The sequence below is a fragment of the Rhodanobacter sp. C06 genome (genome assembly GCF_002001105.1).
Lineage (GTDB): Bacteria > Pseudomonadota > Gammaproteobacteria > Xanthomonadales > Rhodanobacteraceae > Rhodanobacter_A.
The window spans coordinates 55,246-101,318 of sequence record NZ_MUNP01000048.1 but is presented as its reverse complement, the minus strand read 5'-3'; the positions used below and the strand labels follow the sequence as shown (position 1 = coordinate 101,318).

Here is a 46,073-nt window from a genome sequence, read left to right as displayed (position 1 = left end):
GAGCAACGGTGGGAGACGTGCGTCCGCAGGGCGGGAAAACGCGCCATGCGCCCACCATCACGACCGTCATGCATAGATCGCGGCTATCGAGAGTGGCGCGAGACGGTGCTTCTCAACAGCCTGCTAGATCGTCTGGATGCGCTCGCGCCCGCCGAGGACAAGGGCCGACTCGCGCGGCGTGCCCGGGCGATCCGGCAGCGGCTGGAGGCGGCCAACGCGCTTCGGTTCGAAGCCATCCGCGTGGCGATCCGGCGGGGCGAGGGTCGCGATGCGCTCGCGGCCTTCGCGGGCGATGGCGAGGCATGCCGCGCCGGCGACGCCTACGACTGGCGCGACGAACTGGTCGCCGGCGTGTTGCCGTTCGGCGAACCGGGCGAAGCCGCCGCGCTGCCGCCGGAAATGGTGTTCTACCAGCCCACGCCGGCGCGGCATGTGTTCGACCTGCTCGATCGTCTTGCGTTGGATGCGGACGACGTGCTGGTCGACCTGGGTTCGGGGCTCGGCCACGTGCCCTTGCTCACCGCGATCTGCACGCCGGCGCGCGGCATCGGCATCGAGATCGAGCCGGCCTACGTGGCGGCTGCGCACGCTTGCGCGCAAGCGCTGCAACTGGGGAATGCGCAGTTCGTGCAAGGCGATGCGCGTGCAGCGGATTTCGCCGTCGGCAGCGTGTTCTACCTCTACACGCCGTTCACCGGCTCGGTCCTGCGCAGCGTGCTGGATGCCTTGCGGTGCCAGGCGGCCCATCGCTCGTTCCGCGTGTGCAGCTTCGGACCCTGCACGGCCGTGCTGGCCGCCGAACCGTGGCTGGCCGGCGAGGATGCGGCGGCATCCGGTCGCGTGGCGATCTTCCACACGCGGCGCTGAGCGGACACCGCAGGCTTGCCATGAATCCGCCATCCGCACTGCCGGGAAAAGTCCGGCCGTGCGATCAGAGTGACGGCTCGATGCCTTTCCCGCGTACTCGTCAAGGAGGCCCCATGGATCGACGTAGCCTGCTGAAAACCGCGTTGCTGGGTGCCTCCGCGCTCGCCCTTGGTCCCGCGTTCGCGCGCACCAGCCGCGAGCCGGATGTCGAAGCCCGGCTGGCCGCGCTGGAGCGGCGCCATGGCGGGCGCCTGGGCGTGGCGATCCTCGACACCGGCACCGGTCGCCGTCACGGCCATCGCGCGGACGAACGCTTCCTGATGTGCAGCACGCACAAGCTGCTGACGGTGGGTGCGGTGCTGGCGCGGGTGGACCGCGGCGTCGAACGGCTGGATCGGCGCGTGGTGTTCGGGCGCGACGTGGTGTTGTCCTGGGCGCCGGTGACCAGCAAGCACGTGGGTGCGCCGGGCATGAGCGTGGCCGAACTGTGCGAGGCGGCGATCACGGTGAGCGACAACACGGCGGACAACCTGCTGCTGCGCAGCCTGGGCGGGCCGCCCGCGGTGACGGCGTTCGCGCGCAAGCTGGGCGATCCTCTCACCCGGCTGGACCGCTACGAACCCGAGCTCAATGTCGGCGCACCGGGCGACCTGCGCGACACCACCACGCCGGATGCCATGCTCGGCAATCTCCGTGCCCTGCTGCTCGGCGACGTGCTGTCCGTTGCTTCGCATGAACGGTTGGCGGCGTGGATGCGCGCCACCAGTACCGGGCTCGACAAGCTGCGTGCCGGCATGCCGTCCGGCTGGCAGGCGGGCGACAAGACCGGCAGCGGCGCCCACGATGAAACCAACGATGTCGCGATCTTCTGGCCGCCGCAACGCAAACCCTTGCTGGTGACGGCCTACCTGGCAGGCTCGACGGCGGGCGCAGCCGGGCGCAGCGCCGTGCTGGCCGAAGTGGGGCGGATCGCCGCATCGGTTTGAGTCCACGGTAGCGGGCTTGGGGAATGTCCGATTTTGCTCGTCGTCCCGGCGCAGGCCGGGATCCAGCGTCTGTAGACCATCGGAAGCAAAGGCACTGGATGACCAGCTTCGCTGTTGTGAAGCTCCTCCTGCTTGCGCAGGAATGACGGGCAAAAAGCCAATGGATCAGAGCGCCCTTGGGTGGCATCCCGAGCGTCAGTCGCTGAAAAAATCCCCGGCGCCATGTCGATTCTCGACGACGCCATTCGTCGCTTCCGCAAAGGCCGGGTGGGCCGGCTCTGTCGGGGAAGCAGACGATGCGTGTATTGCCGAGTTCAAAGGCCAGTTTCGGGGAGGGGACCATGCGCAAGAACAAGATCGGCGCAACTGCAATCAAGTGCTTCGCATGGTTGGTCGGGCTCGGCACGGCCCACCTGGTGTTCGCGCAGGATGCCGCGGCCCGCTATCCGAAGATGGCCCCGGTCGACCAATACCTCATGGCGGATCGGAGCGCGGAGATCGCCTTGGCGCGCAGTGCGGCGCCGGAGTCCATTTCCCGCGATGCGACGGTCCTGGTGCTGGGACGCAAGGGTTACGAGGCAGCGGTCGAAGGCAAGAACGGTTTTGTCTGCTTCGTGGGCAGGAGCTGGCTGGGGCCGTTCGACTGGCCCGAATTCTGGAACCCGAAAGTGCGGGCTGCCGATTGCCTGAATCCCCAGGCTGCGCGTTCGATCGTGCCCGTCGTCTATCTGCGCGCCAGGATGGTGATGGCGGGTCGCTCCAGGGCGGAGACCGTGTCGGCACTCAAGGCGGCGTACGAGCACAAGCAACTGCCGGACCTCGAAAGCGGCGCCATGGATTACATGATGTCGAAATCGTCCTATCTGACCGACGAAGGAGGCCACGACATGCCGCATCTCATGTTCTACACGCACGTCAAGGACGGCAGGGATTGGGGTTCGGGCGCGGCGGGCTCGCCGGTCATGTCCAGTCCCTACTGGTTCATCGCTCCTGCGGAACAAGCGCAAACGAAGGGCTTGCCGCCGATACTGGTGTTCCTGGTCGCGGCCCCGAACTGGTCGGACGGGACGCCTGCGGGCATGCACGATCACTGATGCGTGCGTGGTTTGGCGACGAGAGCGATCCCGTGCGTCAGCGATGCTTAGGACGTATAGGAATACTGCCCGGCCATTGCCGGAATCCGCGGCTTTCCGCGTCGTGGCGATGTTAAACGCGCTTTCATGCAATGACTCCGGAATATCGACAAATGCCCCGGTAGGGTCCATGTGCGAGCGCGGCATCTCGGTTTCGCCGTGGAAGTGGAGCATGAGGCTGCAACAGCGCCGCGCTCGCACCCAACCCCCGCAACGGAGACCTCACATATGAAAGGTTTAGTCACGGCAGGGCTGCTGGTTGCAGCTGCGCTGGCATTGTCGGCATGCGGCAAGAGCGGCGAGATGACACCCTCGTCCGAGGCTCCCGATCACGCGGCGAGCGCGCAGGCGCCGGCGGCGACACCACCGGCCATGCCGCCAGCGACGCCGGCCACCGCTCCCCAGCCCGCGGCGACCAGTGCCGCGCCGCCATCGGCCTCGACCGCCGGAAGCGGGGCGAACCCGCAGCAGTAACGAGACCTCCGAAAGTCTCGAGGCCGTCGCGCGGATCATGGATGGCGTACCACGGCACGTGCACATGATCGTCGAAAGCGGCCCGGATCCGGGCCGCTTTCGTGATGCTGCGAGTCACCACATCAGGGTGCGGGGTTCACCAGGGGCTGGCAACGGCGACCGGGTGGCTCAGCGGGCTCGCTCGTTCATTGGCCGGGGTGGTACACGCGCTCGGTGTGACCCTTGAGTTGGTCGGGCCAGAAATACACCGTGCGCAGGTTGCCGCTGGCGTAGCGTTCGGCCTCGTCGGTGAAGTGCGGCGAGTCCGGGTGACCGCTTTCGCCGCCGGCGGTAACGGCGCGTGCACTTACCCGCGGGCCGAATTCCACCACCGCCACGAAGCTGTTGCCGCTGCTGCCGTAGTACTTCTTCGTGCCGGGCCAGCGGTGCGCGCCGAACGAGGGCAGCGAACCCCAGCGCGAGGAGACGAACGGCACCGGCATGCTGGGCTTCGCATCGTCGAAGTGCGGCTGGATCGCATCGTCGAGACGCTGGAAGCGGTTGATCTCGCCCCAGGCCACGCCCCAGCTGCCGAAATCCTGTTGCAGGCGATCCACCGCTTCGTCCAGCGCGTGCAGCCGTTCCTGCGCACCGTCCGCGCGCGCGATGTAGTCGTAGGGCGAGACGCCCGCGGCCTTCGCCTTCGGGACGCTTTCGTCCCACAACGTGTCGCCCCAGAACACCGCCAGCGAGGTGGGCATGGAGGCGATGCCCCAGCGACAGTCCCAGTGGCGCAGCAGTTCGACCGGGCCGGCCAGCTTCGCCTTCAACGGGTCGCTCCCGGGCAGGGCGTCGTAGTCCTGCGCGAGCAGGGGGATGAGCTTGGCGAACTCGGGCAGGTACGAATCGAACGCGGTGGCGATCAGCTTCGGCATCGAAAAACCGCGTGCGCCGGTGAGCAGCTGCGTGGCGTGGATGCCGCGCGGGTTCTCGCCGAAGGTGTCCATGTAGCGCGGGAAGTCGGCCGGCTTGGGGCTGTACTTGCCGGCGGCGGAGTACGGCCAGTCGTTGGTGTTCATCGCCCAGCCGTTCGGCGGATTCACCGCCTGCGGCAGTTCGTTCAATGGCGTGAGGCCGTGCCAGTCGGTGGCCGGGTCGCTGCCGTCCACCGGCTTGGTGTAGTCGAAGCGGTTGTCGCGCTTGGGCACGAACTGCGGCATCAGGAACGCGATCTCGCCCTTGTCGTCGGCGAACAGCGTGTTGTTGGAGGAGTTGGCCTTGAGCTCGGCCACCTTCATGTAGCTGGCGTAGTCGTGCGCCTTGGTGCGCAGCCAGCTCTGCTCCAGCGCGGCGACGGGTTTGTCCATCAACGCCTCGGCGATCCACTTGCCGTTCTCGCGCTTCACGATCGGGCCGTGGTGGGTGAAGTACGCGGTGAAGCGGCGCGTCTGCAGCGTGCCGTCGGCAGCGCGGTAGCGCACCGCGATCGCACGTTCGCGCACCGGGCGCAGCTCCTTGCCATAGCGGTAAAACGGCTTGCCATCCTTGTGCACGATGGTTTCGGCGAACTCGTCCACGGCGTCGAGGCCGGTGGAGGTGTGCATCCAGCCGATGTGCCGGTTGAAGCCCTGGTAGACGAAGAACTGGCCCCAGGTCACCGCGCCATAGGCATCCAGTCCCGCGTCGCTGGACATCTGCAGCTCGGAGCGGAAGTAGAACGAGGTATGCGGATTGATCCAGAGCAGCGCATGGCCGTCGGTGGTGAGCTTCGGCGCGATCGCGATGCCGTTGGAACCGGTGGGCTCGGCCCAGCTCGGCGGGTTGACTGCGGCCAGCGCGGGATGCGCATCGCCGTAGAACGCGGCAAGCTCCTTCAGCGACACCCGCTCGATGTCGCCGCCGATGCTGCCCTCGGTGAAGGACAGCGCCATCCACGGTTCGAAGCGTGTGATGACCTTCGGATGCACGTCAGGGTGCGTGGCGAGGTACCAGTTGAGGCCGTCGGCCCAGGCGTCCATCAGCTTGCGCAGCCAGTCGGGGCTTTGCGCGTAGAGTTTCTTCAGCTCGACCGGATCGACCCACAACTGCTGGCGCAGGTCCTGCCAGATCGCGGATTCACCCTCGGCCTGCGCCGTCCAGCCCAGCGCGGTGAGGTAGTTGGTCTCCACGCGGTTGAAGTCGTCTTCGGCCTGGGCGTAGGCCATGCCGAACACCGCGTCGGCATCCGTTTTGCCGTGCACGTGGGCGATGCCCCAGTCGTCGCGGGTGATCGTGACGGCCTGCGCCTCGTGCTGCAGGCGTGCGTGCTCGCTGGACTGCGCCGGCGCCGCGGCGGTGAAGCCCAGCGCGAGCAGGAGCAGCCACGGACGGGCGCGGCGCAAGACGGAAGTCGGATGGCGTGCGGACATGCGGATTCCCCTTGGCATGCGCCTGGTCGACGCGCGATGGTGCGCGCCGCGTCGGCGCGGGCAGGTTGACGGGGCATCTTGCGTGGCTCGGCCCGATCCGGCAAGGCAACGCATGACCTGCAGGAACGAACAGGCCCACCATGTGGCGGGCCTGTCCGCGTTACGCATGCCGTGACGAATCAGTGCCGCTTGTCGTCGCGCCGGTCCTGATGCGCGGCCGGCACGGCCCGGCCTTGCGGGGCCGCCGCATGCGTGTACTGGGCGGGGCGGCCCTCGGCCGGTCGATACGCGGGCTGCGCGTAGTGCGGCTGGGCTGGTCGATATGCAGGCTGCGCGTAATGCGGCTCCGGACGATAAGCCTGCGCCGGCGCACCCTGCGGTCGGTACGGCATGCCGCGCTCGCCGTTGTTCGTCGGCTGGTAACGGGCCGGTGCGCGGTTGGGCTGTGCCTCGTAGGCATTCGGCCTTGCCTGGTCGCGGTTCGGAGACACCGGGTTGTAGCGGTTTTCACCGACCGGCCGCATCGCCGCATCGGACCGCATCGCCGCATTGCCATGCGGCGCGAAGCTGGCCGAGCGCAGCGCATTGCCGCGTTGCGGATTGCCGGCAGTTTGCGGCGCAAGCCGTGTTTCGTGCGCTGCCGCCGGCGCCACGCCGTGCCCATTGAACACGCCCGCCCGCGGCGTGGCCGCGATCGGCGGCTGGCCGTGGTTCTGCGAGGCGCGCAGCGACGGCATGCGGCTGGCCATGGCGCGCTGCTGCAGCTGTGCCGCCACCGGTGCGGTGTGCGGCTCACGGCTCCAGGCCAGCTGCTGCGGGGTGGCGCGCGCGGCGATGCCGCGCGGGCCGCCGTTGTAGCTGGTGCGGTTGACGATCGTGGTGTGGTTGATCACCGTCCTGTTGTAGACGTTGGTGATGTTGTTGGTGACGTGGTTCACCGTGCGGTTGTAGTAGAAGCCGTTGCCGCGCCAGTAGCCGCCGTCATAGCCGCGGCCGCCGTAGCCGTAGCCGTAGTCGATGCCGCCGTAGAAGCCCACGTGGCGACCCCAGTAGCCGACATGGAAGAGGTAGACGCCGCCGCTCCAGCCCCAGTAGCCCGGCGTCCACAGCGCGCCGACGAACGGCGCCAGCACCCAAGTGCCCGGCACCCAGTAGTACTCGTAGCCATCCCAGGCCCAGTAGCCCGGTGTCCAGATGTAGCCAGGGCCGGGGATCGCCGGCTGCACGTAGACCGGCAGCGCGGGCGGCGCGATGTTCACCGAGACGAACACGCCGGCATGCGCGCGGCTCGGTACGGCGGCGAGCGCGGCCGCGGCGAGCAGGGCTGCCGCGCCGCGCACCAGCCATTGCTGGCGCAATGAAAAGCTGTTCGTGGTGATGCGGTTGTGCATGGCGACCTCCCGATGGCTGTGTGTGCATCAATAACGCAGGAGCGGTCGTGGCGGCGACGGCCTCGCCGTGGCAGGTTGCGCATCGGTTCAGCGCCGCCTGCCCGCCGGAGACCGGCTGTTTCAGCGGCAGGCCTTGTGCGCCAAGGGCTGGCGGCTTTCCGTACCGCAGCTTAATCGGCGCAGGCTCGCGGCCGGTCCGGGGCCGTCGCCCGACACTTGCAGCATCCGCGACATGAGGGCGGCAGCACCCATCGGGCCGCGTGACAATCGGGCTTCAGCACACGAGGACACCCGTCGCCGGCATGGCGACGGGGCACAGCCGGTTCGCGGGCGCCCGGCCCCCGAGTCGGTCGTCGGACGACAGTACCCAGCCGGGCATCACAACCGACGATGGAGAATCACATGCATACCCGTTTTGAACGTACCGGTTCGCTCACTGAATTGAGCAGCTACCCGCAGTGGGCGCAGGACATGGTGGCCGATTGCGAGCAGGCGAAGCAGGGCATCCTCAGCCATGAGTTGTGGGCGCAGATGAGCGAGGCCCGCCTCGACCCGGCGTCCACGCGCAACTTCATGGTGGGCGTGTGGCCGGTGATCGAACGTTTCCCGGCCTACATGGCCCACAACCTGTTGAAGACCCGCTACGGCCGCAGCCCGGGCGACAACCTCGCACGGCGCTGGCTGGTGCGCAACATCCGCGTCGAGCAGAACCACGCCGAGTACTGGCTGAACTGGGCCGAGGGGGCCGGGGTGCCGGAGGAGGAGGTGACGGCGGGGCGGCCGCCGGCGGGCAGTCAGGCGCTGGCCGCGTGGTGCGAGGAGGCGAGCCGCAGCGGCGACCTGGCGGCAGGCATCGTGGCCACCAATTACGCCGTGGAGGGAGCCACCGGCGAATGGTCGCAGCGGATCTTTGAAAGCACCGCCTATGCGGAAAGCCTGCCGAAGGAGGGGCGCGCCAGGAGCTTGCGTTGGCTTCAACTTCACGCGGCCTATGACGATACTCATCCTTGGGAGGCGCTGGAGATCGTCTGCGCCCTGGTCGGCACGACGCCGGGGGCAGACCTGGTCCGTCATCTGGGCGAATGCGTGCGCCGCAGTTACACGAGCATGTGCATCACCCTGGATCATTGCATCGAGAAGCAGGGCAGGCTGGATGTGCGGGCAGGGGCCGCGGCCTGATTCCACGGGCCTTTGACAGGGGGTGCGCCGGCAACATGGCGCGCTTGTTGCTTTAGAATCGGCATGATGCAGAGCATGACTTCCAACCAGCGAAGATCATTGTCGCAGCACCTGTTACCGCTGGCGGTGGCGCTGTCGTTGGTGGTCGGCCTGGTCCTCGCCCTGACTTGGGGAGCCCTGCAGATCCAGGTCACTCTCGCCGGTTTCCTCAACGGCGAGAGTGTCTGGTCCAAGGCGCAGAAGCAGGCGGTGATCGACCTCGAGATCTACGCCCAGAGCGGTCGCGCCGACCTGCTGGCCGACTACCGGAAGAACATGGCGGTGCTCGCCGCGGACCGCCGGGCCCGCGACGCGATCGCCAGCGGCCATTTCGACCATGCGAAGGTCGGGCAGTCGTTCCGCGATGCGCACGTGATACCGGAAGCGATCGACGGCATGATTTTCATGCTGCATTACTTCTCCTCGGCGCCCTACATGAACCAGGCCATCGCGGCGTGGTATTCCACCGATGCCACCATAGACGGGCTGGACCGCATCGCCGGCGAATTGCAGCGCGCCCACGCCGACGGCAGCATCACGCCCGCCATGGTGGCGGCGGCGCGCGAACGCATCGCGGAGTCCAATCGGTTCATCGAGCCGCGCAGCAACCTGTTCTCGTCGCAGATCGCCGACGGCGCGGCCTGGATCGGCACCGTGTTGTTCCTGACCGTGCTCGCGGCGGCCGTGCTCGCCTCGCTGCTGTGGTTGCGCATGGCGCGCCGCATCCTGCAAGGCATACGCAGCAGCGAGGAGCGCTATCGCCTGCTGTTCGACAGCGCGAACGACGCGATCCTGATGATCGACGAAAGCCGCGGCCGCATCCTCGAGGCGAACCACACGGCCAAGGCCTGGATCGGTTGCACCAGGGGCCTGCTGGAAGGGCGCCCGTTCGACACGATCTTCGCCGACGGGCTGCAGCCGCAGGCCAGGCGGGGCACGATCGGCATGCTGCTGACCGACGACGGCAAGCAGCGCCCGGTGGAGATCGAGAGCAGCCTGGTCACCTGGAGCGGCCGCCAGGTGCGGCAGGCGATCATCCGCGACATTTCCGAGCGCGTGACGATGGAGCGCGAGCGCCGGGTGGCCGCCGAGGCGCTGGCCGGCATCGCCGAGGGCGTGATCATCGCGGATGCCGAACGCCGGGTGGTCTCGGTCAATGCCGCCCATGCCGAAATCACCGGCTTCGACGCGCAGGCCTTGCTGGGGCGGCGCTTCGACGAGACGCGTCGCATGCCCGACGGCGAGCCGCTGCCGGAATCGGTGTGGAGCGGGCTGGCGGGCGGCCGCCACTGGAACGGCGAGGTGCAGAGCCGGCGCCAGGACGGCAGCAGCTACCCCGAGCAGTTGAGCATCAGCGCGATCCGCGACGCGCAGCACCACGTGCTGCATTACGTGGCCGTATTCAGCAACATCCATGTGGCCAAGGCGCAACGGCAGCGGCTGGAGTACATGGCCACGCACGATCCGCTGACCGGGCTGGCCAACCGCGTCGCGTTCGAGCGGCAGGCCAGCGCCGCGATCGCCGCCGCGTCGCGCACGCGCACCGCGATCGCGGTGCTTTTCATCGACCTGGACGCGTTCAAGATCGTCAACGACAGCTACAGCCATGCGTTGGGCGACCGCGTGCTGCAGAAGGTCGCCGAGCGGATCGGGCGACAGCTCTCCGAACGGGATGTGGCCGGTCGCATCGGCGGTGACGAGTTCACCGTGCTGCTGGACCGGCTCGAATTGCGCGAAGACGCCGGCGTGGTCGCCGAGCGCCTGCTCGCCTGCCTGGCCGAGCCGATGGTGGTGGACGATTGCGAGATCGTGCTGAGCGCCAGCATCGGCATCGCCGGCTACCCGCTGGACGGCGGCGACGCGACCACGCTGATCGCCAATGCCGATGCCGCGATGTACGTGGCCAAGAGCACCGAACGCAACACGCTGCGGTTCTACACGCCGATCATGCAGGCCGATGCACGCCAGCGCCTGCAGCTGGTGTCCGAGTTGCGGCGCGCGCTGGCGAACGAGGAATTCAGCCTGCGCTACCAGCCCAGCATGGATCTGCGCAGCGGCCGCATCGTGGGGGTAGAGGCGCTGTTGCGCTGGGAACACCCGGAGCGTGGCGAATTGCCGCCGGGCGAGTTCGTCGCGGTGGCCGAGAGCCTCGGCCTGATCCGTCGCATCGACGAATGGGTGATGCGCACCGCCTGCCGGCAGATTCGGGACTGGGACCGCGCCGGCATGCCGCAGATCCGGGTGGCGGTGAACGTGTCCGCGCGCTGGCTGGCCCATCCCGCCTTCGTCGACGGACTGGGCCGCGCGCTGCGCGAACACCAGGTCGCCCCGCAGCGGCTGGTGCTGGAGATCACCGAGGGCGCCATGTTGGGACTGGGGGACGACACCGAGCGCACCATGCGCGCGCTGCACGACCTGGGCATCGAGGTGGCGATCGACGACTTCGGCACCGGCTATTCCTCGATGGCCTACCTCAAGCTGCCCGCCGTGACCTGGCTGAAGATCGACCGTTCGTTCGTCACCGGCTTGCCGAAAGGCGTCAACGACGTGGCGATCGTCGAGGCGATGCTGGCGATGGCGCGCAGCCTGGGCCTGGGCACCATCGCCGAGGGCATCGAGCAAGAGGCCCAGCACCAGTTCCTGCTGAAGGCCGGTTGCGACGAGGGGCAGGGTTACCTGTATTCGTACCCGCTGCCGGCCGCCGCGCTCGAGCGCCTGATGAATCCGCGCCCGACGCCGGCGCGCCTGAGCCTGGTGCCGCCCAAGCCCTAGGCATGGAGCCTGTTCATGGTTTCCGCCTGGCCCGCGTTGCCGTGGCTGTCAGGTGGTGGCGCGTGGCGCAGCGCCTGCCTGGTTGGCAGGCCAAGCTGCGTGCTGCCGCATGGTGGCCACGGCAAGACAACCCGAAGGGCCGGGTCTGTTTGCCCGCATGCCGGCGTCATCACTCGGTCGTTGACGGACGTCCACTTCCTCGTTCTTCCCTGGCCTGCGCGCAAACAGCTCCCGGCGCGAGCCGTGTGGAGAATATGGACAGGCTCCTACCTCATGTACAGCGCCGGGAACCACTGCCGCAGGTTGGCGACCTTGGGCGTGTCGTTGATCGCGATGTAGAGGTCGTCGGGGTGGTGGCTGGCGTAGTCCTGGTGCCAGCTTTCGGCCGGATAGAAGGCCTTGAGCGGTACCAGCTGGGTGACGATGGGCGCGGTGTAGATCCCTGCGTTGCCGAGCTGGGCGAGGTAGCCAGCGGCGATGCGCTGCTGCTCGGGGCTGGCGTAGAAGATCACCGAGCGGTATTGCGTGCCGCTGTCCGGCCCCTGCCGATTGAGCTCGGTGGGGTTGGCGGCGACCGAGAAGAACACCTGCAGCAGCTGGCCGTAGCTGACCTGGCTCGGATCGAACACCACCTTCACCGATTCGGCGTGCCCGGTGTTGCCCTCGCTGACCAGGTCGTAATGCGCGGTGGCGGCGTTGCCGCCGCTGTAGCCGGCCCAGGTCTTGCGCACGCCCTTGACGTGTTCGAACACCTCCTGCACGCCCCAGAAACAGCCGCCGGCGAACACCGCGACCTGTTCACCGTGAGTGGCGGCGCGCGATGCGTCCACGGCCGGTGGCGGCAGCTTCGCGGCGGCCGCGGATGGCAGCGTGCAGGCACCGAGCAGGCCCAGGGCGAGCGTGGCGCCCAGGGTACGGAGGGGATGGCGGCAAGTGGACATGGCGGACCTCGCGAGGATGCTTCGATTGCTATTCGCCGGCAGGGGTGGCCCGGTTACCTGCGCGCCACGCCCGATGCTACCGTGCCGCCTTCACTGGAGTCCCCGCATGTCCGACGCGATCGACCTGGCTGCCTACCTGCAACGCATCGATTACCGCGCCGCGCCGGCACCCGATCTGCCCACGCTGCGCGCGCTGGCGGTGGCGCATGCGGCGGCGATCCCGTTCGAGAACCTCAACCCGCTGTGCGGCGTACCGGTGCGGCTGGAGCTCGCTGCACTGGAACGCAAGCTGCTGCACGAAGGCCGCGGCGGCTACTGCTTCGAACAGAATCTGCTGTTCGCCGCCGCGCTGCGCGCCATCGGTTTCACGGTGCACGGCCTGATCGCGCGCGTGCTGTGGAACCAGCCGGAGGACGCGGTCACCGCGCAGACCCACATGCTGCTCCAGGTGGAGGTGGACGGCGACAGTTGGCTGGCCGACGTGGGCTTCGGCAGCATGAACCTCGCCGGCGCGCTGCGGCTGGAACCCGGCGTGGCGCACGCCACGGAACTGGAGCCGTTCCGGCTGCTGGAGCAGGGCGGCGAGTGGCGCATGCAGGCCTGCGTGCGCGGCGACTGGCTGACGCTGTACCGCTTCGACCTGCAGCCCCGCGCATTCATCGACTACGTGGTGGCGAACCACTACGTGTCCACGTACCCGGAGTCGAATTTCGTGCAGCACCTGATCGCGGCGCGCACCATGCGCGACCGCCGACTGACCCTGCGCGACCGCGAGTTCACCGTGCGCCGGCCCGGCGCGGAGCCGGAGCGGCGCACGCTGGGCGACAGCGCGGAGGTGTGCCGGGTGCTGGAGCAGGAGTTCGGGCTGCGCTTGCCGGATCGCGCCGCGCTGGAGCGGCGGCTGGACGTTCTGCCCGGGTAGCCGGGCCAGGAGCTGGGCGGTCAGTTCGGGTCGGCCAGCACGTGGATTTCCTCGCCGCCCATGCTCACCACCTGACCTGCGTGAATCTTGCAGGTCTTGCGCAGCTCGACGGCGCCATCCACCCGCACCACGCCGCTGGCCACCAGGTGCTTGCCGGCGCCGCCGCTGTCGCACAGGCCGACCAGTTTCAGCAGCAGGTTCAGCTCGACGTGGTCGCCGTACAGTTCGAATTCGTGATGGGCCATGGCGTTCCGGTTTGCGTTAGTGCGTGGCAGGGATGGTGGCGGGCATGTCCGCCGGCAGCGCAAGGAAGGCAAAGAACGGGCGGTCCGCCTCCTGTGCGAACGTGGCGGCATCGTCGAGGATGCCGAGCAGCACGTCGTAGTCCCGATCGGCACCGCGCTGCAGTTCCCCGGTGTGCTCGAACAGCAGCACGTGGCCCCAGGCCGGCAGCCAGCCGAGGTCGCGCAGGCAGTCGGCCAGCGCGTCCCAGTTGTGGCCGAAATCGGCGGGCAGTGCCAGCGACGCGGCGAGGCGCTGCAGCAGTGCGGCCTTGTCGCGGCAGCCGGCAAGGTCGGTGCGGCACACGGCCAGCTCGTCGCGCGTGGCGTTCGCGGCCAGCCGCGCGAGATCGGTATCGCCCACGAAGTACACACCGTTCTGGCTGGGGCGGGTGAGGTCGGGGTCCAGGAGCCTGTTCATGATCCCCAAGCCTCCCGCGTTGTCACCGAGTGGTCGTCAGGTGGTGGTGTGTGGCGCAGTGCCTGCCTGGCTGGCAGGTCGAGCCACGCGCCGCCGCATGGCGGCCGCCCGGTGAAAACCCGCAGGGCCCGGTCTGTTTGCCCGCATGCCTGCGTCATCAATCGGTCGTGGACGGACGTCCACTCCTCGCTCCTCAAAGCCGGCGCCATCCATGGCGCCTCCCCGCGTGCCCTCGTTCTTCCTTGACCTGCGCGCAAACAGCTCCAGGCGCGGGGTGCTTGGAGATCGCGAACAGGCTCTGACGGCAGCACGTTCATCGGGGCACCGCGAACTGGCGGAAGCTGCGGTAGTGGTCGTCGGTGTAGTAGTACACCTCGGGCGGCATCCCGCCGGTGATGATGCGCCGCGTGCCGCGGTTGTGTGCACCGGGCGTGTCCACCGTGTACTCGTGGTAGTAGCCGCGAGGCTGCTTCGGCAGCAGGCCTTCGTAGTTGCCGAACACCACGCCGTCCTGGCGGTGCGGGAACGGGCCGCCCCGGGCGATCAGCGCCAGCGTGTCGCGTGCCTCGGGCGGCAGGAAGGCCGGCAGCGCGGCGTCGTTGTCGCCGCTCGCCGTGGCGGTGGGCACGGCCGCCGGCGCGACCGGGGGCGGCGTATGCGCCTGCCGGTTCCAAAGCAGCGCGATCGCGAGGATCACGAACGCGAGCAGCGGTTTCCAGAAACGCATGCGAGGACCGGTGGCGGGCGGGAGGCGAGTTTAGCAGCGGAGTCCGCTGGCCCGGCTTCCCTGTTCGCAAGAAATTGCGCAAACTCGGCTGCCCGGCGGCGGCGCAAGGCGCATCGCCGCCCCGCCAGGAGCCGAAGCTTGAACATCGCCAGCGACCGCGCGCGCCTGCCGCGGCAGATTCCCTACATCATCGGCAACGAGGGCTGCGAGCGTTTCTCGTTCTACGGGATGCGCAACATCCTCACGCCGTTCCTGATCACCAGCCTGCTGCTGTACCTGCCCGGGTCGGAACGACCCGGCGCGGCGAAGGACGTGTTCCACAGCTTCGTGATCGGCGTGTACTTCTTTCCGTTGCTGGGCGGCTGGCTGGCCGACCGCTACTTCGGCAAGTACCACACGGTGTTGTGGATGAGCCTGGTCTACTGCCTGGGCCATGCCTGTCTCGCGGTCTTCGAGCACCACCGCACCGGCTTCTTCGTCGGCCTGGGCCTGATCGCGCTGGGCGCGGGCGGCATCAAGCCGCTGGTGGCTTCGTTCGTGGGCGACCAGTTCGACCAGTCGAACAAGCACCTCGCGAAAGTGGTGTTCGACGCGTTCTACTGGATCATCAACTTCGGCTCGTTCTTCGCCTCGCTGCTGATGCCGATCTTCCTGCGCCAGTTCGGCGCGGCGGTGGCGTTCGGCATACCCGGTGCGCTGATGTTCGTGGCCACCGTGGTGTTCTGGTCGGGGCGCAAGCAGTACGTGATGCTGCCGCCGGCGCCGCCCGATCCGCACGCGTTCTCGCGGGTGATCCGCACCGCCTTGCTGGCGCAGGCGCCGGGGCAGGCGCGGCCGGGTTTGTGGCTGGCCGTGACCAGCGTGGCGGCGGCCGGCGCCGCGTTCGCGCTGCTGCCCCGGCTCGGCTTCGTGGCCGTCGCCTGCCTCGCCTTGGTGGCGCTGATCGGCGGCGTGGGCGGCGGCGCCTGGTTGCAGATGGAACGTGCCCGCGGCACGCATCCGGATGCCGCGGTGGACGGCGCGCGCAACGTGCTGCGCGTGCTGGTGATCTTCGCGCTCACCACGCCGTTCTTCTCGCTGTTCGACCAGAAGGCCTCGACCTGGGTGTTGCAAGGCAACGAGATGGCGATGCCGGCGTGGTTCCAGTCGGCGCAGATGCAGGCGCTGAATCCGCTGCTGGTGATGCTGCTGATCCCGTTCAACAACCTGGTGCTGTACCCGCTGCTGCGTCGCCACGGCTGGGAACCCACCGCGCTGCGCCGGATGACCGCGGGCATCGCGTTCAGCGGCCTGGCCTGGATCGTGGTGGGCGGCTTGCAGCTGTTGCTGGACGGCGGTACGCCGCTGTCGATCTTCTGGCAGGTGCTGCCGTATGCGCTGCTCACCCTGGGCGAGGTGCTGGTCTCGGCGACCGGGCTGGAGTTCGCTTACAGCCAGGCGCCCGCTTCGATGAAGGGCGTGGTGATGAGCTTCTGGAACCTCACCACCACCATCGGCAACCTGTGGGTGCTGCTGGCCAACGCGGCGGTGCGCAACGGGACGGTGACCGGCGCGATCGCCGGCACCGGCCTGGGCCTGGTCGCGTTCCAGATGTTCTTCTTCGCCGGGTTCGCGTTGCTGGCTGCGCTGGCCTTCGGCCTGTATGCGCGGGGCTATCGCGGGCAGGACAATTACCGCGCCTGAGCGCCGCGCCGCAGCAGTTCGGCCAGTGCGATGCCGATCACCAGCCAGAAGGCGCCCAGCGCGTAGCCGGCCAGCACGTCGGACAGGTAATGCGCCTGCAGCAACACCCGGCTGAGGCCGATGACGGTGACCAGCGTCACCGCGGCGGCGATCGTGTCGCGATGGCGCGGCGGCGGCCACTGGCGCAGCAGCAGGTAGGCGAGCAGGCCGAAGAACACCATCGATCCGGCGGCGTGACCGCTGGGGAAGCTGAAGCCGGTTTCGGCGATGAAGCCGTGGCCGCCGAACGGACGCGGCCGTTGCACGAACTGCTTGATGACGTGACCGCTGCCCGCGGTGCCGCCCAGCGCGACGCACCATGGTACGAACAGCCGCCAGCGGCGGCGCAGGGCCAGCACCAGGGCGACCACGCCGGCGGCCAATGCGATCAGCACGGGATCGCCCAGCTGGGTGACGAGATCGATGGCCTGCAGCATTCCCGGCGAGAGCCTATCGTGCAGATCCTGCGCCAGTGCCGCGTCGAAGCGCACCAGCGTGGTTTGCGCCCACACCGCCCAGACCAGCAGGCCGAACAGCACCGCCAGCAGCGCCAGCAGGATCGCGGCCGTGCCCGGGCGCAGCGCGAGGTAGCCTTCCCGGCCGGTCGCCGCCAGCCGGCGGCGGCGCGCGCGGCGCCAGCCGAGATCGCCGATGAGCAGGGCCAGGATCAGCACGACGGCCCACAGCGTCAGGGCGTGCTGGCTGATCCAGCGAGGGAGGGCGTCCATGGGGCTCCGGCAGGCTTCTGGGTGACGGCGAAGCTTGCCGGATGGCGGTCGTGACTTCCAGCGCTGGCCCTGTCGCGAAATTGCCGCGATAGTGGCGCGGTTCATGCCACCGGAGTCCGCGATGTTCCAGCGTCAGCTTTCCCTGCGCCTCGCCGTGTGCAGCGCGCTGCTCACCCTCGCCACCACGGCTGCGGCGCAAGTCGCACCGGCGCCGGTGGCGCCGACGACCGCCACGGCGACTGCCGTGCAGCCGGCACTGCCGGCCCAGTTGCAGGACTTCGACGCCTACATGGCCGACACCTTGAAGACCTTCAAGGTGCCCGGCATCGCGGTAGCCATCGTGAAGGACGGCAAGGTGGTGCTGGCCAGGGGCTACGGCGTGCGCGAGCTGGGCAAGCCGGGCAAGGTCGATGCGGACACGCTGTTCGCGATCGCCTCCAACACCAAGGCGTTCACCGCGGCGGCGCTGCAGATGCTGGCCGACCAGGGCAAGCTGGACATGGACGGCCGGGTGATCGACTACCTGCCGGGGTTCCGCATGAGCGACCCCTACGTGACCCACGAGATGCGCGTGCGCGACCTGCTGGCGCATCGCAGCGGCCTCAGCCTCGGGGCGGGTGATCTCTTGTACTGGCCGCCGACCAGCTACACCACCGCGGACGTCGTGAAGCGCCTCGCCGACGTGCCGATCAAGAACAGCTTCCGCGGCCACTACGCCTACGACAACATCCTGTTCGCGGTGGCCACGGAAGTGATCGAGAAGGTTTCCGGCCAGCGCTATGCCGACTACATCCGCCAGCACATCTTCCAGCCGGTGGGTATGGACGAGTCGCTGATCGACATGACCTACCTGAAGCCCGGCATGGACGCGGCCACCGGCCATGCGCCCTACGACTTCAAGGACATCAAGCCGGTGCCGCCGATGGCCTGGCTCAACGATCCCGGCGCGGGCGGCATCTACGCCAGCGTCAACGACCTCGCCAAGTGGATGAACGTGCAGCTGGCCGGCGGCAAGCTGCCGGACGGCAAGCAGCTGTTCTCCGAGAAGAGCCACCGCGAGATGTGGTCGATGCTGACGCCGATCCCGATCGGCAAACCTTCGGTTCCCGAGCTCGCGCCGCTCGTGCCGCAGTTCTCCGGCTACGGCGAGGGCTGGTTCCTCAGCGACTACCAGGGCCGGAAACTCGCCTGGCATACCGGCGGCTGGCCGGGCTTCGTCTCGCGCCTCACCCTGGTGCCGGGCTCGGATCTGGGCGTGGTGGTGTTGACGAACCAGGAATCCGGCGCCGCGTTCAATGCAGTGACCTACCGCGTGCTCGATGCGTATTTGAACCCCGCGCACAAGACCGACTGGGTGGCGGCCTACGACAAGGCGGTGAAGAAGGGCGAGGCCCGCGCCGACGACAGCTGGGCCAAGCACGAGGCCGCGCGCGACAAGAACGCCAAGCCTTCGCTGCCGCTGTCCGGCTACGCCGGCACCTACCGCGATCCGTGGTACGGCGACATCCTGGTCAGCCGGGAAGGCGGCAAGCTTCGCATGCGCTTCAGCAAGACGAAGCAGCTGGTGGGCACGATGACGCCGTGGCAGCACGACACCTTCATCGTGCGCTGGGACGACCGCTCGCTGAACGCCGACGCGTTCGTCAACTTCGCGCTGGACGACGACGGCCACGTGCGCGAGATGCGTATCCGGCCGGTCTCGCCGCTCACCGACTTCAGCTTCGATTTCCAGGACCTGCGGCCGGTGCCGGTGAAGGCGGCCGACAAGCAGGATTGAGTTTTCGAGTCCCTCTCCCGCCGGACGCGAAGAAGGGCCATGGATGGCCGTGCTTTGATGAGCGAGGAAGAGGGGTTGGGGAGAGGGTTCGGTCGAAGCGGGACGTTGACGCTCGCCGAAGCCTCATCGGCCCTTCGGGCACCTTCATTCGGCACATCCATGTACCTCACCAGCGGCGGCTTCGCCGTGCAAATCGGCAATCCTGCCGATTTGTCTCCCGGAGGGAGAAGGGAGATTGCTCCAGCCACGTTATTTGCCAAAGGGGATCACCATGCGTAGTCGTCCCGTCGTCGCCGCGCTGCTCAGTTGCGGCCTGCTGTTCTCCGTCACCGCGTTCGCGCGCGACGCCGCGCCAGTCGCACCCGCGCACCGTTTCTTCCACGTGCAGCTCGGCAGTACCGGGACGCAGCCCGTGTCCGGCCGCCTGCTGCTGTTCGCCACCACGGTGCAGGACGCCGAGGCCGCGGCGAAGGAGCACGGCGGCGACGGCAAGGTGGAGGAGGTGGACACCAGCCCGTTCTTTCCCTCCCAGACCGCGGTGGCCGCCCACGAGGTGACTCGGCTCATGCCGGGGCAGGTGGTCGACATCGATGCCGACGACATCGCGTTTCCGCAGGGCTGGTCGCAGCTGCCCGCGGGCGACTACTACGTGCAGGCCGTGCTCGACGTGCACCACGACTACAACTACCACGGTCGCGACGGCGGCGACCTGGTGAGCAAGGTGGTGAAGCTGCATCTGCCGACTGCGGCCATACCCGACCTGGCGCTCACGGATGCATTGCCGGAACGCAAGGCGTGGGATATTCCGAAGCGCTACATGAGCGAGACCTCGCTCAAGCATTTCGACGAGGCGCGCCAGCACACGCAGGCCATCGACTTCGTCAGCCCCGCGTTGAGCGCGTTCTGGGGCCGGCCCATCCACATGCATGGCTGGGTGATGCTGCCGCCAGGCTACGACGCCAAGGGTGCGACGACCTATCCCACGGTGTACTACACGCACGGCTACGGCGGCGACGCGAACACGCTGGCGGGCAGCGCCGCGATGGTCTACGGCGCCACGGCGGAAAAGCAGATGCCGCCGATGATCTGGGTGTTCCTCGACCAATCCAGCCCCACCGGTACCACGGAGTTCGCTGATTCGGTGAACAACGGTCCGTGGGGCGTCGCGCTCACCACCGAGCTGATCCCGCAGCTGGAAAAGACCTATCGCATGGATGCGAAGCCCAGCGGCCGCTTCCTGCAAGGCCACTCCTCCGGCGGCTGGGCCACGCTGTGGCTGCAGACGCGCTATCCGAAGATCTTCGGCGGCACCTGGTCCACCTCGCCCGACCCAAGCGACTTCCACGACTTCACCGGCGTGGACTTGTACGCGCCGCACGCGAACGTCTACCGCAAGTCCGACGGCACGCCGTATCCGCTGGTGCGCGACAAGGGCAAGGTGCTTGCCACGTTCCAGCAGTTCGCCCAGTTGGAACGCGTGCTCGGCCCCTACGGTGGCCAGATGGCCTCGTTCGAGTGGGTGTTCTCGCCCAAGGGCAAGGACGGCCGGCCCGAGCCGATGTTCAACCGCGATACCGGCGACGTCGACCCCGCCGTGGTGGCCTACTGGCGCGACCACTACGACATCGCGCACCGCCTGCAGCAGCACTGGCCCGAGCTGAAGGGCGATCTGGACGGCAAGATCCACCTCTACGTGGGCACCGCCGACACCTTTTATCTCGACGGCGCCGCGCACAAGCTCAAGGCGGTGCTGGACGGCTTGCACGCGAAGTCCGACATCCGCTTCATCCCGGATCGCACGCATTTCGACCTGTACGCCGTCGGCACGGATCGCCAGGGCCTGCTCAAGGAGATCAGCTGGCAGATGTACGCGGTGGCGCGGCCGCATTCGGCGCTGAAGCCGGCGGCGCAGCCCTGAGCGTGATGGAAGCCTGCCGTTGCGGCAGGCTTCGCATCGCATCGACATGGTTTTGCGGCATAGTCGCGCGGCCGGTGCGGACTTCTCCGCGCCCGGACGCCAGGTGCTGGCAGTCGCTTCCCAAGTGAAGCGTTGCCGGCGCGTGACGAACGACACGGCGTACTGAGGCGAGGGCAGGGCCGGTCGCACCAAGATCACCATCGCGCAGGAGGGAGTCTGAAGATGAAAGCGTCCATCGTGTTTTCCCTGGCCTTTGGCTGCCTGCTGGCCATGCCGGCCGTTCAGGCGCAGCAGTCCGCCGCGCCCGCCGGTTCCACCGGCCAGTGCAAGGACGGCAGCTACACCAGCAACGCCACCAAGCGCGGCTCCTGCAAGGGCCACAAGGGCGTGAAGGAGTGGTATGCCGCCGACGCCGCCCCGGCCAAGGCGTCGAAGAAGGCGGCCGCTGCGGAAGCGGCTGCCCCTGCCGCCGCTGCCGCACCGGCTGCCGCCGCGGCGCCTGCGGCCGCGCCGAAAAAGTCCATGGCCTGGACCAAGCCGGCCGCCACCGCGGCACCGGGCGGCGGCCCGGGCATGGTCTGGGTCAACGAGGGCAGCAAGGTCTACCACTGCCAAGGCGACAAGTGGTACGGCAAGACCAAGCACGGCGAGTACATGAGCGAGGCCGACGCCAAGGCCAAGGGCAACCACGCCGAGCATGGCAAGGCCTGCACGCCGTAACCCCGGCATGGCAGCTACTGCAGAAACGCGAAGGCCGGCGCAAGCCGGCCTTCGTTTTCGTGATGCCTCGAACGGCTGTCCCGAAACCCGTTCGGGTTGAGCGTAGCGGAACGGAGTTCCGCGAAGTCGAAACAGCGCCCACATGCAAACACGGGCCCCTTCGACTTCCTCGCTCCCAAAGTGCGGACGTCCATGTCCACCCTCCGCGTCGCGCCCTCGGCGCCACGTTCTGGACGAACGGATTCCGTTTTACTCACGGATCCCGCTTTCACTCAGTCCGCCACGGATCGTAGCTGCCGAACGACCACAGATGCCCCTCCGGGTCGCGGCAGCTGTAGCCGGCGCCCCCGTAGTCCTTCTCCTCGCAGTCGTCCACGATCGTCGCACCGGCGGCCTTGGCGTGCTCATAGTGGGCCCGGCAGTCGGCGACGATCACGTAAATGCACTGGGTCTCGCGGCCGCCGACCTCGTCGGGCTGGGCGATGCGCCGGCCGAACGCGTCGTCGCGCACGCTGCCCAGCATCAGCATGCCGTGGCCGTGCACGAGCTGGGCGTGCGCCACGCCGTCGGCATCGTCGTCGTATACCGCATGTTTCTCGAAGCCGAAGGCGTGGCACAGCCAGGCGATCATGGCGTGGGCGTCGCGGTAACGCAGGCAGGGGATCAGGGTGCTGCCGTGGGTGGCGTCCGACATGGCGTGCTCCGTGGTGGCTGGCGGATGCAGCCTACGCTTGCCGCGCGGGGCGGTCTTGTAGATTTTTCCGCTCGTGTCAGTCCAGCCGCAGATGGTTCGGGCCGGAGCCGCGGCAGGCCATGAACTCGCCCGGCGTGATGCCCGCAAAGGCGCGAAATTCGTGGTTGAGGTGAGCCTGGTCGCTGTAGCCGCCGTCGGCGGCGAGCTCGCTCCAGCACACTTCCGTTTGCGGATGCGCCTGCGCCACCACGGCGCGGAAGCGCAGCAGCCGGGCGAACTGCTTGGGCGTCATGCCCACCTGCTGGCGGAAGCGCGTGCCGAAGCGGTGCGCCGACCACCCGCTGTCGCGTTGCAGCGTGCCGATGCGTGCCATTTGCGGCACGCGGCCCAGCGTGGCGACGGCATGGGCGATCACCGGATCGAGCGCCGGTTCGGCGCGCAGGCCGCGCAGCCAGCCTTCCAGCAGCGCCAGCCGGCGCAGCGGCGCGGGCGTTTCCAGCAGGCGTTGGCGCAGGCGACGCGCGGAAGCGCCGAACAGCGCGTCGAGGTCGATATCGCGCCGGCCCAATTCGCTGGCGTCGATGCCGATCAGCGCATGCGCGCCGCCGGGACGGAACGTCAGCCCCATCACACGGATCTGCTCGGCGCTGTCGATGATCCAGCTGCGCAGGTACGGGCCGCCGATCACGCTGCCGGAGGCGCGCTCGCAGCGGCCGTCGTCGTGCCAGACGCGGGTCTCGTCCTCGTGCAGGTTGACGATCAGCGAGGTGCCGGGCACCGGCAGGATGCGTTCGCGGGCGGGCGCACCGGGCGGCATGTCCCAGTCCCAGATCGTCTCGATCAGGGTTGTCGAGCGGCGGCGCGGGGACGATGCTGTGCCAGGCCATCGGTCTGCCCCGCGCGCCGTGCTCAACCGGCCTGCGATGGCGCGGCGGGGCTGTCTTCGCCCAGCGGCCCCAGCGTGCGCACCACCATGCTCTGCGGCGTGGACAGCGGCAGCTGCGCCGCGCGCAGGCGGGCGAGGATGTCGAACAGGATGTCGCTCTTCACCGCGCCCACGTCGCGCGGGCTGCGCACGTAGGAGGTGATGCTGAAGGTCATCGAGCTGGCGTTGATGTTGTCCAGCCGCACCACCGGCGGCGGGGTGTTCAGCGTGGACGCGTGCGCCTTCAGCGCTTCCAGCATCAGCTGGCGCGCGCGATCGGCATCGGTGTCCAGCGGCATCGGCAAGAGGATGCGCACGCGACCCTGCGCGCTGGCGTGGGTGACGTTGCGCACGTTCTGGGTGATCAGCTGCGAGTTCGGCACGATCACGGTGGAGCGATCCCACAGCTGGATCTCGGTGGCGCGCACGTTGATGCGGCGGATGTCGCCCTCGACCTCGCTGGACAGGCTCACCCAGTCGCCCACCCGCACCGGCCGTTCCATCAGCAGGATCAGGCCGGAGATGAAGTTCTGCACGATGGCCTGCAGGCCGAAGCCGATGCCGACCGACAGCGCGCTGGCGATCCAGGCGATGCTTTGCAGGCTGACGTTGAGCGCGGCCAGCGCCAGCGCGAACACCAGCACGCCGCCCAGGTAGCCGAGCAGGGTGACGATGGATTCGCGCATGCCCGGGTCCAGCGCGGTGGTGGGCAGCAACTGGTCCCGCAGCCAGCGCTTGAGCATGCGCAGCGCCACCAGCCCCAGCACGAACACCGCGACCGCGCCCAGCACGGTGCCGGGCTCGATGTTGAGTTGGCCCAGCTTCAGTCCGCTGAACAGCTGCAGCGTGCGCTGCGCCAGTTCGGTCGGGCCGGCGTCGAACGGCGCCAGCACCAGCGCCAGCGCGGCAAGCGCCAGCAGCACGCGGGCGACGCCGGTGAGCACGGTGCCAGCCTGCTCCAGCGTGCCTGGGGCGAGGTCGAAACCGGCCTGCAGGTGCTTGCCGCTGCGGCCGTGCGGCGACAGCAGCACCTCGAACAGGTCGCGCACCAGCTGCATCAGCAAGTACAGACAGGCGGCCACCAGGCCCACCCACAGCATCTGCCATGCCGCGAAGAACGCCAACGCGATGAAACCCGTGAAGACCGCCAGCCAGCACAGCGCCACGCCCAGCGCGGCAGCAAAGCTCAGCAGGCCCACCCACAACGGCCGGCGTGCCGGAGTATCGCCGGCCGCGTTGGCCTCGCGTCGCGCGTGGCGCAGGCGCAGCAGCACCTTGGCGACCAGCGCGCTGACCAGCAGCGCCAGCAGGGCATGCAGCAGCACCGTGGCCGGCAGGCTGGAACCGATGCTGCGGATGACCCGCTCGGTCAGGCCCAGCAGCAGTGCCGCGCCGCCGAGCAGCCACGGATAGCGGCGCAGCCTTTGCGCGGCGAAGTCCGACAACGGCAGCAGGCGCCATGAGCTGCGTTGGGCCGACAGCAAGGCGCTGCCCAACCCGGCCATCAACGCCGCGAAAGTGAAGGCGCGTACCGCCGAGGCGGCCATCGCGTCCAGGTCGGTGTCCAGCGTGTCGTTCCAGTTGATGCCCAGATGCACCAGCTGCGCCGCCAGCCCGATCACCAGCGTGGTGGACAGTGCCATCACCGCCGCCATCGCGCTGCGACGCAGGTGGCCATCGGGCAGCCAGCGCGCGGCGACGAACTGCCACAGCCGTTGCAGCGTCCAGCGGCCGCCGGCGAGCAGCAGCATGGCGGCGGCCAGGCACAGCAGCAGCGGCTGCCGGTTCGGCGGCTGCCAGGCGTCGCCCCAGGCCTCGGACCAGCGGGCGGCGAGGCGCTGGAAGCGGGCGAGGTCGTTCGGCAGCGAGCGCGCCTGTTCGGCCCAGAACGCGTGGCCCAGCGGCGTGTCGGTGCGGGCGGCAAGGCGCGCCTGGAACTGGTCGTTGCGCAGTCCCGTGATCTGCGCCACCAGTTGCAGCGCGTCCAGGTTCAGTGATTTCGCCTGCACGATCTGCGCATTGAGGCTGGCCTGGGCCTTGTCCAACTGGCGGCGCTGCGCGGCCACTTCCGGCGCCTCCGGCGGCGCGCCCTTGGCCGGCGGCGGTCCCAGCACGGTGAGCTGCGCCTGCAGCGCCGTCATCTGCGGCGCGAGGCTGTCGGCCAGTTGGCGCGCCTGGTCCTGCACCTGCATCGCGCTGGTGCGCAGGTCGGCCAGCGGCGTGCTGCCGGCCTTGCCGTTCTGCGCATCCTTCAGCGCCGCCTTCGCCGTGTCGAGCTGGTCGCTCAGCTGCTGCAGGGTTTGCGCCGGCGTGGCGCTGGGGGTCGTGGTGTCCGCGTCGGCGAGCGCCCGGACCGGGGTGGCACCGAAGGCCAGCGTCAGGGTCAGCAGGATGGCCGGGAATACCGGCAGGCGACGGAGCAGGGTAGGCATGCCCGGCATGATCCGGGCGGCGTCGCGGGCGGTCAATCAGCCAGGTCGTGCAAGCGGGGCCAGCGTTCAGCCGGGATGCGCGCGATGGCCACAGGCCGTCGCCGTAATTGTCGTCCAGTTGACACAGATATATTTGCAATGCAAACCTATTTGCAATCTGATGAATCCTGGGGCTGCACGTGGCTGGCGAGACGCAAGAAAGGCTGGGCGAGCTGGAATCCCTGACCCGCGATTACGCGCGCTACTCGCGCAGCGCAGGCGGCTTGGCGTCGGTGCTGGGCGGCATCTGCTGCCTGCTCTCGTACCTGCTCGGCGGCTTGTTGCCCATGACGCCGACGTTGCGTGTCGTGCTGGTCGCGCTGCCGCTCGTGTGGCTGCTGGCCAGATGGGGCATGGCACGGCGCTATTACCAGCGCTTCGGCCACGTGGAGGAACAGGAAAGCGCGGTCGAACGCCGCACCCATCGGCTCGGCCTCGGCGTGACGCTGGCGGTGGCCGTGCTGCTGACGGCATCGGCGCTGTCGAATGGCGCGCAGCTGTCGCCGGGCAGCGCCGGCTATCTCGCGCTGCTCTGGCTGTTGGCGTTGGCGGTTTGGCGCTGGCTGCGCAGCCCGCTGGATTTCGTCGTGGGCGCGTTCCTGTTCTGCCAGGCGTCGCTGTTGTGCGTGGACCGGGTTTATCCGGTGATCGGCACCGCTGCCGCGCAGGACGCACTGCTAATGGCGCTGCTGGCCCTGCTGTTTCCGTTGGCGGCGCTGCTGTTGATCGCCCGCGGCGTGGCCGATCATCGTCGCTTTCTGCAACTGCGGGAGCGGCTGCTGCGCTTGCGCGATGCAGCAGTGGGTGGAACATGAGCGCACCGTCGCGCATCGGCGAGGTGATGGCGCTGGACCGGCTGGTGCACGAGCCGGCGCGGTTGCTGATCCTGGCCGTGCTGGCCAACGCGAAGGAAGTGGAGTTCGGCTTCCTCGAACAGGTCAGCGGGCTCAGCAAGGGCAACCTCTCCAGCCACATGAGCAAGCTGGAAGCGGGCGGCCTGATTGAAGTGAAGAAGAGTTTTCGCGGCAAGCGTCCGCTGACCGAGCTGCGCATCACCGCCGCCGGCCGCAAGGCACTGGCCGATTACCGGCAGAGCCTTGCGATGGTGATGCAGGAATTGCCCGTGCCCGGCGCAGCCGTGAAGCGGAAATAGCGCGCGGCGTTTGCCGTCCGGTCGTTCGAGCCATCAGCCCAAAGGAGCCAGTCCATGTCAGGTGCCATCGTCGCCGTTCTCATCGTCGTTTTCGTCGTCGCTGCCAGCAGCTATGCCCAGCGCAGGAAGCGGACGAAGAAATAGCCCGCCCTTGCGAACCGGGGGGCGTGCACCCACGCTAGGCATCTCCCCGCAGGACGTGCGCTCCCCATGATCTTCCGCTGGTTCGAATCCCTGATCGATCCGTTCAAGGAACCGGTCGATGGCATGCCGCCGGCCTCGGTGGGGCGCTTCTACGCGTTCTACCTGCGCCAGGTGTGGCCGGTGTTCCTCGCCGTCGTCGTGGTGGGTTTCATGGTGGCGGGCATCGAGGTGTCGCTGTTCGGCTTCATCGGCCGCGTGGTGGACCTGGCGAAGGAAGTGCCGTCCGCGGATTTCTTCCAGCGTCACGGGCATGAGCTGCTGTGGATGGCGCTGGTGATCGTGCTGGCGCGACCGATCTTCAACGCGTTGCACGACTTGCTGGTGAACCAGGCCATCGTGCCCAGCCTCACCACCCGCATCCGCTGGCAGAACCATCGCTACGTGATACGCCAGAGCCTGGGCTTCTTCCAGAACGACTACGCCGGGCGCATCGCGAATCGCATCATGCAGACCGGCAGCTCCCTGCGGCAGTCGGCGGTGCAGATCGTGGACGCGATCTGGTACGTGGTGGTCTACACCGCCAGCGCGGCGGCGCTGTTCGCGCATGCCGATTCTTGGCTGGCCGTGCCGCTGCTGGTCTGGGTGGTGCTGTACGTGGGCGCGCTGGCGCTGTTCATCCCGCGCGTCAAGCAGCGTTCGTGGCTGGCCTCGGCGGCGCGTTCCAAGCTGATGGGCCGCATCGTGGACGGCTACGGCAACGTGCTCACCCTGAAGCTGTTCGCGCACGGCCGTCGTGAAGAAGCCTACGTGGCCGAGGCGATGGACGAGCAGACCGAGAAGACCCGGCGCATGACTCGCGTCACCACCGTGATGGACGCCTGCATCACCGCGTTGAACGGCCTGCTGATCGCCGGCACCTCGGCGCTGGCGTTGTGGCTGTGGAGCGAGGGTCGGGTGACGGTGGGCGCGATCGCGCTGTCCACCGGGCTGGTGATCCGCATCAGCAACATGTCCGGCTGGATCATGTGGGTGGTCAACGGCATCTTCGAGGACGTGGGCACGGTGCAGGACGGCATCACCACCATCGCCCAGCCGCGCGCGGTGCAGGACCGCGAGGGCGCGATGCCGCTGGAAGTGACCCGCGGCGCCGTGCACTTCCACGACATCCATTTCCACTACGGCAAGAAAGGCGGGGTGATCGCAGGCCTGGGGTTGGCCGTGCGTGCAGGCGAGAAGATCGGCCTCGTGGGGCCGAGCGGCGCGGGCAAGTCCACCCTGGTCAACGTGCTGCTGCGCCTGTACGACCTCGAAGGCGGGCAGATCACCATCGATGGCCAGGACGTGGCGCAGGTGACCCAGGAAAGCCTGCGCTCGCAGATCGGCGTGGTGACCCAGGACACCTCGCTGCTGCACCGCTCGATCCGCGACAACATCCTCTACGGCCGCCCCGATGCCGGCGAGGCGCAGGTCGCGGATGCCGTGCGCAAGGCGCGCGCCGACGAGTTCATCCCCGCGCTGGTCGACGGCGAGGGCCGCACCGGTTACGAAGCGCTGGTCGGCGAGCGAGGCGTGAAGCTCAGCGGCGGCCAACGCCAGCGCATCGCGATCGCCCGCGTGCTGCTGAAGGACGCACCGATCCTCGTGCTGGACGAGGCCACCAGCGCGCTGGACTCCGAGGCCGAGGCGGCGATCCAGGACAGCCTGGACCTGCTGATGCAGGGCAAGACGGTGATCGCCATCGCGCATCGCCTCTCCACCATCGCGCGCATGGATCGCCTCGTGGTGCTGGACAAAGGCCGCATCGTCGAGACCGGTACGCATGCCGAGCTGGTGGCCAGCGACGGGCTGTATGCGCGGCTGTGGAAGCGGCAGACGGGCGGCTTCGTGGCGGCGGAGGATGAGCCGGCCTGATCGCGCCAGTGCGTCTTGCCGCCGTGACCGGGTGCGAACATCGCGCCTCGTATCCTTGGCGCGCGAGCACGGGACGAATACATCCGATTCAGGCGATCAATTCGCGGTGCGGGTTGCGGCCAAACGGGGCTGTTGTGTCCAGACGCAACGCAGCTGCGATATAGGCCCAGAGACCTTCCGGCGGCGTTGCGTGTTCGGGTGGCGAGCCGCCAGGTCCCTGTCGTCCCGCGGTACCGGTCTTGACGTGCTTGCCGATGACCGTTGCGGTACCGCCCGGCGCATGATCCGAGCCCGGCAGTGTCCGGCTGAATTCACCGGTCAGCAGCGTCACCACATTGCGCCGCGGCAGGGCCATCACGCGGTCGAGGAAGGTGACCAGCGACGGCGTGATGGGGGCCATGATGTCGCGTGCCAGCGTTCCAACGTCGTCGTGATGCGTGTCGAACTGCCGGTCGGGTCGCCCGGTGTAGGCCGGTTGCGCGAAGATCACGCCGACGCCGGCATGGATCAGCGATTCGATGCCGGCGAAGGTCGATCGCTGGCTGTCAATGAGGGTGCTCCCGGCAGGCACGCCGTAGGCGCTCCGGATGGCGTCGAGCTGCGCGGTGGGAAGGTGCCCTGGTGCATCGTCAAGGCTGGCGATGTGTTCCAGCGTGATGTGGCCTTCCGCCGGAGGCGTCGTCGCGACCCCGACCGGCAGGCCGAGACTGTTCACCACTGCGCAGCGGATCGCCTTGCCTGGCATGGCCGCAGCCATGCGCAGCAGCTGGCTGCGCGAAGCCCGTTCCAACATCGCCGCACGCGCATCCGCGTGCGGGTAAAGGCCGTGCCGGAAATCGATCGAGGCCATGTGCGCCAAGGCCACGCCGGGCAAGGCGCCAAGCGAACCCGCGTCGACGCAAAGGCCGTTTCCGAGATGGCGAACGTTGTCGGCGGTCACCCCGAAGGCGCCGCTGGAAAGGAACGAGTCCGCACTGTTGAACAGGCCTGCCGGGCCGCCGTTGAGCCAGAGCACGACGAGCGTCGGTTGTTCGGGCGCGTCGCGGGTTTCCGCCAGGAGAGGCCTCCTGCCCAGCGCGAGCGCCCCGGCGATGGCCGCGCCTGCCTTGAGCACCGTGCGTCGCGAGATGGGGTGGTCGTTCATCGGATGCCTCCAGTGGTGCCTGTTTCGTGGGCGGCGACGCGGCGCGTCGGTGAAACCCGGGCGGCGCGTTGCCGCGGAGCCGCCGTTCACCCAGAATCAGCCTAGTGGTGTCCGTATATCGAAAGGAAGCCAGACTGTGTCGCAATCCAGACAAGGCGCCGCTTCGGCCACGGCATGGCCGGCGACCGCGCTGACCAAGAATTATCCGAAGGGGTGCCTCATCCCGCGGCACCGGCACAAGCGCGGGCAGCTCATCTATGCCGCGTCGGGCGTGATGCAGGTGACGACCCGCGAGGGCATCTGGATCGTGCCGCCGCAGCGTTCGTTGTGGGTGCCCGCCGCGATGCCGCACGAGATCCGTATGGAAGGCCATGTCGCCGTACGCACGCTGTATCTGGATCGAACCGCGGGGTCGCTGCTGGGCGACCATTGCAGGATCCTGGCGATCACGGATCTGCTCCGCGAGCTCATCCTGGCAATGGTCGGCGCATACGGAGCCGGGGACGCGCAACGCATGCACATGATGTTGCCGCTGCTGCTGCACGAACTTCACGGCGCCGACGAGTCGGCCATCCGCATTCCCACGCCGTCGGATCCGCGGTTGAGGAAGGTGTGTGGCCGTCTGCTGGCCGACCCGTCCCGGACCGATACGCTCGACCAGCTGGCGCAGCAGGTTGGCGCGAGCAGTCGAACCCTGGCGCGGCTCTTCGAGAGTGAATTGAAGATGAGCTTCGTGCGTTGGCGGCAGCACGTGCGGCTGGCCCGTGCATTGAGCCGGCTGAATGCAGGGGCCTCGATCAAGAGCGTGGCGCGTGACGCCGGCTATGCCAGTTGCAGCGCCTTCTGCGTCATGTTCCGCCAGGTCATGGGCATCACGCCCACCGGCTACGGCAGGCGGATGATCGCCTGAGCCATCGGGCTCGATCGCCGATCCGGATGGACCGATGCACCAAAGCCACGCACGGGTGGGTGCGACCGTTACGCGATCATCGCGGAACGGTCGCACCGCGGGGGCTTACATCCCGATCGCGGTTTCCGCGTTCACGTACGGCAGGCCATGCGCCTCCGCCACGGGCTCGCAAGTCACGTTGCCTTCGCAGACGTTGAGGCCGTGGCGCAGGTGCACGTCCTGCGCCAGCGCCAGCTTCCAGCCGAGGTTGGCCAGTGACAGCGCGAACGGCAAGGTGACGTTGTTCAGCGCGAAGGTCGAGGTGCGCGCCACCGCGCCCGGCATGTTGGCGACGCAGTAGTGCACCACGCCGTCGACCACGTAGGTCGGGTCGGCGTGGGTGGTGGCGTGCGAGGTTTCCACGCAACCGCCCTGGTCGATCGCGACATCGACGATCACCGCGCCCGGCTTCATGGTCTTGAGCATCGCGCGGGTGACCAGCTTCGGTGCCGCCGCGCCCGGGATCAGCACGGTGCCGATCAGCAGATCGGCGCGGCGCACCAGTTCCTCGATCGCGGAGCGGCTGGAGAACACGGTGGAGATCGCGGTGCCGAACTGGGTGGCGAGGCGCTTCAGCGCCTCGGCCGAGCGGTCAACCACGGTGACCTTGGCGCCCATGCCCACGGCGATCATCGCCGCATGCGTACCTGACACGCCGCCGCCGAGGATCACCACTTCCGCCGCCGGCACGCCCGGCACGCCGCCCAGCAGCACGCCGCGGCCGCCCTGCGCCTTTTCCAGCGAATGCGCGCCCACCTGCGGGGCAAGCCGGCCGGCGACCTCGGACATCGGCGTCAGCAGCGGCAGCGAGCCGTTCGGCGCGGTGACGGTTTCGTAGGCGATGCAGATCGCGCCGGAGGCGACCAGGTCGCGGGTCTGCTCGGCATCGGGTGCGAGATGCAGGTAGGTGAACAGGATCTGGCCTTTGCGGAGCCTCTTGCGCTCCACCGCCAGCGGCTCCTTCACCTTCACGATCATGTCGGCTTCGGCAAAGATCGGATCGGGGCTGCTGGCGATGCTGGCGCCCGCCGCGACGTAGTCGGCGTCGCCGATGCCCGCACCCAGGCCCGCGCCGGTTTCCACCACCACCTGGTGGCCGTGATGCACCAGTTCCTGCACGGACGATGGGACGAGGCCCACCCGGAACTCGTTGTTCTTGATTTCCTTCGGCACACCGATACGCATGGCTACAGATCTCTGGCTGGGAAGCGAAGTAGGGGCCGGCAGGAATGCACGCCGATGGAGCGGCAGTATGATCGCCGTGCTGCGCAATTTATCGCCGATTTCAATCGAGTCATCGCTTGTTTGTAGAATGATTGCCGATGAAATGCCTGGATGATTGAATTTCATGCCGCACCCTGACCCGTCACTCGACCAGCGCGATCGCGCGATCCTCAGACTGCTGCAGCAGGATGGGAGGCTGAGCAACCTGGAGCTTGCGCAGCAGATCAACCTCTCGCCCTCGGCCTGCCTGCGCCGGGTGAAGCTGCTGGAGGAGCGCGGGCTGATCGCGCGCTACGTGATGCTGCTCGACGAGAAGGCCGTGGGCCTGCCCGGCACCGCCTTCGTGCTGGTGACGCTGGACCAGCAGGGCCGCAGCGCGCTGGACGCGTTCGAAGCGGCCATCCAGCGCCATCCGGAAGTCACCGAGTGCTGCCTGCTCGCCGGTGCGGCCGACTACATGGTGCGCGTGGCCTACGCCGACGCCGCCGACTTCGAGCGCATCCACACCGACATCCTCACCCAGTTGCCTGGCGTGGTGCGCGTGCAGTCCACGCTGGCGCTGCGCACGGTCAAGAAGACCACGGTGCTGCCGGTGTAGGCCGGTCGCGGCCGGTTTGGCCGGCTTGATGTGTATGCCCTTAGTCATGTTCCTTGAGCCTGCCGGTTGACTGACACTCGGGGAACACTCGTAGGGGATTCAAGCATGCGCCTCAACCCGCTGGCTTCCGCCTTCGCCTGTGCGTGGGTTTCATTCGGGCTCTCGCTGCTCGTGGCCGCTCCAGCCGCCGCGCAACAGAGGCCCGACCCGCAGGCCCAATTGATCGCCAAGCGCAACGCCATCGAGAAGGAACTCGAGCAGGTCGCGGTCATCGACCGCAAGGTGATGGTGAAGATGCGCGACGGCAAACTGATGGCCGCCGACATCTATCGCCCGAAGGGCGCAGGCAAGGTGCCGATCATCTTTTCGCGTACGCCGTACAACTTCAATTTCTGGGATGTGAAGCTTGGTGCGCCGCGTGACATGACGCGCGAGCTCGAAGCGGTCAAGCACGGCTATGCGTACGTGGAGATGCAGGAGCGTGGCCACTTCTTCTCCGAGGGCAACTACGACATCCTCGGCATGCCGCTGAGCGACGGCAGCGACGAACTCAAGTGGATGTCCTCGCAGCCATGGTCCAGCGGCAAGGTCGGCACCACCGGTTGCTCGTCGACCGCCGAGTGGCAGCTTGCCGTGGTGGCGCAAAACGATCCGGCGCTGACCACGTTCAACGTGCAGGGTTTCGGTGCCGGCATCGGCAAGGTCGGCCCGTATTACGAACAGGGCAACTGGTATCGCGGCGGTGCGGTGCAGATGCTGTTCATTTCGTGGATCTACGACTACGGCATCCAGAACCAGACGCGGCCGCTGTTCCCGCGCGGTACCTCGCAGGCGGACCTGGTCAATGCGTCGCGCTTCTACGATCTCGCTCCGCAGATGCCGCCGGTCGACTGGAACAAGGCGTTCTGGCACCTGCCCGAGAAAGACATGATCAAGGCCGTGGGCGGCCCGCCGGGCATCTTCGAAACGCACATGCCGGTGGCCACTGGCGGCGACATGATTGCGCGCACGCCCAATGATCCCGCCTGGTACAAGGGCGGCCTGTGGAACGAAAAGCTCAAGGTCAGCAAGCCGGGACTGTGGTTCATGAGCTGGTTCGACGTTTCCGTATCGCCCAATCTCGCCGCCTACAACGAAGTGCGCCGCACCGCGCCGAAAGCCATCGCCGACCAGCAGTACGCGATCATCGCGCCGGTGCTGCATTGCGCGTATACGCGCGCCAGCGAGCACACCATGATCGGCGACCTCGACGTGGGCGATGCGCGCTTCGACTACAACGACCTCGTCTACGGCTGGTTCGGCCACTATCTCAAGGGCGAGGACAGCCCCGTCCTGGCCAAGCAGCCCAGGGTGATGTACTACGTGATGGGCGCGAACCGCTGGGAGCAGGCCGACACCTGGCCGCCGGCCGAGGCCAGGACGCAGGATCTCTACTTCACCAGCGAGGGCCAGGCCAACACGCTCTACGGCAACGGCAGGTTGGTCGACGCGCCACCCGCGGCGGACCATCCCGATAAGTTCGTCTACGACCCGGAAAATCCCGTGCCCACCTTCGGCGGCGGCGGTTGCTGCCAGGGCTCGGCGGTGAAATTCGGCTCCTACGACCAGCGTCCGCAGGAAACCCGCAACGACATCCTGGTCTACGACTCCAAGCCGTTCGAGCAGGGCACCGAAGTCAGCGGGCCGATCACGGTGACGCTGTATGTTTCCTCCAGCGCGAAGGACACCGACTTCACCTTCAAGGTGATCGACGTGTACCCAGACGGCCGCGCGTTCAACATCACCGAAAACATCCAGCGCATGCGCTACCGCAACGGCTATGACAAGCCGCTGGCGTGGATGTCGCCCGGCCAAACGTACAAGGTCACCTTCCAGCCGATCGATACCAGCTACTACTTCAAGCCGGGGCACAAGCTGCGCGTGGACGTTTCCAGCAGCAACTTCCCGCGCTTCGACCGCAACCTCAACACGGGCGGCAACAACTACGACGAAGCCAAGGGTGTCATTGCCCGCAACGTGATCCATCACGACAGCCAGCATCCTTCCAGGATCACCATCACGGTGGTACCGAATGGCGAGCCGGTCGCGGACGGGAGAGCCGGCAAGGGCGGTTGAGGCGGTCGCCCCAGCGCTTTTCCGCTTGACTCTAGACCTTGATCAAAGGTCTAGACTTGTGCCATGAACACACAAGCGCAGTCCCTCACCATCGGTGCCGTCGCCAAGCGCGTCGGCGTGGCCATCGACACCATTCGCTACTACGAGCGCGAAGGGCTGCTGCCTGAGCCGCTGCGACGGGCCTCGGGCTATCGCAGCTACGGCGAGGGCACCGTCGCGCAGTTGCGCTTCATCCGCCGCGCCAAGGAACTGGGCTTCACTCTGGAGGAAATCCGCGAGCTGCTGGCGCTGTCGGCGGATCGCCGGCGCGGGGTGAAGGCGGTGAAGCAGCGCGCCGAGCAGCGGCTGGCGGCGATCGAGCAGCGCATCGCCGAGTTGCAGCGCGTGCGCGACGGGCTGGCGCAGCTGGTGGCTTCCTGCCCCGGCCACGGCAAGCCGGAGGAGTGCCCGATCCTGCGTGCGCTGAGCGACGAGGAGGGGAGGGCATGAGCGGGCAGGGCAGCTGCTGTGCACCAGTGTTGGCCGGCACGGATGCCACGGCGCGTGATCCGGTGTGCGGCATGACGGTCGATCCGGCCGATGCGTCGCATCGCAGCGTGCATGCGGGGCGCGAGGTGCATTTCTGCTGCGCCGCTTGCAAGGCGAAGTTCGACGCCGAGCCGGCGCGCTACCTCGGTGGCGAGCCGGGTACGGCCGGTGGTTGCTGCGGCGGCAAGGTGGTGCCGCTGGCGTTGCAGGTGCAGGCACCGGCACACGGTCATCACGCGCACGATCACCATGGCCATGCCCACCATGGCCATGCGCATCACGATCATGACCACACGGTGAAAGACCCGGTTTGCGGCATGACGGTCGATCCGCAAACCACCGCGCATCACGCCGAACACCACGGTCACGCCTACCACTTCTGCTCGGCGCGCTGCCGCGAGAAGTTCGTGGCCGATCCCGCGGCATATCTGGGCGAACGCGAACCCGCGCCGCCGGCACCGGCCGGCACGATCTACACCTGCCCGATGCACCCCGAGGTGCAGCAGGCTGGCCCCGGCCACTGCCCGAAATGCGGCATGGCGCTGGAGCCGATGATGCCGACGCTGGACGGGGACGACGATGGCGAACTGCGCGCGATGACGCGCCGCTTCTGGATGCTCGTTGCGCTGGCCGTGCCGGTATTCCTGCTGGCGATGGGCCCGCACCTGTTCGGCTGGCATCTGCCGGCGCCGTGGGCCGGCATCGCGGGCTGGGTCGAGGTGCTGTTCTCCACCGTGGTGGTGCTGTGGGGCGGCGCGCCGTTCTTCGCGCGCGGTTGGCGCTCGCTGAAACCGTGGCATCCCAACATGTACACGCTGATCGCGCTGGGCACCGGCGTGGCATGGGCGTACAGTGCGGTGGCCTTCCTGCTGCCCGGCATCTTCCCCGACGGATTCCGCGACATGCACGGCCGCGTGGGCGTGTATTTCGAATCGGCCGCGGTGATCGTGACCTTGGTGACGCTGGGCGATTTCCTGGAATCGCGCGCACGTCGCCGCACCGGCGCTGCCTTGAAGGCCTTGCTGGGCCTGGCGCCGAAGACCGCGCGGCGCATCGCCGCCGATGGCAGCGAGGCCGACGTGCCGCTGGACGAGGTGCATGCCGGCGACACGCTGCGCGTGCGTCCCGGCGAGAAGGTGCCGGTGGACGGGGCGGTGCTCGGGGGCGCGAGCCATGTCGACCAGTCCATGCTCACCGGCGAGCCGATGCCGGTGGCGAAGGGCCGGGGCGACGCGCTGGCCGGCGGCACGCTGAACCGCGATGGCACGCTGGTGATGCGCGCGGAGAAGGTGGGCGGCGAAACCCTGCTGGCTCAGATCGTGGCCTTGGTGGCGCAGGCGCAGCGCAGCAAGGCGCCGCTGCAACGGGTGGCCGACAAGGTGGCCGCGTGGTTCGTGCCCGCGGTGGTGGCGGTGGCCGTGCTGGCGTTCGCGGCGTGGGCGCTGCTGGGGCCGTCGCCGCAACTGGCGCATGCGCTGATCGCGGCGGTGTCGGTGCTGATCATCGCCTGTCCCTGCGCGCTGGGCCTGGCCACGCCGATCTCGATCATGGTGGCCAGCGGGCGTGGCGCGCAGCACGGCGTGCTGTTCAGGGACGCCGCCGCGATCGAGGCCTTGCGCGACATCGACACCTTGGTGGTGGACAAGACCGGCACGCTCACCGAGGGCCGGCCCGCGCTGGTCGAGCTGGTGGTGCTGGATGGCCAGCCGCGCGAACGGCTGCTGGCGCTGGCCGCCGCGCTGGAACGGCCCAGCGAGCATCCGCTGGCCCACGCCATCGTCAGCGCTGCCGATGGCGAAGGCGTGGAGAAGTGGGTCGCCACGGGATTCAAGGCGCTCACCGGTCGCGGCGTGGTCGCCAACGTGGAAGGCGCCACGGTGGCGCTGGGCAGCGCGAAGCTGCTGGCCGAGCTCGGCATCGCACTCGACGCGGCGGTGAATACGCGCGCCGAGGCGCTGCGCGGGCAGGGCGCCACGGTGGTGCATCTCGCCGTCGATGGCGTGCCCGTCGCGCTGCTGGCGGTGGCCGATCGCATCAAGCCCGAGGCGCAGAAAGCGGTCGCGGCGCTCAAGGCGGCCGGCCTGCGCGTGGTGATGCTCACCGGCGACAACGCCACCACGGCGCACGCGGTGGCCGGCAGGCTTGGCATAGCCGAGGTGCATGCCGAAGTCTCGCCGGCCGACAAGGCGGCGGCGGTGAACGCGCTGCGCGTCGCGGGCCGCAAGGTGGCGATGGCCGGCGACGGCGTCAACGATGCGCCCGCACTGGCTGCCGCCGACGTGGGCATCGCGATGGGCAATGGCAGCGACGTGGCGATGGAAAGTGCGCAGGTGACGCTGGTGAAGGGCGAGCTGGGCGCGATCCTGCGAGCCCGCAGGCTGTCGCGGGCCACGGTGCACAACATCCGCCAGAACCTGTTCTTCGCCTTCGTCTACAACGGCATTGGCGTGCCGCTGGCCGCGGGCGTGCTGTATCCCGCCTTCGGCCTCGTGCTGTCGCCGATGATCGCGGCGCTGGCGATGAGCCTGAGCTCGGTGTCGGTGGTGAGCAACGCGTTGCGGTTGCGCCGCATCGCCTTGTGACGGTTGTCATTCGCGATCGCTGACGTTCGGGTCTGCCGCAGAGCGGCGCATCGGTGGAGTATCTCCTTCGCACCCAATCACTGGACGAAGGAGATGCTCCATGAACACGCTTGCCACGATTCGCGATGCCCTGGACCGCTACGCGCTCTCGCTGCTGCTGGCCCTGTTTTCCAGCGCGTCGATCGGTTTCGGCCTGGTCTGGTCGCTGCACGCGGCCATCCATCCGCTGGTTTGAGGAGAGCGCCATGAATACCGTCAACGACCTGCGCGGCACGCTGGAGAAGCACGCGCCGCTGCTGCTTGGCCTGCTGCTCGTGCTGCTGTCCGCCCGCGCGCTGAAGAAGATGTTCTGGACCGTGTTCGGCATGTACATGGCGCTGCACTACAGCGGCATCCATCCGTTCGGTTGAGCGCCGTCGCCCTGTGCGCGAGGGGCGCGAGGTTCTAAGCTGCGCGCCTTCCCGCAGCACGCAAAGTCCCGAGCATGTCACGCACCCTCGCCGAATGGCTGTCCTACCAGGAACAGGTCCACCCGCACAGCATCGAGCTGGGACTGGAGCGCGTGCGCGGCGTGTGGCAGCGGATGGGCGCCACGGCACCGGCACGGCGGGTCATCACGGTGGGCGGCACCAACGGCAAGGGCTCCACCGTGGCCTTGCTGGAAGCGATGGCGCAGGGCGCGGGACTGCGCGTCGGTGCGTTCACTTCGCCGCACCTGCTGGCCTACAACGAGCGCGTGCGCATAGCCGGCCGCGACGCGGACGACGCGGCACTGGTCGCCAGCTTCGAGCGCATCGAGGCGGCGCGCGGCGACACGCCAATGACCTATTTCGAATACGGCACGCTGGCCGCGCTGGACCTGTTCGCCCGCGCGGATCTCGATGTCGCGATCCTCGAAGTGGGCCTGGGCGGCCGGTTGGATGCGGTGAACATCGTCGACGCCGACGTGGCGGTGATCACCACGGTGGACCTCGACCACATGGAATGGCTGGGCCCGGACCGCGACAGCATCGGTCGCGAGAAGGCCGGGATCGCCCGCGCCGGACGCCCCGCGATCGTGGGCGAGCTCGATCCGCCGCAGGGCCTGCTCGATGCGCTGGCCGCCAGTGGCGCGCGCGTCGAACGCGCCGGCACGGATTTCCGCACCGAGCTCCACACGGATGGCTGGCGTTGGCGGCATCGCGACGGCACCGCGATGGACTTGCCCGCGCCCGCGCTGGTCGCGCCAGTGCAATACGCCAACGCCGCGGCGGCGATCGCCGCACTGCATGCGCTGTGGATCGAAGGCGGTCCGCTGGCGCCGCAGGATGCGTATGCCGCGGTCTGCCGCGGCCTGCGCCATGCGCACGTGGCGGCGCGCCTGCAATCGCTGGGCGGCGACCCGCCGCTGATCGTGGACGTGGGCCACAACCCGCAGGCCGCACGCGCGCTGGCCGCATGGCTGGACGCGCAGCCGCCCGCGCGAACCCATGCGGTGTACGGCGCGCTGGCGGACAAGGACGTGGCCGGCGTGATCGCCGCGCTGGGCGCGCGCATCGCCCACTGGCACCTCGCCGGCCTGGACGGCGCCAGTCCGCGCGGCCTGGCGATGGATGCGCTGGCGGAAGTCCTGCAGCAGACCCTGCCGCAGGCGAAGGCGGACCGGCATGCCGACGTGGCCTCTGCGCTGGCGGCAGCGCACGCCGCCGCGCAGCCGGGCGAGCGCATCCTCGCGTTCGGTTCGTTCTTCGTGGCCGCGGCGGTGATGGCTGAACGCGGCTGAGAGGTTGTTGATTTGTCAACCTCTCAGCTCGGCCACGAATGGCCGGGCGCGGATCGGGCACGCAAGTGACTGATTCGCGCGAGCACGTACGGACAGGTGCCGGACGCGTGACTGAAAAACTCCACAGTATGTGGAATTTTTCACCGGCACTGAGCCGCGGGCGGTGCGTGGAGCGGGGCAGGTATAATCACCGGATTGCGGGCCGTGCCGGCCGCCGCGGAGCGAACTCTTGAAAACACGTCTGCTGGGGGCTGCCGTCCTGATAGCCCTGCTCGTCATCTTCGTGCCGATGTTCTTCTCCAGCAATCCGCCGCCGGCCACCGCCGGCGACCAGTCCGTGGGCCTGGCGATCCCGCCCGCGCAGGACAGCAACCTGCAGACCCGTACCATGAGCCTGAGCCCGGGCGCACCGGCCACGGCCGGCAGTGCCGTGGCACCGGCGCCGGCCACCACGGCGGCGACGCCGGCGCAGGGCGACCAGCTCGCTACGGTGAACATCGCCTCGCGCCGCCCCACCGACGTGGGCACCGACGCGGCGGCGCCCAAGGCGCAGCCGCCGGCTGGCCCGGTGATGGGTTCCGGCGCCTCGCCGTCGCAGCCGGTGATCCCGCTGCAGGGGCAGGGCGGCACCGCCGCCACCCCGCCGGCCACCAAGGCGCCGACGAAGACGACCGCGGTTCCGGCGGCGACGCCCAGCCCGGCACCGGCGACCACGCCGGCGGCGGCATCCGCGTCCGCCGACCATGCGCTCTATGTGCTCAACCTCAGCGCCTACGCCAACGCGAACAGCGTGGATCACCTGGTGCGCCGCGTGCGCTCGCTCGGCTATCCGGTGCTCACCCGCGTCATCACCCAGGCCGGCAAGCAGCTCACCCTGGTGACCGCCGGCCCGTTCGATTCGCGCACCAGTGCCGAAGCGGCGCGACTGAAGATCACCCAGGCCATTCCCAGCGTGCCGGCGAAGCTGGTGGAGGGATTGGGTCATGCCGACTCCAACATCGCGGCTACGCCGGTCAAGGCGACCACCACGACGAGCGCCGCGCCGGCCACTGCGGCCGCCGGCACGACGCCGCGCGCCGGCGGCTACGCCGTGCAGCTGGCCGCGCTGGGCAGCGAGGCTGACGCGAATGCGCTGCGCGACAAGCTGCGCGCCGGCGGTTTCGACGGCTTCGTGGATACGGTGAGCGTGGGCGGCAAGCAGCTGTGGCGCGTGCGCGCTGGTCCGCAGACCCAGCGTGCCGACGCCGAGCGCGTGCGCGACGAGATCAAGGCGAAGTTCGGCATCGGCGGCAACGTGGTCAACGTCCCCTGATCGGCACACTGGCGCGGACCCGGGCATGAACTGGATCGACTACACGATACTCGGCGTGCTGGGCGTGTCGGTACTGGTCGGGCTGTGGCGCGGCCTGGTGTCCGAGGTGCTGGCGCTGGTGATCTGGATCGCCGCGTTCTGGGCGGCCTGGCTGCTCGGGCCGACGGTGTCCGCGCACCTGGAGGTGATCAGCCATCCCGCGCTGCGCGTGGCTGCGGGCTACGCGCTGTGCTTCGTGCTGGTGCTGGTGCTGGGCGCGCTGCTGCGCTTCCTGATCCATCGCCTGCTGGTGAGCACCGGACTGTCGGGCACGGATCGCCTGTTCGGCATGGTGTTCGGACTGGCGCGCGGCGTGCTGCTGGTGTGCGTGGTGGTATTCCTGTGCCAGTTCACCACCTTCACCCGCGAGCCGCCGTGGCGGCAATCGTTGCTGCTGCCACCGTTCCAGAGCGCCACGATCTGGCTGGGCCAGCAGGTGCCGCCCAGCGTGCGCGAGCATTTCCATCCCGCCGCGATGTCGGAATCGCTCCGCGGGAAACTCGACCCGGCGGCGATGTCGAACGCCGTGCGCGAGCATCTGGACCCGGCGGTGATATCGGATGCGCTGCACGGGAAACTGGGCCCCGCCGACCCGTCTGGGGCATTGCGCAAGCCACTGCCAGCCACCATCTCCACGCCAGGCGCGGCCCCTGCGCCGGCCGCCACCGTCTCTCCCTCGAATCACCCGTAGCAGGCCATCCATCATGTGCGGAATCATCGGCATCGTCGGTACCACCGAAGTGGCATCGGCGCTTTACGACGGCCTCACGGTGCTCCAGCACCGCGGCCAGGACGCGGCCGGCATCGCCACGGTGGACGGCGCGCGGCTGCGCCTGCACAAGGGCAACGGCCTAGTGCGCGACGTGTTCAACCAGCACGCGATGAACCGCCTGCGCGGGCGCATCGGCATCGGCCATTGCCGCTACCCGACGGCCGGCTCGGAGGGCGCCGAGGAGGCGCAGCCGTTCTACGTCAACTCGCCCTACGGCATCGCCATCGCGCACAACGGCAACCTGGTGAACACCGAGGCGCTGCGCAAGGAGATGTTCGAGGACGACCGTCGCCACATCAACACCGATTCGGATTCCGAGGTGTTGTTGAACGTGCTGGCGCACGAACTGCAGATCCAGGATCGCATGGCGCTGACGCCGGACCACATCTTCAAGGCCGTCGCCGGCGTGCATGCACGCGCGCGCGGCGGTTACGCTTGCATCGCGCTGCTGCTCGGCTACGGCGTGCTGGCGTTCCGCGATCCGAACGGCATCCGCCCGCTGGTGCTGGGCGAGCGCGTCACCGCCGAAGGGCGCGAGTACGCGGTCGCTTCCGAATCGGTGGCCTTCGACGTGCTCGGCTTCAAGCGCCTGCGCGACGTGGCGCCCGGTGAGGCGGTGTTCATCACCGACGACGGCCAGCTGCACACGCGCCATTGCGCGGACGGCGCCACGCATTCGCCCTGCATCTTCGAATACGTGTACCTCGCCCGGCCGGACTCGATGATCGAGAACGTGTCGGTGTACAAGGCGCGCCTGCGCATGGGCCAGAAGCTGGCCGAGAAGATCCTGCGCGAGCGGCCGGACCACGGCATCGACGCGGTGATCCCGATCCCCGACACCGCGCGCACCGCCGCCAGCGCGCTGGCCGAGGCGCTGGGCGTGCCGTTCCGCGAGGGCTTCGTCAAGAACCGCTACGTGGGCCGCACCTTCATCATGCCGGGGCAGGGCGATCGCGTGAAATCGGTGCGCCGCAAGCTCAACGCGATCGATCTGGAATTCCGCAAGAAGAACGTGCTGCTGGTGGACGACTCCATCGTGCGCGGCACCACCTCGCGACAGATCATCCAGATGGCGCGCGACGCCGGCGCCAAGCAGGTCTACTTCGCCTCCGCCGCGCCGCCGGTGCGCTACCCCAACGTCTACGGCATCGACATGCCTTCGGTCACCGAACTGGTCGCCGCCGGCAAGACCGAGGCCGAGGTGCAGCAGATGCTCGGCGCCGACTGGCTGATCTACCAGGATCTGAAGGACCTGGTCTGGGCGGTGCAGGACGGCAACGAATCGCTGCAGCACTTCGACGCCTCTTGCTTCAACGGCGAGTACGTCACCGGCCTCGACCAGCACTACCTGCAGCAGATCGAGATGCTGCGCTCGGACGACGCCAAGGCTGCGCGGCGCAGCGCGTGATGATATGTGTTCCCCCTCTCCCCTTCGGGGAGAGGGCCGGGGTGAGGGGCGGGTGCTCGCGAAAGACTCCATGACGAACCTCCACGCCGCCGCCCAAGCCTGCCTGGCTGCCACCGATCCGGCCGAGAAACTGGGCCTCACCCATGCCGTGTGGGTGGCCGTGCAATCGGGTGAATTGCGCCCCGATCCGGCCGCACCATCGCCCGAACCCATCGGCGCCCCCGGCCGTCCCGCGAAGCCGCAACTGGTCAGCGCCCGCCAGGTGCCGCAACGTGGCCTCGGCACGCCCGAAGGCCGTGCCGCCTTGGTGCACGCGGTGGCGCATATCGAGTTCAACGCGATCAACCTCGCCTGGGACGCGGTGTACCGCTTCCGCGGCATGCCCGATGCCTACTACCGCGACTGGGCCAGCTGCGCCTTTGATGAGGCACGCCATTTCGCGCTGCTCACAGCACGGCTGGCCGAACTGGGTCATGCCTACGGCGATTTCGATGCCCACAACGGCCTGTGGGAAATGGCCGAAAAGACCGCGCGCTCCGACACCGCGCGCATGGCCCTGGTGCCGCGCGTGCTGGAGGCGCGGGGACTGGACGTGACGCCAGGCATGATCGAGCGCCTGCGCCACGCGGGCGACGAGGCCACCATCGCCGTGCTGCAAGTGATCCTGCGCGAGGAAGTCGCCCACGTCGCCGCCGGCACGCGCTGGTACCGCTGGTGCTGCGAGCGCGATGGCGTCGATCCGTTCGATACCTTCTTCGATCTGTTGCGTGATTACCTTGGCGTAAGCCTGCGCGGCCCGTTCAATCGTCCCGCGCGACTGGAGGCGGGCTTCGTCGAAGCCGAGCTGGACCGGTTGGCGGCGCTGGCGGTGGCAGGCTGAATGCGTCAGTCGAGCATCGCGCTCCGGGCTGACCTGCTCCACTTGCGAAGCATCGCCGCTTGTCGCTAGCTTGCGGAACCGCCCGAGGGTGAGCAGGGCGCCGGCATGGTCCGGCAGGGCGGAGACCGGGATGTCCTGCCCATCGTTGCAGGCAGGGCTCTTACTCATTGGATGTCTAGGGAGGGGGAACATGAGGAACCTTGAGCACGCCAGGCACCGCCCGCGCGTCATTCGGAATGTGCGCGTATTGTCCCGGCTGGCAGTGGTCGCCGGCATGGTGACGATGGGCGGCATGCTGCCGCTGCCCGCCAGTGCGCAGAGCACGACGGCACACATCTTCGGGCAGGCGCCGGCCGGCGAAACCGTGCTCGCGCAAAGCAGCAACGGCTTGCATCGCCATGTCACCGTCGATGCCAAGGGGCGCTACAACTTGCGCAACCTGCCGATGTCGACCTACACGGTGTCACTGCAGAAGGACGGCAAGATCGTCGATACCCGCGCCAACATTCCGGTGACGGTGGGGCGGGGAGCGGAGGTGGATTTCGCCTGCCCGGACGATCACTGTGCTGCGGCGTCGAACGGCTGAGCGAGGCTGTCGCATCGGCGATCCCGTGCTGCACAACCGGAACGACAACGGCCGCCTCGTGGGCGGCCGTTGTCGTTGAGGCACCGGTCGGGAGACGGTACGGCCGGCCCAGTCCAATCCATGATGCGAAGCTGGGCGCCATGCGCATGCAAGGCAAACAACCGCTGCCTTGTTTTGCCGAACCGTTTGATCGCGTGGCTGTCGCGGGACGAACCCGTGGCCTCTTGGACACCGGACGCTCATCTTGCTGAATGGTCGCCGGCGCGCGGTTTGACAGGGGTGCTCCGGCTCACGAGGATGAGGACGCGTCGCGCAAACGGCGCTTCCCCCGCGACGGCCCCGCTGCTTCATTCGCGCACCTTTCGGCGCTTCGGTCCGCTCCAATCCCCTTGACTGACACGCTTGCCGTCGCGCTCCCATCCCCTCGAGGAGAAGACGACATGAAACAGGCCATTCCTTTCATCCTGCCGGCCATGTTGATGGCTTTCGGAAGCGCGCAGGCGCAGACGGCCCCCGCGCAGCAGCCGGCGCAGTCTTCGCAACAGGCGCCGCAGCAGGCCCCGGCGCCGACGCCGGCTTCGGCCGAGCAGACGGCGAGCTGCGGAGGCGCGGTGAACAAGGCGCTCACGGCCATGGACAAGGGCGATTTCAACGGTGCGACGCAGTCGTTCGATCCCAACGGCAAGCCGACCAGCGACAAGTTGCAGCAGGCCTGGGGCGCGTTGACGCAGCAATACGGCAAGGCCAAGTCGATCGGCGGCGCGGACAAGGGCCAGATGGTGCAGGGCTATACCGTCGTGCTGGTCCCGATGCAGTTCGACAAGGGGAAGGTCGGCGCCGAAGCCGCCTGTGGCGTGAATGGGCAGCTGGTGGTGCTGCGGTTTGGCCTCATGCCGAATGCAGCGGGCTCGAAGTCCTGAAAGCCTGTTCGTCCCTGGGCCGGCTCGTGCTAGGCATCGCGGAAACAAGAAAGCCGCCCGAGAGGGCGGCTTTTCCGTTCCCGGGATCGATGGATCCGGGAGCTTGAATCTTGGTCGGGGAGACAGGATTTGAACCTGCGACTTCTACGTCCCGAACGTAGCGCTCTACCAGGCTGAGCTACACCCCGCGGGAGCCGCACATCTTAATGACGGCCAGCCGCCTTGGCAACAAGTTTCCTCGTGCGGGTTTCCGTGCCGGCGGCGGACGAGGCGGGGTCATCTGTTAACCTTGGCGGCTGCCGCCGCGCGGCGATTCGCCGGCGGCGCGTTCCTCCCCGTCCACAGAGGTTTCCATGGCGCTTACCCCGGCCCGCACCATGCCCGGCGTGCTCGAGCTGCTGCCGCTAGACCAGATCGCGTTCCAGCGCATGCTCGACACTATCCGCCGCAACTACGAGCGCTTCGGTTTCCTGCCGGTGGAGACGCCGGTGATCGAGTACGCCGACGTGCTGCTCACCAAGACCGGCGGCGAGACCGAGCGGCAAGTGTATTTCGTGCAGTCCACCGGCGC

The 46,073-nt window shown here is 68.4% G+C and carries 39 protein-coding genes, 1 tRNA gene and 1 pseudogene (1 of these 41 running past the window's edge); 28 read left to right on the top strand and 13 right to left on the bottom strand.

Going from position 1 to position 46,073, the window contains the following annotated elements:
• Nucleotides 1-45 precede the first annotated feature (45 nt).
• The 3 genes from B0E52_RS10360 to B0E52_RS10350 all read left to right on the top strand — a co-directional run bounded on the left by B0E52_RS10360 (nt 46) and on the right by B0E52_RS10350 (nt 2,947).
• Nucleotides 46-867, top strand: a complete 822-nt coding sequence (locus tag B0E52_RS10360; RefSeq protein WP_139351635.1) for a hypothetical protein — start codon at nt 46-48, stop codon at nt 865-867.
• A gap of 113 nt (nt 868-980) precedes the next feature.
• Entirely contained in the window at nt 981-1,853 is an 873-nt protein-coding gene (gene bla, locus B0E52_RS10355) for a class A beta-lactamase (RefSeq protein WP_077483742.1), read from the top strand.
• A 341-nt stretch (nt 1,854-2,194) separates the two neighbouring features.
• Nucleotides 2,195-2,947, top strand: coding sequence for a hypothetical protein (locus B0E52_RS10350; protein WP_254426762.1), 753 nt, complete (start codon nt 2,195-2,197; stop codon nt 2,945-2,947).
• A 698-nt stretch (nt 2,948-3,645) separates the two neighbouring features.
• Here the strand turns inward: B0E52_RS10350 and B0E52_RS10345 are convergent.
• Both B0E52_RS10345 and B0E52_RS18635 read right to left on the bottom strand, forming a co-directional pair.
• Nucleotides 3,646-5,847, bottom strand: a complete 2,202-nt coding sequence (locus B0E52_RS10345; RefSeq protein WP_174575554.1) for a penicillin acylase family protein — start codon at nt 5,845-5,847, stop codon at nt 3,646-3,648.
• Between the two features lie 179 nt (nt 5,848-6,026).
• Complete coding sequence (locus tag B0E52_RS18635; RefSeq protein WP_077483740.1) at nt 6,027-7,238, bottom strand: YXWGXW repeat-containing protein; 1,212 nt, start codon at nt 7,236-7,238, stop codon at nt 6,027-6,029.
• 402 nt (nt 7,239-7,640) lie between these two features.
• On the opposite strand from B0E52_RS18635, the gene B0E52_RS10335 reads away from it, so the two are divergent.
• Both B0E52_RS10335 and B0E52_RS10330 read left to right on the top strand, forming a co-directional pair.
• Complete coding sequence (locus B0E52_RS10335; protein ID WP_077483753.1) at nt 7,641-8,417, top strand: iron-containing redox enzyme family protein; 777 nt, start codon at nt 7,641-7,643, stop codon at nt 8,415-8,417.
• Between the two features lie 75 nt (nt 8,418-8,492).
• Nucleotides 8,493-11,228, top strand: coding sequence for an EAL domain-containing protein (locus tag B0E52_RS10330; protein ID WP_343124500.1), 2,736 nt, complete (start codon nt 8,493-8,495; stop codon nt 11,226-11,228).
• A 266-nt stretch (nt 11,229-11,494) separates the two neighbouring features.
• On the opposite strand, the gene msrA is transcribed toward B0E52_RS10330, so the two are convergent.
• Complete coding sequence (gene msrA, locus B0E52_RS10325; protein ID WP_077483739.1) at nt 11,495-12,169, bottom strand: peptide-methionine (S)-S-oxide reductase MsrA; 675 nt, start codon at nt 12,167-12,169, stop codon at nt 11,495-11,497.
• 106 nt (nt 12,170-12,275) lie between these two features.
• On the opposite strand from msrA, the gene B0E52_RS10320 reads away from it, so the two are divergent.
• The gene (locus B0E52_RS10320) at nt 12,276-13,091 is read left to right on the top strand and encodes an arylamine N-acetyltransferase (protein WP_077483738.1); all 816 of its coding nucleotides are present in this window, start codon (nt 12,276-12,278) and stop codon (nt 13,089-13,091) included.
• Nucleotides 13,092-13,111: 20 nt separating this feature from the next.
• On the opposite strand, the gene B0E52_RS10315 is transcribed toward B0E52_RS10320, so the two are convergent.
• The 3 genes from B0E52_RS10315 to B0E52_RS10305 form a co-directional block, all read right to left on the bottom strand.
• Nucleotides 13,112-13,336 (bottom strand): RNA-binding S4 domain-containing protein, encoded by a 225-nt coding sequence (locus B0E52_RS10315; protein WP_077483737.1) that lies wholly within the window; start codon nt 13,334-13,336, stop codon nt 13,112-13,114.
• A gap of 16 nt (nt 13,337-13,352) precedes the next feature.
• Entirely contained in the window at nt 13,353-13,793 is a 441-nt protein-coding gene (locus B0E52_RS10310; RefSeq protein WP_077483736.1) for a barstar family protein, read from the bottom strand.
• Nucleotides 13,794-14,106: 313 nt separating this feature from the next.
• Nucleotides 14,107-14,520: a ribonuclease gene (locus B0E52_RS10305; RefSeq protein WP_077483735.1), complete on the bottom strand. Its 414-nt coding sequence runs from the start codon at nt 14,518-14,520 to the stop codon at nt 14,107-14,109.
• A 138-nt stretch (nt 14,521-14,658) separates the two neighbouring features.
• On the opposite strand from B0E52_RS10305, the gene B0E52_RS10300 reads away from it, so the two are divergent.
• Nucleotides 14,659-16,203, top strand: coding sequence for an oligopeptide:H+ symporter (locus B0E52_RS10300; RefSeq protein ID WP_077483734.1), 1,545 nt, complete (start codon nt 14,659-14,661; stop codon nt 16,201-16,203).
• Here B0E52_RS10300 and B0E52_RS10295 read toward each other — a convergent pair.
• Nucleotides 16,191-16,970, bottom strand: coding sequence for a phosphatase PAP2 family protein (locus B0E52_RS10295; RefSeq protein WP_077483733.1), 780 nt, complete (start codon nt 16,968-16,970; stop codon nt 16,191-16,193). The two genes, B0E52_RS10300 and B0E52_RS10295, sit on opposite strands and share 13 nt — an antisense overlap.
• Before the next feature lie 121 nt (nt 16,971-17,091).
• Between B0E52_RS10295 and B0E52_RS10290 the strand changes: the two genes are divergently transcribed.
• The 3 genes from B0E52_RS10290 (at nt 17,092) to B0E52_RS10280 (ending at nt 21,385) form a co-directional block, all read left to right on the top strand.
• Nucleotides 17,092-18,747 (top strand): serine hydrolase, encoded by a 1,656-nt coding sequence (locus tag B0E52_RS10290; RefSeq protein ID WP_077483732.1) that lies wholly within the window; start codon nt 17,092-17,094, stop codon nt 18,745-18,747.
• A 271-nt stretch (nt 18,748-19,018) separates the two neighbouring features.
• Nucleotides 19,019-20,665 carry an alpha/beta hydrolase-fold protein gene (locus tag B0E52_RS10285; RefSeq protein ID WP_077483731.1) on the top strand — a complete coding sequence of 549 codons (1,647 nt, stop codon included), beginning with the start codon at nt 19,019-19,021 and terminating at the stop codon, nt 20,663-20,665.
• A gap of 222 nt (nt 20,666-20,887) precedes the next feature.
• Nucleotides 20,888-21,385, top strand: coding sequence for a DUF3761 domain-containing protein (locus B0E52_RS10280; RefSeq protein WP_077483730.1), 498 nt, complete (start codon nt 20,888-20,890; stop codon nt 21,383-21,385).
• Between the two features lie 268 nt (nt 21,386-21,653).
• Here the strand turns inward: B0E52_RS10280 and B0E52_RS10275 are convergent, their stop codons facing one another.
• From B0E52_RS10275 to B0E52_RS10265, 3 genes are all read right to left on the bottom strand, one after another.
• Complete coding sequence (locus B0E52_RS10275; RefSeq protein ID WP_077483729.1) at nt 21,654-22,079, bottom strand: VOC family protein; 426 nt, start codon at nt 22,077-22,079, stop codon at nt 21,654-21,656.
• 76 nt (nt 22,080-22,155) lie between these two features.
• Complete coding sequence (locus tag B0E52_RS10270) at nt 22,156-22,896, bottom strand: helix-turn-helix domain-containing protein (RefSeq protein WP_077483728.1); 741 nt, start codon at nt 22,894-22,896, stop codon at nt 22,156-22,158.
• Between the two features lie 92 nt (nt 22,897-22,988).
• Complete coding sequence (locus tag B0E52_RS10265; RefSeq protein ID WP_168174174.1) at nt 22,989-25,436, bottom strand: DUF3772 domain-containing protein; 2,448 nt, start codon at nt 25,434-25,436, stop codon at nt 22,989-22,991.
• A 179-nt stretch (nt 25,437-25,615) separates the two neighbouring features.
• Here B0E52_RS10265 and B0E52_RS10260 point away from each other — a divergent pair, with 179 nt between their 5' ends.
• The 3 genes from B0E52_RS10260 (at nt 25,616) to B0E52_RS10250 (ending at nt 28,683) form a co-directional block, all read left to right on the top strand.
• On the top strand, nt 25,616-26,290 hold the full coding sequence (locus tag B0E52_RS10260) for a hypothetical protein (protein WP_077483726.1): 675 nt from the start codon (nt 25,616-25,618) through the stop codon (nt 26,288-26,290).
• Complete coding sequence (locus B0E52_RS10255; RefSeq protein WP_077483725.1) at nt 26,287-26,628, top strand: transcriptional regulator; 342 nt, start codon at nt 26,287-26,289, stop codon at nt 26,626-26,628. The genes B0E52_RS10260 and B0E52_RS10255 overlap by 4 nt, the downstream gene beginning before the upstream one ends.
• A gap of 213 nt (nt 26,629-26,841) precedes the next feature.
• Nucleotides 26,842-28,683 (top strand): ABC transporter ATP-binding protein, encoded by a 1,842-nt coding sequence (locus B0E52_RS10250; RefSeq protein ID WP_168174175.1) that lies wholly within the window; start codon nt 26,842-26,844, stop codon nt 28,681-28,683.
• A gap of 88 nt (nt 28,684-28,771) precedes the next feature.
• Here B0E52_RS10250 and B0E52_RS10245 read toward each other — a convergent pair whose 3' ends face one another.
• The gene (locus B0E52_RS10245) at nt 28,772-29,827 is read right to left on the bottom strand and encodes a hypothetical protein (protein WP_168174173.1); all 1,056 of its coding nucleotides are present in this window, start codon (nt 29,825-29,827) and stop codon (nt 28,772-28,774) included.
• Nucleotides 29,828-29,963: 136 nt separating this feature from the next.
• Here B0E52_RS10245 and B0E52_RS18575 point away from each other — a divergent pair, with 136 nt between their 5' ends.
• On the top strand, nt 29,964-30,737 hold the full coding sequence (locus B0E52_RS18575; RefSeq protein WP_168174172.1) for a helix-turn-helix transcriptional regulator: 774 nt from the start codon (nt 29,964-29,966) through the stop codon (nt 30,735-30,737).
• 105 nt (nt 30,738-30,842) lie between these two features.
• Here the strand turns inward: B0E52_RS18575 and ald are convergent, their stop codons facing one another.
• The gene (gene ald, locus B0E52_RS10235) at nt 30,843-31,961 is read right to left on the bottom strand and encodes an alanine dehydrogenase (RefSeq protein ID WP_077483721.1); all 1,119 of its coding nucleotides are present in this window, start codon (nt 31,959-31,961) and stop codon (nt 30,843-30,845) included.
• Between the two features lie 163 nt (nt 31,962-32,124).
• On the opposite strand from ald, the gene B0E52_RS10230 reads away from it, so the two are divergent.
• The 13 genes and pseudogenes from B0E52_RS10230 (at nt 32,125) to B0E52_RS10180 (ending at nt 45,502) form a co-directional block, all read left to right on the top strand.
• On the top strand, nt 32,125-32,598 hold the full coding sequence (locus tag B0E52_RS10230) for an Lrp/AsnC family transcriptional regulator (protein ID WP_077483751.1): 474 nt from the start codon (nt 32,125-32,127) through the stop codon (nt 32,596-32,598).
• A 105-nt stretch (nt 32,599-32,703) separates the two neighbouring features.
• Nucleotides 32,704-34,713 carry a CocE/NonD family hydrolase gene (locus B0E52_RS10225; protein ID WP_077483720.1) on the top strand — a complete coding sequence of 670 codons (2,010 nt, stop codon included), beginning with the start codon at nt 32,704-32,706 and terminating at the stop codon, nt 34,711-34,713.
• A gap of 63 nt (nt 34,714-34,776) precedes the next feature.
• A complete protein-coding gene (locus tag B0E52_RS10220) occupies nt 34,777-35,202 on the top strand; it encodes a MerR family DNA-binding protein (protein WP_077483719.1) in 426 nt (141 codons plus the stop codon).
• Nucleotides 35,199-37,823, top strand: a complete 2,625-nt coding sequence (locus tag B0E52_RS10215; protein ID WP_077483718.1) for a heavy metal translocating P-type ATPase — start codon at nt 35,199-35,201, stop codon at nt 37,821-37,823. The genes B0E52_RS10220 and B0E52_RS10215 overlap by 4 nt, the downstream gene beginning before the upstream one ends.
• 100 nt (nt 37,824-37,923) lie before the next feature.
• Nucleotides 37,924-38,058: a hypothetical protein gene (locus B0E52_RS18775; protein WP_256363983.1), complete on the top strand. Its 135-nt coding sequence runs from the start codon at nt 37,924-37,926 to the stop codon at nt 38,056-38,058.
• Nucleotides 38,059-38,068: 10 nt separating this feature from the next.
• Complete coding sequence (locus B0E52_RS18570; RefSeq protein WP_168174171.1) at nt 38,069-38,233, top strand: hypothetical protein; 165 nt, start codon at nt 38,069-38,071, stop codon at nt 38,231-38,233.
• Between the two features lie 71 nt (nt 38,234-38,304).
• Nucleotides 38,305-39,585: pseudogene (gene folC / locus B0E52_RS10210) on the top strand (bifunctional tetrahydrofolate synthase/dihydrofolate synthase); the annotation flags it as partial.
• 229 nt (nt 39,586-39,814) lie between these two features.
• Entirely contained in the window at nt 39,815-40,897 is a 1,083-nt protein-coding gene (locus tag B0E52_RS10205) for an SPOR domain-containing protein (RefSeq protein WP_077483716.1), read from the top strand.
• A gap of 25 nt (nt 40,898-40,922) precedes the next feature.
• Entirely contained in the window at nt 40,923-41,627 is a 705-nt protein-coding gene (locus B0E52_RS10200; protein ID WP_077483715.1) for a CvpA family protein, read from the top strand.
• A gap of 13 nt (nt 41,628-41,640) precedes the next feature.
• Nucleotides 41,641-43,116: an amidophosphoribosyltransferase gene (gene purF / locus B0E52_RS10195; RefSeq protein WP_077483714.1), complete on the top strand. Its 1,476-nt coding sequence runs from the start codon at nt 41,641-41,643 to the stop codon at nt 43,114-43,116.
• 70 nt (nt 43,117-43,186) lie between these two features.
• A complete protein-coding gene (locus B0E52_RS10190) occupies nt 43,187-43,996 on the top strand; it encodes a ferritin-like domain-containing protein (RefSeq protein WP_077483713.1) in 810 nt (269 codons plus the stop codon).
• Nucleotides 43,997-44,288: 292 nt separating this feature from the next.
• Nucleotides 44,289-44,582 (top strand): carboxypeptidase-like regulatory domain-containing protein, encoded by a 294-nt coding sequence (locus tag B0E52_RS10185; RefSeq protein WP_254426761.1) that lies wholly within the window; start codon nt 44,289-44,291, stop codon nt 44,580-44,582.
• 440 nt (nt 44,583-45,022) lie between these two features.
• Entirely contained in the window at nt 45,023-45,502 is a 480-nt protein-coding gene (locus tag B0E52_RS10180) for a hypothetical protein (RefSeq protein WP_077483712.1), read from the top strand.
• A gap of 111 nt (nt 45,503-45,613) precedes the next feature.
• Here B0E52_RS10180 and B0E52_RS10175 read toward each other — a convergent pair.
• Nucleotides 45,614-45,690: transfer RNA gene (locus B0E52_RS10175), tRNA-Pro, on the bottom strand.
• Nucleotides 45,691-45,855: 165 nt separating this feature from the next.
• On the opposite strand from B0E52_RS10175, the gene hisS reads away from it, so the two are divergent.
• Nucleotides 45,856-46,073, top strand: the start of a protein-coding gene (hisS, locus tag B0E52_RS10170; RefSeq protein ID WP_077483711.1) for a histidine--tRNA ligase. The gene runs 1,156 nt beyond the window's last position; the window shows 218 of its 1,374 coding nt (coding positions 1-218); it begins with the start codon at nt 45,856-45,858; its stop codon lies beyond the right edge, outside the window.

Excerpts from the sequence above, each read along its gene's own strand:
- B0E52_RS10350 (WP_254426762.1), top strand. The coding sequence starts at position 2,195 with ATGCGCAAGAACAAGATCGGCGCAACTGCAATCAAGTGCTTCGCATGG.
- B0E52_RS10335 (WP_077483753.1), top strand. The coding sequence starts at position 7,641 with ATGCATACCCGTTTTGAACGTACCGGTTCGCTCACTGAATTGAGCAGC.
- B0E52_RS10275 (WP_077483729.1), bottom strand. The coding sequence starts at position 22,079 with ATGTCGGACGCCACCCACGGCAGCACCCTGATCCCCTGCCTGCGTTAC.
- B0E52_RS10360 (WP_139351635.1), top strand. The coding sequence starts at position 46 with ATGCGCCCACCATCACGACCGTCATGCATAGATCGCGGCTATCGAGAG.
- B0E52_RS10345 (WP_174575554.1), bottom strand. The coding sequence starts at position 5,847 with ATGTCCGCACGCCATCCGACTTCCGTCTTGCGCCGCGCCCGTCCGTGG.
- B0E52_RS10315 (WP_077483737.1), bottom strand. The coding sequence starts at position 13,336 with ATGGCCCATCACGAATTCGAACTGTACGGCGACCACGTCGAGCTGAAC.
- B0E52_RS10330 (WP_343124500.1), top strand. The coding sequence starts at position 8,493 with ATGACTTCCAACCAGCGAAGATCATTGTCGCAGCACCTGTTACCGCTG.
- B0E52_RS10295 (WP_077483733.1), bottom strand. The coding sequence starts at position 16,970 with ATGGACGCCCTCCCTCGCTGGATCAGCCAGCACGCCCTGACGCTGTGG.
- B0E52_RS10190 (WP_077483713.1), top strand. The coding sequence starts at position 43,187 with ATGACGAACCTCCACGCCGCCGCCCAAGCCTGCCTGGCTGCCACCGAT.
- B0E52_RS10290 (WP_077483732.1), top strand. The coding sequence starts at position 17,092 with ATGTTCCAGCGTCAGCTTTCCCTGCGCCTCGCCGTGTGCAGCGCGCTG.
- B0E52_RS10280 (WP_077483730.1), top strand. The coding sequence starts at position 20,888 with ATGAAAGCGTCCATCGTGTTTTCCCTGGCCTTTGGCTGCCTGCTGGCC.
- B0E52_RS18775 (WP_256363983.1), top strand. The coding sequence starts at position 37,924 with ATGAACACGCTTGCCACGATTCGCGATGCCCTGGACCGCTACGCGCTC.
- B0E52_RS10270 (WP_077483728.1), bottom strand. The coding sequence starts at position 22,896 with ATGCCGCCCGGTGCGCCCGCCCGCGAACGCATCCTGCCGGTGCCCGGC.
- B0E52_RS10180 (WP_077483712.1), top strand. The coding sequence starts at position 45,023 with ATGAAACAGGCCATTCCTTTCATCCTGCCGGCCATGTTGATGGCTTTC.
- purF (WP_077483714.1), top strand. The coding sequence starts at position 41,641 with ATGTGCGGAATCATCGGCATCGTCGGTACCACCGAAGTGGCATCGGCG.
- B0E52_RS10225 (WP_077483720.1), top strand. The coding sequence starts at position 32,704 with ATGCGCCTCAACCCGCTGGCTTCCGCCTTCGCCTGTGCGTGGGTTTCA.
- bla (WP_077483742.1), top strand. The coding sequence starts at position 981 with ATGGATCGACGTAGCCTGCTGAAAACCGCGTTGCTGGGTGCCTCCGCG.
- B0E52_RS10200 (WP_077483715.1), top strand. The coding sequence starts at position 40,923 with ATGAACTGGATCGACTACACGATACTCGGCGTGCTGGGCGTGTCGGTA.
- B0E52_RS10265 (WP_168174174.1), bottom strand. The coding sequence starts at position 25,436 with ATGCCTACCCTGCTCCGTCGCCTGCCGGTATTCCCGGCCATCCTGCTG.
- B0E52_RS10255 (WP_077483725.1), top strand. The coding sequence starts at position 26,287 with ATGAGCGCACCGTCGCGCATCGGCGAGGTGATGGCGCTGGACCGGCTG.
- B0E52_RS10215 (WP_077483718.1), top strand. The coding sequence starts at position 35,199 with ATGAGCGGGCAGGGCAGCTGCTGTGCACCAGTGTTGGCCGGCACGGAT.
- B0E52_RS10230 (WP_077483751.1), top strand. The coding sequence starts at position 32,125 with ATGCCGCACCCTGACCCGTCACTCGACCAGCGCGATCGCGCGATCCTC.
- B0E52_RS10285 (WP_077483731.1), top strand. The coding sequence starts at position 19,019 with ATGCGTAGTCGTCCCGTCGTCGCCGCGCTGCTCAGTTGCGGCCTGCTG.
- msrA (WP_077483739.1), bottom strand. The coding sequence starts at position 12,169 with ATGTCCACTTGCCGCCATCCCCTCCGTACCCTGGGCGCCACGCTCGCC.
- B0E52_RS18570 (WP_168174171.1), top strand. The coding sequence starts at position 38,069 with ATGAATACCGTCAACGACCTGCGCGGCACGCTGGAGAAGCACGCGCCG.
- ald (WP_077483721.1), bottom strand. The coding sequence starts at position 31,961 with ATGCGTATCGGTGTGCCGAAGGAAATCAAGAACAACGAGTTCCGGGTG.
- B0E52_RS10320 (WP_077483738.1), top strand. The coding sequence starts at position 12,276 with ATGTCCGACGCGATCGACCTGGCTGCCTACCTGCAACGCATCGATTAC.
- B0E52_RS10245 (WP_168174173.1), bottom strand. The coding sequence starts at position 29,827 with ATGAACGACCACCCCATCTCGCGACGCACGGTGCTCAAGGCAGGCGCG.
- B0E52_RS10305 (WP_077483735.1), bottom strand. The coding sequence starts at position 14,520 with ATGCGTTTCTGGAAACCGCTGCTCGCGTTCGTGATCCTCGCGATCGCG.
- B0E52_RS10185 (WP_254426761.1), top strand. The coding sequence starts at position 44,289 with ATGCTGCCGCTGCCCGCCAGTGCGCAGAGCACGACGGCACACATCTTC.
- B0E52_RS10310 (WP_077483736.1), bottom strand. The coding sequence starts at position 13,793 with ATGAACAGGCTCCTGGACCCCGACCTCACCCGCCCCAGCCAGAACGGT.
- B0E52_RS18635 (WP_077483740.1), bottom strand. The coding sequence starts at position 7,238 with ATGCACAACCGCATCACCACGAACAGCTTTTCATTGCGCCAGCAATGG.
- B0E52_RS10220 (WP_077483719.1), top strand. The coding sequence starts at position 34,777 with ATGAACACACAAGCGCAGTCCCTCACCATCGGTGCCGTCGCCAAGCGC.